The organism is Sphingomonas sp. ID1715, assembly GCF_013044515.1.
In the GTDB taxonomy this organism is placed as follows: Bacteria; Pseudomonadota; Alphaproteobacteria; order Sphingomonadales; family Sphingomonadaceae; genus Sphingomonas_B.
This window is the reverse complement of the sequence record NZ_JABEPR010000010.1, coordinates 1-42664: the sequence shown is the minus strand read 5'-3', so window position 1 is coordinate 42664 and position 42664 is coordinate 1. Positions and strand designations below refer to the sequence as shown.

The 42664-nt window shown below is 63.9% G+C and carries 45 protein-coding genes and 2 pseudogenes; 23 read left to right on the top strand and 24 right to left on the bottom strand.

All coding sequences use genetic code 11. The features are described 5' to 3' along the window. A pseudogene (locus HJG53_RS18430) lies at positions 1–182 on the bottom strand (IS21 family transposase); the annotation flags it as partial. Positions 183–301: 119 nt separating this feature from the next. Between HJG53_RS18430 and HJG53_RS16890 the strand changes: the two are divergent. Then, a pseudogene (locus HJG53_RS16890) lies at positions 302–613 on the top strand (SLOG family protein); the annotation flags it as partial. Positions 614–659: 46 nt separating this feature from the next. On the opposite strand, the gene HJG53_RS16885 reads toward HJG53_RS16890, so the two are convergent. Beyond that, positions 660–1406: an SDR family oxidoreductase gene (locus HJG53_RS16885; protein WP_217352914.1), complete on the bottom strand. Its 747-nt coding sequence runs from the start codon at positions 1404–1406 to the stop codon at positions 660–662. A gap of 315 nt (positions 1407–1721) precedes the next feature. Here HJG53_RS16885 and HJG53_RS16880 point away from each other — a divergent pair, with 315 nt between their 5' ends. Further along, positions 1722–2129, top strand: a complete 408-nt coding sequence (locus HJG53_RS16880; protein WP_171132403.1) for a single-stranded DNA-binding protein — start codon at positions 1722–1724, stop codon at positions 2127–2129. A gap of 44 nt (positions 2130–2173) precedes the next feature. Here the strand turns inward: HJG53_RS16880 and HJG53_RS16875 are convergent, their stop codons facing one another. Together HJG53_RS16875 and HJG53_RS16870 are read right to left on the bottom strand one after the other, a co-directional pair. Then, positions 2174–2380: a hypothetical protein gene (locus tag HJG53_RS16875; protein ID WP_171132401.1), complete on the bottom strand. Its 207-nt coding sequence runs from the start codon at positions 2378–2380 to the stop codon at positions 2174–2176. Then, positions 2373–2615, bottom strand: a complete 243-nt coding sequence (locus tag HJG53_RS16870; protein ID WP_171132399.1) for a DUF6437 family protein — start codon at positions 2613–2615, stop codon at positions 2373–2375. The genes HJG53_RS16875 and HJG53_RS16870 overlap by 8 nt, the downstream gene beginning before the upstream one ends. 530 nt (positions 2616–3145) lie before the next feature. On the opposite strand from HJG53_RS16870, the gene HJG53_RS16865 reads away from it, so the two are divergent. After that, on the top strand, positions 3146–3394 hold the full coding sequence (locus HJG53_RS16865; RefSeq protein ID WP_254447844.1) for a hypothetical protein: 249 nt from the start codon (positions 3146–3148) through the stop codon (positions 3392–3394). A gap of 654 nt (positions 3395–4048) precedes the next feature. Further along, positions 4049–4399: a response regulator gene (locus tag HJG53_RS16860; RefSeq protein ID WP_171132397.1), complete on the top strand. Its 351-nt coding sequence runs from the start codon at positions 4049–4051 to the stop codon at positions 4397–4399. A 3-nt stretch (positions 4400–4402) separates the two neighbouring features. On the opposite strand, the gene HJG53_RS16855 is transcribed toward HJG53_RS16860, so the two are convergent. Continuing rightward, a complete protein-coding gene (locus HJG53_RS16855) occupies positions 4403–5863 on the bottom strand; it encodes a sensor histidine kinase (protein WP_171132395.1) in 1461 nt (486 codons plus the stop codon). A gap of 220 nt (positions 5864–6083) precedes the next feature. On the opposite strand from HJG53_RS16855, the gene HJG53_RS16850 reads away from it, so the two are divergent. Genes HJG53_RS16850 through mobF form a run of 3 tightly spaced genes read left to right on the top strand, consistent with a single transcriptional unit; the run spans position 6084 to position 11598 of the window. Then, positions 6084–6371 carry a hypothetical protein gene (locus HJG53_RS16850; RefSeq protein WP_171132393.1) on the top strand — a complete coding sequence of 96 codons (288 nt, stop codon included), beginning with the start codon at positions 6084–6086 and terminating at the stop codon, positions 6369–6371. Next, complete coding sequence (locus HJG53_RS16845) at positions 6361–8670, top strand: type IV secretion system DNA-binding domain-containing protein (RefSeq protein WP_171132391.1); 2310 nt, start codon at positions 6361–6363, stop codon at positions 8668–8670. Before HJG53_RS16850 ends, HJG53_RS16845 begins: the two co-directional genes overlap by 11 nt. Positions 8671–8676: 6 nt before the next feature. Further along, positions 8677–11598: a MobF family relaxase gene (gene mobF, locus HJG53_RS16840; RefSeq protein ID WP_171132389.1), complete on the top strand. Its 2922-nt coding sequence runs from the start codon at positions 8677–8679 to the stop codon at positions 11596–11598. Here mobF and HJG53_RS16835 read toward each other — a convergent pair. Then, positions 11595–11999 (bottom strand): HIRAN domain-containing protein, encoded by a 405-nt coding sequence (locus tag HJG53_RS16835; RefSeq protein ID WP_171132387.1) that lies wholly within the window; start codon positions 11997–11999, stop codon positions 11595–11597. The two genes, mobF and HJG53_RS16835, sit on opposite strands and share 4 nt — an antisense overlap. 62 nt (positions 12000–12061) lie before the next feature. On the opposite strand from HJG53_RS16835, the gene HJG53_RS19220 reads away from it, so the two are divergent. Then, positions 12062–12286, top strand: coding sequence for a DUF5818 domain-containing protein (locus HJG53_RS19220; protein ID WP_368039598.1), 225 nt, complete (start codon positions 12062–12064; stop codon positions 12284–12286). Between the two features lie 698 nt (positions 12287–12984). On the opposite strand, the gene HJG53_RS16830 is transcribed toward HJG53_RS19220, so the two are convergent. From HJG53_RS16830 to HJG53_RS16820, 3 genes are read right to left on the bottom strand one after another with little or no spacing between them, the layout of a single operon-like run. Further along, positions 12985–13743 carry an ImmA/IrrE family metallo-endopeptidase gene (locus tag HJG53_RS16830; protein WP_171132385.1) on the bottom strand — a complete coding sequence of 253 codons (759 nt, stop codon included), beginning with the start codon at positions 13741–13743 and terminating at the stop codon, positions 12985–12987. Next, a complete protein-coding gene (locus tag HJG53_RS16825; RefSeq protein ID WP_171132332.1) occupies positions 13740–14168 on the bottom strand; it encodes a hypothetical protein in 429 nt (142 codons plus the stop codon). The genes HJG53_RS16830 and HJG53_RS16825 overlap by 4 nt, the downstream gene beginning before the upstream one ends. Continuing rightward, positions 14165–14737, bottom strand: a complete 573-nt coding sequence (locus tag HJG53_RS16820) for a hypothetical protein (RefSeq protein ID WP_171132383.1) — start codon at positions 14735–14737, stop codon at positions 14165–14167. The genes HJG53_RS16825 and HJG53_RS16820 overlap by 4 nt, the downstream gene beginning before the upstream one ends. Before the next feature lie 149 nt (positions 14738–14886). On the opposite strand from HJG53_RS16820, the gene HJG53_RS16815 reads away from it, so the two are divergent. From HJG53_RS16815 to HJG53_RS16785, 7 genes are all read left to right on the top strand, one after another. Beyond that, entirely contained in the window at positions 14887–15165 is a 279-nt protein-coding gene (locus tag HJG53_RS16815; protein ID WP_171132381.1) for a hypothetical protein, read from the top strand. Between the two features lie 11 nt (positions 15166–15176). Next, a complete protein-coding gene (locus tag HJG53_RS16810; RefSeq protein ID WP_171132379.1) occupies positions 15177–15434 on the top strand; it encodes a hypothetical protein in 258 nt (85 codons plus the stop codon). Positions 15435–15449: 15 nt separating this feature from the next. After that, the gene (locus HJG53_RS16805) at positions 15450–15695 is read left to right on the top strand and encodes a protein L (protein WP_171132377.1); all 246 of its coding nucleotides are present in this window, start codon (positions 15450–15452) and stop codon (positions 15693–15695) included. 19 nt (positions 15696–15714) lie between these two features. Further along, positions 15715–16164, top strand: a complete 450-nt coding sequence (locus tag HJG53_RS16800; protein WP_171132375.1) for a hypothetical protein — start codon at positions 15715–15717, stop codon at positions 16162–16164. Between the two features lie 183 nt (positions 16165–16347). Next, positions 16348–17514: a DUF262 domain-containing protein gene (locus tag HJG53_RS16795; RefSeq protein ID WP_171132374.1), complete on the top strand. Its 1167-nt coding sequence runs from the start codon at positions 16348–16350 to the stop codon at positions 17512–17514. Beyond that, positions 17507–18622 (top strand): DUF3696 domain-containing protein, encoded by a 1116-nt coding sequence (locus HJG53_RS16790; protein ID WP_171132372.1) that lies wholly within the window; start codon positions 17507–17509, stop codon positions 18620–18622. Before HJG53_RS16795 ends, HJG53_RS16790 begins: the two co-directional genes overlap by 8 nt. Positions 18623–18628: 6 nt before the next feature. Further along, positions 18629–19582 (top strand): hypothetical protein, encoded by a 954-nt coding sequence (locus tag HJG53_RS16785; RefSeq protein ID WP_171132370.1) that lies wholly within the window; start codon positions 18629–18631, stop codon positions 19580–19582. A 445-nt stretch (positions 19583–20027) separates the two neighbouring features. Here the strand turns inward: HJG53_RS16785 and HJG53_RS16780 are convergent, their stop codons facing one another. Then, positions 20028–20417 (bottom strand): DUF302 domain-containing protein, encoded by a 390-nt coding sequence (locus tag HJG53_RS16780; protein WP_171132368.1) that lies wholly within the window; start codon positions 20415–20417, stop codon positions 20028–20030. Between the two features lie 144 nt (positions 20418–20561). On the opposite strand from HJG53_RS16780, the gene HJG53_RS16775 reads away from it, so the two are divergent. After that, positions 20562–21179, top strand: a complete 618-nt coding sequence (locus HJG53_RS16775; protein ID WP_171132366.1) for a class I SAM-dependent methyltransferase — start codon at positions 20562–20564, stop codon at positions 21177–21179. Here the strand turns inward: HJG53_RS16775 and HJG53_RS16770 are convergent. Genes HJG53_RS16770 through HJG53_RS16760 form a run of 3 tightly spaced genes read right to left on the bottom strand, consistent with a single transcriptional unit; the run spans position 21152 to position 23393 of the window. Beyond that, positions 21152–21994 carry a TlpA disulfide reductase family protein gene (locus HJG53_RS16770; protein ID WP_171132364.1) on the bottom strand — a complete coding sequence of 281 codons (843 nt, stop codon included), beginning with the start codon at positions 21992–21994 and terminating at the stop codon, positions 21152–21154. The two genes, HJG53_RS16775 and HJG53_RS16770, sit on opposite strands and share 28 nt — an antisense overlap. A gap of 17 nt (positions 21995–22011) precedes the next feature. Then, a complete protein-coding gene (locus tag HJG53_RS16765) occupies positions 22012–22464 on the bottom strand; it encodes a DsrE family protein (RefSeq protein WP_171132362.1) in 453 nt (150 codons plus the stop codon). 44 nt (positions 22465–22508) lie between these two features. Next, positions 22509–23393, bottom strand: a complete 885-nt coding sequence (locus tag HJG53_RS16760; protein ID WP_171132360.1) for an MBL fold metallo-hydrolase — start codon at positions 23391–23393, stop codon at positions 22509–22511. 84 nt (positions 23394–23477) lie between these two features. On the opposite strand from HJG53_RS16760, the gene HJG53_RS16755 reads away from it, so the two are divergent. From HJG53_RS16755 to HJG53_RS16745, 3 genes are read left to right on the top strand one after another with little or no spacing between them, the layout of a single operon-like run. After that, positions 23478–23813 (top strand): helix-turn-helix transcriptional regulator, encoded by a 336-nt coding sequence (locus HJG53_RS16755; RefSeq protein ID WP_171132358.1) that lies wholly within the window; start codon positions 23478–23480, stop codon positions 23811–23813. A gap of 5 nt (positions 23814–23818) precedes the next feature. Then, positions 23819–24340 carry a rhodanese family protein gene (locus tag HJG53_RS16750; RefSeq protein WP_171132356.1) on the top strand — a complete coding sequence of 174 codons (522 nt, stop codon included), beginning with the start codon at positions 23819–23821 and terminating at the stop codon, positions 24338–24340. Positions 24341–24385: 45 nt separating this feature from the next. Beyond that, on the top strand, positions 24386–25153 hold the full coding sequence (locus HJG53_RS16745) for a sulfite exporter TauE/SafE family protein (RefSeq protein ID WP_171132409.1): 768 nt from the start codon (positions 24386–24388) through the stop codon (positions 25151–25153). A 341-nt stretch (positions 25154–25494) separates the two neighbouring features. Here the strand turns inward: HJG53_RS16745 and HJG53_RS16740 are convergent, their stop codons facing one another. From HJG53_RS16740 to HJG53_RS16715, 6 genes are all read right to left on the bottom strand, one after another. Next, positions 25495–26910 (bottom strand): CitMHS family transporter, encoded by a 1416-nt coding sequence (locus HJG53_RS16740; protein WP_171132354.1) that lies wholly within the window; start codon positions 26908–26910, stop codon positions 25495–25497. 81 nt (positions 26911–26991) lie between these two features. After that, a complete protein-coding gene (locus HJG53_RS16735) occupies positions 26992–28068 on the bottom strand; it encodes an ABC transporter substrate-binding protein (RefSeq protein WP_171132352.1) in 1077 nt (358 codons plus the stop codon). Continuing rightward, complete coding sequence (locus HJG53_RS16730) at positions 28068–29450, bottom strand: sensor histidine kinase (RefSeq protein WP_217352913.1); 1383 nt, start codon at positions 29448–29450, stop codon at positions 28068–28070. The genes HJG53_RS16735 and HJG53_RS16730 overlap by 1 nt, the downstream gene beginning before the upstream one ends. After that, positions 29444–30112, bottom strand: coding sequence for a response regulator transcription factor (locus HJG53_RS16725; protein WP_171132350.1), 669 nt, complete (start codon positions 30110–30112; stop codon positions 29444–29446). The genes HJG53_RS16730 and HJG53_RS16725 overlap by 7 nt, the downstream gene beginning before the upstream one ends. A gap of 60 nt (positions 30113–30172) precedes the next feature. Beyond that, a complete protein-coding gene (locus HJG53_RS16720; RefSeq protein WP_217352912.1) occupies positions 30173–30994 on the bottom strand; it encodes a trans-aconitate 2-methyltransferase in 822 nt (273 codons plus the stop codon). Positions 30995–30996: 2 nt separating this feature from the next. After that, entirely contained in the window at positions 30997–34026 is a 3030-nt protein-coding gene (locus HJG53_RS16715) for a TonB-dependent receptor (RefSeq protein WP_171132347.1), read from the bottom strand. A 699-nt stretch (positions 34027–34725) separates the two neighbouring features. On the opposite strand from HJG53_RS16715, the gene HJG53_RS16710 reads away from it, so the two are divergent. Beyond that, positions 34726–37146 (top strand): FdhF/YdeP family oxidoreductase, encoded by a 2421-nt coding sequence (locus HJG53_RS16710; protein WP_368039597.1) that lies wholly within the window; start codon positions 34726–34728, stop codon positions 37144–37146. A 502-nt stretch (positions 37147–37648) separates the two neighbouring features. Here the strand turns inward: HJG53_RS16710 and HJG53_RS16705 are convergent. Beyond that, positions 37649–38104, bottom strand: a complete 456-nt coding sequence (locus HJG53_RS16705; protein ID WP_171132344.1) for a DUF2231 domain-containing protein — start codon at positions 38102–38104, stop codon at positions 37649–37651. 98 nt (positions 38105–38202) lie between these two features. Then, entirely contained in the window at positions 38203–38640 is a 438-nt protein-coding gene (locus HJG53_RS16700; protein WP_171132342.1) for a hypothetical protein, read from the bottom strand. A gap of 91 nt (positions 38641–38731) precedes the next feature. On the opposite strand from HJG53_RS16700, the gene HJG53_RS16695 reads away from it, so the two are divergent. Continuing rightward, positions 38732–40831 (top strand): TonB-dependent siderophore receptor, encoded by a 2100-nt coding sequence (locus HJG53_RS16695; protein ID WP_171132340.1) that lies wholly within the window; start codon positions 38732–38734, stop codon positions 40829–40831. Positions 40832–40879: 48 nt separating this feature from the next. Here the strand turns inward: HJG53_RS16695 and HJG53_RS19025 are convergent, their stop codons facing one another. Further along, entirely contained in the window at positions 40880–41101 is a 222-nt protein-coding gene (locus tag HJG53_RS19025) for a GDCCVxC domain-containing (seleno)protein (RefSeq protein ID WP_302477398.1), read from the bottom strand. Further along, on the bottom strand, positions 41101–41505 hold the full coding sequence (locus HJG53_RS16690; RefSeq protein ID WP_171132338.1) for a hypothetical protein: 405 nt from the start codon (positions 41503–41505) through the stop codon (positions 41101–41103). The genes HJG53_RS19025 and HJG53_RS16690 overlap by 1 nt, the downstream gene beginning before the upstream one ends. Before the next feature lie 64 nt (positions 41506–41569). On the opposite strand from HJG53_RS16690, the gene HJG53_RS16685 reads away from it, so the two are divergent. Beyond that, positions 41570–42025: a helix-turn-helix domain-containing protein gene (locus HJG53_RS16685; RefSeq protein WP_171132336.1), complete on the top strand. Its 456-nt coding sequence runs from the start codon at positions 41570–41572 to the stop codon at positions 42023–42025. A gap of 84 nt (positions 42026–42109) precedes the next feature. Next, positions 42110–42259: a hypothetical protein gene (locus HJG53_RS16680; RefSeq protein ID WP_171132334.1), complete on the top strand. Its 150-nt coding sequence runs from the start codon at positions 42110–42112 to the stop codon at positions 42257–42259. A gap of 281 nt (positions 42260–42540) precedes the next feature. On the opposite strand, the gene HJG53_RS16675 is transcribed toward HJG53_RS16680, so the two are convergent. Beyond that, on the bottom strand, positions 42541–42664 hold a 124-nt coding region (locus tag HJG53_RS16675), incomplete at its 5' end, for an ATP-binding protein (RefSeq protein ID WP_171127209.1).

Here is a 42664-nt window from a genome sequence, read left to right as displayed (position 1 = left end):
TGGAACGGTCCCAACTTCGGTAACGGCTGAACCTCTCGCCGGTAGGCCATGTCCGCCTCCGGCGCCCGAACCGCCTTACGCACCACACCACGCGACAGATGCAGGTCGCGCGCTATCGCCTTGATGGCCTTCCCCGACGCGTGCTCGCGTCGGATCCTCAACACCGTCTCCAATACCAACATCCCGATCTCGCCGCCTGACACACCGCCAAGCGTGCAGCCTAGACCACCGGGATGAGGGGTCTTTTTTCGACGCCGATCACCCCGCTACCGGGGTCCTTTTTCCACGCCGATCCACACATGTCGCCGAAATGGTGCTCGTCCATGGCGGCGACAGCAAAGGCGCCGACCGACTGGCCGGCTCCTGGGCGGAAAGCCGCAAGATCCCGCAGATCGCCTTCGGCCTCGACACCCGTCTCGGCCAGCGCGCCGGGTTCAAGCGCAACGACCAAATGCTGTCGCTCAATCCCCGCTTCGTCGTCGCCTTTCCCGGCAATGGCGTCCTCGAACGGCTTGTCATCCAGGCAAAAGAGCGCCGCATGAGCGTCGTCGACCGCCGGGGTCCGCTCGGCACAAATCCGAAGCTCAATGCCCGTCAGGCTGCGCCCGCCTGACGGCTTGGCCGGGTCGCCTGCGACCCGGCCTTTCTCCTGCACCGGATCAATATTCCTGGGTCGTCGGGCGAAACAGGATCTCGTTGATGTCGATGTCGGCGGGCTGGCCGATCGCGAACGCGACCGCGCGGGCGAACGAGTCCGCCGGGATCGCGCCCTGGTACATTCGCCGCGCGTTCTCGGCGATGTCCGGCTCGGTGATGCTGTCGGGCAGCTCGGTCGCGACCGCGCCGGGCGAGATGATCGTCGTGCGGATGCCGAACGGCTTTGCTTCCTGCCGGAACCCTTCCGAAATCACACGCACCGCATGCTTCGTAGCCGAATAGACTTCGCTGCCCGGCCGCACTTTGTGGCCGGCCACCGAGGCGACGTTGATGATGTGCCCAGACTTCTGCCGCTGCATGACGGCATAGGCGGCCGCGATCCCGTACAGCACGCCCTTGATGTTGACGTCAATCATCCGATCCCAGTCGTCGATCTTCAGCCGATCAAGCGGCGACAACGGCATCAGGCCGGCATTGTTGATCATCACGTCGACGCGGCCGAACTCGACCACGGTGCGGTCGACCAGTTGCTGCACCTGACTCCGATCGGCGACATCAATCTCGACCGCGAGCGCTCTGCCCGATCCGCCCAGTTCAGCGGCGAGGGACTCTAGCCGATCGCGCCTTCGTGCGGCGAGCACCAGCTTCGCGCCGAGTTGCCCTAGCAGCCGCGCTGCCGCTTCACCGAGGCCGCTGCTCGCCCCGGTTATCACAACCACTTTGCCGCTGACTTCCGGCGCCAGGTCCATGTCGAGCTCCCATGTGTCGGCCGCTGAACCCCGGGCGGTGCCCCCGGGTTGCGCGCTTGCCAGCGAGCAGCATCAGCTTTCTGGACATCTCTCTAAGCGGCGGAACTCGTCCCCGTGTCGACCTGATCACCCCTATGGCTCGGGGGCCATGGAGCAACCGTCGCGCCAGGCCCGTGTTGCCCTTCGGGCGGCCCGCGCCAGCCAGGCGCTCAGGTTCCCCTCTTCGCTTCGCTCCTCGGTGCTCTCCTGCCCCTCCTCGCCATGGACGGGGTTTGTCGACCGGGACGGTCCCGCCGGCATTTGAGGAGACTATCGATGAAGAACACCGTGCTGCTGATCGGCAATCTCGGCGCCGATCCCGAAACCCGCAACACCCGCGGCGAGACCACGATCACCACGCTCAGCATGGGCACCAGCCGGCCGAAGCGCGACAGCGAAGGCAAGGTGATGAAGGACGCCGCGACGGGCTACACCGTCCAGGACACCGAGTGGCACCGGATCACCTGCTTCAACGGCCTCGGCAAGACCGTCGCCGAGCACGCGACCAAGGGCATGCTGATCGGCGTTCGCGGCCGGCTTCACTACTCGAAATGGACCGACAAGGACGGCGTCGAGCGGTACGGCTGCGAGATCATCGCCGAGGAAGTCCAGTTCCTCAGCCGCGGCAAGTCGGCCGCCAAGCCGCAGGGCGATCTCGAGCTCGACGACGACGTACCCTTCTGATCCGACACTGTCAGCCCCGGCGGCTCTGACCGCCGGGGCTCTTTTCATGTGTTCCTGGTTTCGAAGTGCCGGGCGACGATCGCGTCGAGCCGTTTGGTGAGCAGGCGCGCGAGCAGGAGCGCATCGCGCTCGGCATCGAAAACGTCGCGATCGAGGGCTGAGGTTATGGCCTCCTTGAGCCAGTAGCTCGCGGCCGGATCTGCCATGACCGCGGCGATCTCGCCGACCTCGCTGGGTTCCGGATCAGCCACGGCCGGCCCCCTTCCCTGCAGCCGCTTCAGCCGGCGCGAGCAAGCTCGAGACAGCAGCTTTTATGCACGCGCGAAGCGCTTCATCGCTCAGCCGACCGCCGCCCTCCTTCAGCACCACAAAGCCAAGCTGCAACGCGGCTGCGCGACGCAGCTCGTCCTGCCGCTTTGCCCTCTCCTCTTGCTCGCGTTCGAAGGCGTCGAGCGCCTCGATCGCGGTCTGTTTCCGTTTTGTCATTGCGGCTCCGAGGGTGTCGGGGAGCCCCTTCCGATGCTCATCATCATGCGGCGATCGAATGATGCAAGCAGACTTCGCTCAGGGCCGCAAAAGCCTTAATCGGACCTCATATTTGGCTTCGATTTGCCGGCCAACAACGGTGCGACGGCGACCACCTCGCACCATGCGCGACCCTACGCCGGTTGAGCGCGAGACTCTTCCGGTGATCGCAGACCAATGCTGGCGGAGCTGCTCGGTTGGGGGAAACAGTCATTCAGCGCGGGCATCGAGCCCGCGCTGAATGAGCCTTTCTGCTCGCTCAACTAAGCCCAGAATGACAGCGCGATCAGCCGGGCCTCAAGGACGACGGGGCCCCACCATTTTGCCGGCCAGCGAGGGTCGGTGGACGCCGGCGACGTCGGCGCCGGGCCGGCAAAATCGTGACCCCCATCGCCGCTGACGCGGTCGCGTGTGCCACGCGATCCCTGACCCCCGACTGCTCACGCTGTCCCGACGCTTCCGTCTTTCACTTGGCTTTGAAGGAGACGGAGATGACTTACCTGGCGCCGATCAGCACCTTGAACGCAGAGCACTATACGGCGGACGAGCACGCACGGTATCTGGAAGCCGTGGCAAACGCCCAAACCCGGGCCGCCCACAGCTACTTCGACCAGCACATCATCCGCATGGACGACGCGCAATACTGGGTGGCGGACGAGGGCAGCTACGAGACGCTGATGCAGGACCTGGTCGACCGGATCGTGATGACGATACCGGCGGGTCGCGTCGACGAATTTTGAGGACGGAGGGGCGCCCAGCCCCTCCCCCATTTCGTGCTCGCCGAGGCCAAAAAGAGACCTAGCCGGGACTGCTCCTGGCCCGGTCTGAAGGACAAGAACTCCCCACATTTTGGGAGCCCTTGACGTCGTGACTCCCCTTTGACGTCAAAGACCGAACGGAACGTGGCAGGGTTCCGGCGAAGCCGCGCGATGCGGACAGCCAATCACGCCCTCTCAGGCCGCGTCGGATCCCGCCGGAAGCCCGATCACGACCCCCGAGCATCGGACCCGATCCTTCACCCACGCACCTCGTCTCAGCTTGGAAAAAGGAGGCACACCTTACGCGGCGAGCCGCGGGTGTTTTCGTCGGAAATCCGCCATTTTCCGAGCTGACCACCATCTGCTGCTGCTATGGTCAATGCCCATCAGCTGACCACCGATGGGGGTCAGCCGCAAGTTGATGCTTAGGCGCGTAAACTTCAGGATTGTACGGCTCGCTGCGCCGCCAGCTTCGCCTAAGAGGATTGTGTGACCACCAACTCCCCAGCGGGCGCTCAGCGTTACTCCGACAACCACACCTCCTGCGACCTCACCTCGCAAGAAAGACTATTAGTCTGGATAAAATGGGCTCCCGTCGCGTTCTGCCGACCACAACTGTCTGACGTCGATGGCCCTATGAAAGTTCTGATCGTGGAAGACGAAATCTTCGCTGCGCTCCACCTGGAGTCCGCCGTCGAGGAACTAGGTTGCGAGGTGGTTGGAATCGCGCCCGATGGCCAGTCGGCGCTAGAGTTGGCGGAGACCCGGCCGGATCTGGCTTTTGTCGACCTGAACCTGCGCGACGGCCTGACCGGCCCCGAGATCGCGCGCGACTTGGCCAACCGCTACGGTACGAAAGTGCTGATCCTGACCGCCAATCCCGGGCAAGCCGGAGAGCCGTTCGAGGGACTAGTGGGCGTGGTCAGCAAGCCTTGGAACGAGGCGCAGATCGCCCGCACAATGGCGGCTATTCGAGGCCCAAACTGAGGCTCAGGGATCGCGGCGCAGACGGCTGGACTTGACCCTAATCTTCACCTTTAGACCTTCGCGACGCCACTCCTTTCGGAGTTCTCCTCCAAGCTGACGCGCCACGCTGAGTTCGGCGAGTTGCGTGCCGAAGCCCACATGGTCCGGCGCACCGGTGACCGGCGGTCCGCCTTGTTCGGTCCACACCAGTTCCAGCCGCTCCCCGTCCTCAGCAATGTCGACAATGACTCCTCCCTCATTCACCGACAGTGCGCCATATTTGGCTGAGTTGGTGGCAAGTTCATGGACAACCAGCGCGATCGGCGTTGCACCCTTATCGTCGACAATCGCGTTCACGCCGCGGATCGCAACGCGTTCCGAGCCAGCGTCGGCATAGGGCTTCAGCAGTTCAGCCAATAGGCCGTGCAGGGTCGTCTCGCCAAGTTCGGGTGCCGATTGCGGGCTGTGAGGACGCGCAAACTCATGCGCCCGCCCGAGCGCCGCAATACGCCCGAGCAGCTCGTTCATCACGGGCTTGAGCTCGGCGGAGCGACGGCCAGTCAGGTTTACCAGGCCCGAGATCACCGCGAATATGTTCTTGATGCGGTGACTGAGCTCGCGACTGAGCAGCTCGTTGCGCTCCGCCGCTCTCTTGGCTTCGTCGATGTCGGTGCATGTCCCGATCCAGCGCGTGATCTCGCCGTCAGGGCTGCGCACCGGCAAAGCGCGTCCAAGCACCCAGCGATAGTCGCCGGAGTAGTGGCGCAACCGATACTCGATTTCGTAGGGCTCGCCGGTTGCAAGACAGTGACGCCAAAGGGCCCATGCGCGCGCCCGATCGTCCGGATGAAACATGTCGTTCCATCCCTCTCCATCGGTCGCGCCGGCCGGCGCACCGGTGAAAGCGTACCACTGCGCATTGTAATAGTCGTGATAGCCGTCGGGCAGCGTCGACCAGACCATCTGGGGCATTGCATCCGTCAGGACGTCGAATCTCGCCTCGCTATCCTGAAGGGCCTGCTCGGCCCTGATCTGGGCGCCGACTTCGGTGTTCACGCCGAACCAGCGGACGATCCCGCCGCTCGCGTCTCGCACCGGAACGATGCGGGTTAAAAAGGGCCGGAAGATTCCGTCGGCGCCGCGCAACGGAAACACCATTTCAAAGGGCCGACCAGCGGCGATCGAGTTTGTCCAGCGCTCCATCACAGGCGGCAGAAGCTCCGGATCGTGGACGATCTGCCAACCCCAACCTTCCATTTGCTCGGGGCGGGTCCCGCAATAGTCGTGCCATCGTTTGTTATACCAGACGATGTAGCCATCACCCCGCGCGATCCAGCATAGCGTCGGAAGGAACTCCGCGAACCGCGCGAACTCACCGTCAAGCGCCGCGGCGTCCGCTTCGCCCAGCAGGTCGCTAACGCGCACGGGCTCGCGCCAGTACGAGTGGGCGTGATCGGACGCGCGGTCGTCAGGTAAGTCGGCCAATCTCGCTCCCCGCTTTGTCGAGACCTCGGCCGAGTTCGACATGTCCTGTGCTTTGTCGCCAGACACTTAGCTTAGGCGACCAAACGCGGGAAGTCTGTCCGCTGGCCGACATAGAGCATTTGCGTCCGCGCGAAGCTCCCTTGCACAGCTTCGATGTTCTATATATGTTCCACATGCCTTGCGCAGTGCCCACCACGCCCCTGATCATCAGGTGCGTGTCATGTCTCGCCGATTTCAACTTGCCTGCTACGTCACTGAAGACGTCAGTCGCGCTTTCGCCGAACGCGTCCGCGCGCGCGATCTAACCATCGCCGCGGCGGTCCGTCAGCTGGTGCTGGCCGATCTTTATGGCCGCGGCAATCCGGCCGAGCTGCGCCAGAACCTGCTCTTTCAGACGATCGCGCTGGACGGGTTGTTGCAGGCACATCCCGACCCGGAACTCCGCCAGCGCATTCTCAAAATCTGGCGCGCCCGCCTTGCCGAGGAGGGCCTGACCGATGCGGCATGAGCTGACCAACTTCACCCGCGGCAGCCAGCTGCTCGGGCATTTCGGCTTCATGTTCGCAGCCGGCCTGAAAGGCCCCGCGCTGGTCACGCTCACGATCTTTTCGGGCCTGATCTGGTGGCGAGCGTCGGCGACCCTCTCCAACCATGAAAGCTACCTCTGCTGGATGCGGATCTATGCCTGGATCTATGGCTGGTTCGAGTTCGATCCCGCCAAGCGCGTCAACCTCGAACTCGCGTCGGGCGCTCACATCCAGATGGCGATCTCTGCCCTGTCGGGCCACCCGCTGGTGCTCGCCGCCTGGGCCAAACTGATGGCGGCCGTTCGGGCTGGCGGGACTCTCGCCGCCATCATCTCGGTGCCCGCCTGTGCAGCCTTTGCGTGGTTCGCGGCATGGTTCGGGCGGCGCTCGAAGGAGAGCAGACACGAGCGCGGCGCCACGCTCGCCGAACTGCCCGACTTGGTCGCCGAAATCGATGCCCACAATCGCGTCCAGCGCGCGCAGGAATATAGGCGCGCTCTTGGTCCGTCCTGGCGCTTTGCGTCCGTCGCGGAGCGCCGCGCCGCCGGTCTGTACGAACCCTATACGCTCGCCGGCGTGCCCTTCCCATGGCGCCTCGAGCAGAGCCACGCGATGCTGATCGGCACCACCGGCACCGGCAAGACGGTGGCGCTTCGCGAGTTGCTCGCCCAGCTCCGCGCGCGCGACGCCCGGGCGGTCGTGTTCGACCTCACCGGCGCCTTCATCGAGGCGTTCTACGATCCTGAGCGGGATACCATTTTAAACCCGCTCGATGCCCGCTGTCCGATGTGGTCGGTGTTCGAGGATTGCACCGACGAAGCATCGCTGACGGCAGCCGCCGAAGCCTTGGTGCCGCACGATGGCGGTGGCGCCGAGCAATTCTGGGTGCTCGCCGCGCGCATGCTGTTCGTCGAGATGTGCCTGAAACTGATCCACGAAGGCCGCGCCACCAATGCCGCGCTTTCCGCCGAACTGATGACGGCGAGCCTCGCGCATGTTCACAAGCTGATGGAAGGGACCGTCGCCGACCCGCTGACCGCCCCAGAAGCGGCGCGTATGGCTGAATCGATCCGGGCCGTGTTCAACGCCAATGCGAAGGCGCTGGGGATGCTGCCGACCAGCGGCACGCCGTTCTCGGTGCGACGCTGGGTGGCCGGCGAGAGCGCCCCGGGCGCGATCCTGTTCGTGTCATCGCGCTACGTGGACATGCCCATCGCGTCTCGGCTGCTGACGGTCTGGATGGATACGGCGATGAACACGCTGATGGCCGGGCCGCGCAGCACCGACTGCAGGCTATGGTTCCTGTTCGACGAGTTGGGCGCGCTGCACCGCCTGCCCGCGATCGAGAAGGGCCTGCAGACGGCGCGCAACTATGGCGGCGCGATCGTCGCGGGCGTCCACGCCTATGCCAAGCTCAAGGAGACCTATGGCGACAACATGGCGATGACCCTGGCCGCCCTCGCCCGCACCAAGCTCGTTCTTGCAACCGCCGACCGTGAGTCCGCGACCTGGTGTTCGGACTTCATCGGACACCGCCAATATCAGAAGATGGAGGAGGGCTTCAGTTACGGGTACAACAACGCTCGTGATGCCGTCAGTCTGACGCCGCGCCGCCAGATCGAACCACTGCTGCTCCCCGATCAGCTGATGAATCTGCCGAGCCTGCAGGGCTATCTGAAGTTCCCGGATGGCTTTCCGGCAGCGCCCATTCGGCTCCACTACCGCAGCTATCCCACGGTCGCCGAGCCGTTCATCGCACGATCAGTCACACCCCTCCCTTCACCCGATCACAGGGCAACGGAAACCGCAGAAGGTGATGCGCTGCCAGGCACCGATGCGACCTCGAATGACCAAGGTCCCGGGCCGGCGGCAAGCAAGCCGGAGGGACCGGCGCGCGCTCGAGATCTGGACGAATTGCCTCTCTTCGATCGCCTGTCGTCGATGAGCAGAGAGCCCGGCCAAAATATCCCGCACGAGCCGCCGGTGGTTGGTCCGGCAGACATACGACGCCCGGCGGAAGGGTCGCCCCGCTCGCCAACTGATCAACCGCCGAACGCGGAGCTTAATCCCGGCATGGCTCGCGTGAACAGCACCTTGCCCCGCCCAGGCCCGCCCACTTCCGCGGACCCGGAAGGCCGAAGTCCGATATTGCCCGGCCAAAACGTGGCTAAGATCGTGCCGCTGACACCCGAGCCGGAAAACCAGAGCGTGCGGGAGCTGAAGGATGGCATCGCGCCGCCCGAGGACCGCGTCCCCGACGATCCCGATCTCGGGTTTTAGTCCGCCATGTTGTCGGTCGCGACGGTCCGGTCGGCGAAGGGCGCCGCCGGCTATTTCGCGGCCGACAATTACTATGCAGCCGCCGAAGCCGAGCAGTCGGGCGAATGGGTCGGCAAGGGCGCGGCGGCGCTCGGCCTGAAGGGGCCCGTCGACAAGGACAGCTTCGAGGCGCTGCTCCGCGGCGAGCTTCCGGATGGCTCGCGTGTCGGCACTGCGGGACGCCACCGGGCCGGCATCGACCTGACTTTCTCGCTTCCGAAAAGCTGGTCATTGCTCGCCCTGGTCGGCGGCGATCGGCGGATTATTGAGGCCTACCGTGCGGCCGTGAAGGAGACGCTGGCCTGGGCTGAAGCCAATGCCGCCGAGACGCGATTGGAGGTGAAGGGAAAGGAGCGGATCGTTGCCACCGGCAACCTCGCCGTCGCTCTCTTCGAGCACGACACCAGCCGCGAACAGGAGCCACAGGCGCATCTGCACGCGGTGGTCGCGAACGTCACCCAAGGGCCCGACGGCAAATGGCGCGCGCTCCATAACGAGAAGCTCTGGTCGTTGAACACGCTGCTGAACGCGATCGCCATGTCGAGCTTTCGCCAGAAGGTGCAGGTGCTCGGCTACGAAATCGGCGAGCGCGGCAAGCACGGCAATTTCGAAGCGGCGGGCATCCCGCGCGCTATTATTCTGGCCTTCAGTACCAGGCGTCAGCAGATCCTCGCCAAAGTCGGCGAGATGCGCGCGCGCACGCCCGAGGCTTTCGCGGCTGCGACGCTCATGACCCGGACCGACAAGGCGCCAGTCGCTGATCGCGATGCCCTTTACCAGGGCTGGCGGGAAGCCGCGGCGAGCGCCGGGATCGACCTGCCGGCGATCCTCGCTTCCGCCGAAGCGAGAGCAACGCAGCCACCCTCGCCCTGGCAGCGGCTCGGGATCGCGGCGGACGCCATGAGCCGCGGCATCAAGGGCGCAGTCGTCGCGCTTAGCGAACGACTGGGGCTCGAAGCTCGCGACCCGTATCTGCCGCGCGGCCTGCATCGGCTTGCCCCCGATAAGATCGCGGCCGCGCATGCGGTCGCTTCGGGGCTGCGACACCTCGGGCAGCGCGAGGCGGCGTTCAAGCGCACCGACATCTACAAGGCCGCGCTCGACACCGGCTTGCCCGCCAGCATCGCCGACATCGAGAGCCGCATCTCTTCGCTTATTCGCGGCAAGCAGCTCGTCATGGGCAGCGCGCGCGGCGCCGAGATGATGACCACAGCCCAGGCGATCGCGACCGAGCAGCGCATGCTCCGCGAGGTCGAGGCGGGCCGCGACCAAGGCGGCCAGTTCCTGCCCCGCACGGACGCCGCTGCGCTACTAAAGACCAAGGCCGAAGCGAGCATCGGGATCACGCTCAACCCCGGCCAGCTCTCCGCGGGCGCGATGTTGTTGGGGTCCCCCGACCGGATCATCGCGATCCAGGGCGTCGCGGGGGCCGGCAAGAGCAGCATGCTTGCCCCGGCCGCGCGGCTGATCGAAGAACGGAGTCAGCAGGTGCTCGGTCTCGCCGTCCAGAACACGCTCGTCCAGATGCTCCAGCGCGAAACCGGCGTCCCGTCGATGACCGTCGCACGTTTCCTGAAACGGTACGAAGCGCTGCTTGAGGGCGGGGATGGGCGGCTCCCGCTGGACGCGCCGTCACTGAAAGGCGCGGCCATTCTGGTCGACGAAGCGTCGATGCTGTCCAACAGCGACCAGCTAAAGCTTGTCACGCTTGCGAACAGGCTTGGGGTCGGCCGGATGGCGTTCGTTGGCGATGCCCGGCAGCTTGGCGCCGTCGACGCAGGCAAGCCATTTTCCGTCATGCAGCAGGCCGGCGCGCCGACAGCGCACATGGCGCAGAACCTGCGCGCTCGCGGCGAGGCGATCAAGGTTGCGGCTGCTGCCGCCCAGATCGGCAATGTCGAGCGCGCAATGGACGCGCTCGCGCCGTTCACGATCGAGGCGCCCGGTCGCGGTGCGCAGGAAGCGGCGGAGCGCTGGCTGGCGCTCGGTGCCGACGAGCGCGCCCGCACCGCGATCTATGCCTCCGGGCGGCGCTTACGCGGCGAGGCCAACGCCGCTGTGCAGGCGGGTCTCATCGACCACGGCGAGCTTGGGCCCGGCAGGCTCGATCTGGACGTGCTCGACCGGATCAGCATGACCGACGAGGAGTTGCGCTATACCCACAGCTATGCGCCGGGCATGATCGTTGAGATCTCGCGGGCACAGCGCGCCCAGAGACTGCCGCGCGCCCGCGCCGAGGTGACCCGCGTCGACCCGAAATCCGGTGCGGTGCACCTGCGCCTGTCGCGCGGGCGGGAAGTATCGTTCCGGCCGGACCGTCTGCGCCCGAACGGGCGGTCGCCGCTCCAGCTTTATGAGCGAAAAGCTCTCACCATCCACGAAGGCGATCGCATCCGATGGACAGCGAATGACCACAAGCGCGGGCTGTTCAACGCCGACCAAGCCCGCGTCACCGCGATCGGCGACAAAGGCATCTCGGTCGAAACGTCACTCGGCGTGAAGGTTGAGCTGTCCAAGGCCGATCCGATGCTGACGCGGCTCGACCTCGCTTACGCCCTCAACGCCCACATGGCGCAGGGGCTGACATCCGATCGCGGCATCGCTGTCATGGAAACGCGCGATCGTAAGCTCGCCAACCAGCAGACCTTTCTGGTGACCGTCACTCGTCTACGGGATGCGCTCACGCTTGTCGTGGACCGCGCCAGCGCGCTCGAGCGGCAGCTGATCCGCAATCCTGGCGGTAAGACCTCGGCCTTGGAAACGGCGGGCGGCGTTCGTCCGCCCTCCCCTGGCGCGCCCCCCTCAGCATCGCCGGCACGAAAGCCGGTGCCCGATCGCGGCCTGGAGCCGGACGGCGGACGAACCAGACCGTGGGAGATCGGCATCTAGTCGTCCGGCGGGATATAGTCGGGCCAGAAGCCGCTTTCGTCCGGCTCTCTGTTGGCCTCATCTCTCGGTTTGCGTGCACTGGGCAGGATCGGGTCCTCACCTTCAAGATTCACGCGGACCAGCGCCCCGAAATCTATTGCGCGCTGAAAAACGGCGCGAAGATCGGCGCCGGCCGACATCTTGCTCCCGATCCATGGCGCCCTTTCCGCGGTCACATAGCCGATCTGCACGCCGCGGCTGGAGAAGACCGCGATCGCGTGCGGGTCCGCGTTGTTGCTCGGTTCGGGGCGAAGCTCGACTGGATCGCCAGGCGCGCATAGCAGGATTTCGAAGCGGCGATTGCTGCCATCCGCGTTCGCGTGCGCGGCTCCGACGACAGCCAGGGAGAGTTCGGAAGGCATGACGCAACGCTAATACGATCCGACTTGCGAGAGCAAAGCCGATACAGATATCGCCGGCTGCGATGACCCGCATGAACGCTGAGATTGGAACACGCTACCGGCTGGAAGGTCTCCTCCTGCCATCCGAGCGCGGCCTTGTGCTGCAGATTGACGACGGCGGGGTTTGGGCGCTCGACACGGATCCCGGAGCACACTCTCGGGCCGGCCGCAGAGTCATTGTCGAAGGCGTTCGGTCCGGCTTCGATAGGATCGACGTCGAATGGATCGGACCTGCGGTCGCGGGGTGACGCTACGCAACCAAGTTCGCGCGCGCCGCCCAAGCGACACTATAAGCTGAGTCGGTCGGGGTTGCGCGCTGGCAATCAAGCACCTTCAGGCGTATCTTGCCGACGATGGACCCCAAGACGCTTCGAACGGTTGCACGGCTGGCCCGAAGTCGCGCAACCCTCAGCTCGTCCATGGAAGGCGGCGATGGTCTGATGCGGCTGGGTGCCTCGCGAGCGCTTGTGCAATTGGCCACGGACTTGGACATCACAGCGCAGCATTTCGAACTTCGCGCGCCAAAGCGCGGCGGATCCCGCGCCTAAGCCAAGCACCGCCACTCCATTCCGCAACAAATCGAACGGGCCAAAATGACGCGGCTGTCGGCCGCGGGTTCCAAATTGATCGAAGCTGACGTTCGCCTTCCGGACCTGGGATGGACCGATCAGCGCCCTTCGCGGCGGTTCGCCGACGTTTACGAAAGTGACTAGAGTTGCGGCCGATGGCGGACGGTCTGCTTTCGGTGAGCGCGGGCGGAAATGCGGACGCTCAGCCGCTGCCCTCTGTCGCAAGAGGCGCTGGATGGCATCGCTGCGCTGCATACCAATCATACCCGTGGGATCGAACACCGCGAGCGCAACGTGACGCTCCGCTGCTGTTCGAACTTACCGACGCTCGACGAGTTAGTGGTAAACTATCGAAGCGGATGGGTCTGACTTGCGGACTAGTCCAGCATGCGCGTGTCGGTGACCTGGATCAGCGTTAAAATCTCACTCGTGCGAGTACGTATCGATTGTTCGGTCAATTCGTATTTCTCGGCGTCCCAACGATCAAACCAAGCATCCGCGCCAATTTTATGGGGCTGGGTGTCATCCTTGGCGGTCCCGAACAGAATATCGAACGCATAGCTTTCTGCGTCTAGCGTATCGCGCGGGAACCATCGATCCGGCACGCTCGGTGAGCGTGCAAACCACCTCCTGCCGCCTTGGCCGTGGCAGATGACAAGGGATGGAGTGTGTTCGCTTTCAACCAAACGTATGGCGGTTGCCGTCAGGCTGGTGTCGAACATGTCGGCGAGAGCAGTCACGGCCGCGAAATTGAACTTAGGCTGTTGCCGCGCTCTGGGCTTAAACAAGTACCAGGGCATGAGGAGATCCGCCGCGTAGCCATCCGCGACACGCTCAGGCGATAGAGCCGTCTGCGGCCGGGTTTCTTCAACGCGACAAACCAGACATTTGCCTCTGTGATGATGCCAATGGCCGAGTTCATGCGCGACCGAATAGCGCTTGCGCCGATCCGATCCGCGCGAATTGACTGTGATAATGGCTTGATTGTCACGACCGATGATGCGGGCTTCGCAACCGTCTAATGGGCGATAGCGCAATTGTGCGCCGGCATCGAAAGCAATGGCTTCTAGGTCGATTTCCTCGGGTTCCGTGATGCCCAGATCCTGAAGGTGACGCTCCGCAATCGTCAACCTCATGCGAGATCGTCTTCGTCGGGTAGCAAGCCTAAGTCTCGGAGGTCATCCAGCATGCCCAATACGTCTGCATCCGAAAGCTCATTTTCTTTTCGTGCCGCCAAGGTCAATCGCTGTGGAATTCCGGGCTGATTTAATACCGAACGAAGGCGTTGCCTCGCATCGTGAGGGCTGCAGGCCGTACTAAGACGAGGCGCGTTTCGGCTCGCCGCCGCTCCGGCTCTAGCCGCAGCGAGGCGAGACTTATTCGCCTTCACTATACTGGCTTCAAATAGCGCTCGCAGGCGCTCGGCCTCCGCGTTTGGGTCACCGCCGCATTCCGTGAACTCGGCCAGCAAATCCTCGTCCGAGGCACTCATGATGTCCTCGGCCAAGAGTTTGGACAGATTCTCCATCGACTTGCGGCCCGGGTACTTTGATCCGGTCATGGCTTCCATCCTTCGGGGAAGGCTTTGTCGATTCTGCGGCGGATCAGCCTACGCTTGGTGGCGTAGCCTTTCATATCCAGTCCGGTAAGCTCACGCAGTTCTTCGGCTTCCATTCCCTCCATCGTTCCTTCCACGATGTCCCGCGCAACGGGATCATCCGTAAATAGTTCAAGCATTGCGCCGCGAAATGTCTCCGCAGCTTCCGCCTCAATAAGGCGGGTCTCGCAGTCTGGGTCCGTATCGGGGACGTTGAACGCCTCCGGCTCATCCCCACCGGTCTTGGCGACGGGAACAAGCACAAGGCGGTTTTCCACCTTTTCCCCGACACCGTCAGCGATGCTCCGGATCGCCTCGGCGAGAAATTTCACTACGCTCACATGCGCGGGGCATGTTCGCGTATCGAGCGCTCGGGCAAACGCCTCTTGCAGCAGATCATTGGCTTCGATCCTGCCTCGAGAATAGCGATCCGCGACCTTACGAAGTCGAATCCAATCCGCGGTCGACAGCGCGCGAATTGCGCTGGCGATCTCGTCTCGGCTCAGAACGCTGGCGGCCGATGCGGGATTCACCCAAGACTGCTCCTTCCACCTAACCTATGCGGGAAGACTTCCATGCCTCGGACATTTCCACAAGATGTCCGAGGCGACCGCATACCTCCGCATAGGGACTCAATGACGCCATCCCCCGCGTGTCAGAGAAGAGGTGACGGAGAATTCAGATGATCTACTCGATCAATTACGACTTGAAGCGCCCCGGGCAGAATTACGACGCCCTCCATGAGGCCATCAAGGGGTGCGGCTCGTGGTGGCACTATCTCGGTTCGACATGGCTCGTCGATACCAACCTGAATGCCAAAGGTGTTTGGGATCGCCTCTCCCCGCACGTCGATAAGAACGACAACATGCTCATTGTCGGCATCACGCGCGATTACAACGGCTGGTTGCCCAAGGCGGCGTGGGACTGGATCAACCAGCGTGCCCACAAGGCCGCGGCGTAAGGGAGGCAACAATGCGAGTCCAAGGAGCGGTTATCCGCGAGCAGGGTCAGACATTCGCCGTCGTCGTCGTCCGGCCGCAGGTCATCCAGAACACGGCCGAGGCACAAAGGTCGCTAAACGGCTTCGCGCCGGTATTCGGCGTCCCGGTGGTCCTCATGGCGCAGGATAGTCGCGGCAGGCCGACCTACTACGGCCGTCCCGATATCGCGCGTTTCATGTCGTCGGTGCCGCTGCGCTCCATCCCGTGGCGCGAATACACAATCAACTAAAAGAGAAACAACACAATGGCTTGGTATATCGATAGCTCGAAGCTCACAAAGAGCGACGGCAACAAGGAATGGTGGAAGACCACCTACAAGCCGGGTGACGAAGTTCCGGTCTCCGGCATCTATCGTTGCCTTGGTTGCGGCAAGGAAGTCACTTGCAACGACCCGGATCGTTTCCCGCCGCAGAATCACCACCAGCATACGGCCGCGCAAGGGACGATCAGATGGAAGCTCAACGTCCGGACGAACACCAAGGGCGATTAACCGACCTGGGGACCCTCGGGTGGACGCAGAGCAACTTACCAATATTTGGAACCAGCGGGAAATCCCAGTTATCCTCCGCAGGGCTGGCAAGGGGGAGCTGCTGCGACTACGTCTACCCTACGCGGAGAAAAACCGGTCTTGGCTGCAGAATGACCGACGCACCTCGCCCGCCTGGATCGCCAGCAAGCGCTGCTGGGAGGTACCCAAAGCTTGGTTCAACGACTTCGTGGAACGGGCGCTCGCGACCTTCGGCGCCGTCTACGTCATCCAGCCCTACCGCGAGCAGGAGAAGTGCTCTCCCGCCTGCCTCAACGCGGTCGGGCACGAGTGCCAATGCTCCTGCATGGGCCGCAACCACGGAGCCGGCAACGACGGAAGCTGGTTCGAGATATCCGAGACGTTCGCCACGCGATGGGGCGATCAGATGCTCGCCTGCCGACTTTTGAGGGCCCGGGCGAAAGGTAGATGATTGTCGATCGGCGCGCGGCGGAGACAGAGCCATGTGGCATCTAATGGAAACGGCACGATACCATGTCTGATAGAGGGCAGGATCCGAACAAAAATGCTAGCGATCTGGTTCGCTTGGCCCTTTTCATCGCGATCGCATATGGTGGCCCCTACGAGGGCTTGAGAGGCGTCTAGGGAACAAGTGATGGGGGAAGCGTCAGCGGTCGTCGAGCAACTTGATATGTTGGGTCACGCCACCGGCGTTGAAGTCGAACAATCATCTCCGGACGAAGGAGAAAAGATCGCGGAGCCTTTCGACCCGGACGATATCGACGTCGTCACGCGATCGATGACAGTCGATCTTCTTCTGTCCCGTACCGAGTCAGAGATGATCGATCTCCAGCCCGATTTTCAGCGACGGTGGGGCGTGTGGGATGCGCGGCGTCAAAGTCGTCTGATCGAGTCACTGCTGCTACGAATTCCATTGCCGGTCCTCTACGCCGCCGAGGACGAGGACGAACGCTGGGAGATCGTCGATGGGATCCAACGTCTCTCGACCATCGCCCGCTTCATCAAGCCTCAGATCATCGGCGGCCAGCCACTCACCCTGACCGGGCTCGAATATCTCCACGATTATGAGGGCAAAGACTTCGAGGGCCTCAGCTCGCGGCTCAAGATGCGGCTCCGCGAAACCGAGCTGATCATCCACTTGATCCGCAAGGGCACGCCGCCCGAGGTTAAGTTCAACATCTTCGCTCGGATCAACACTGGCGGCATGGCGCTGTCCGCGCAGGAACTGCGTCACGCCATCACCCCCGGCAAGGCGCGAGATCTTCTTCAGACCTGGGCCAGCCTGCCCTCGTTCATCCACGCCACCGACGGCAGCGTCCGACCCATTCGCATGGACGATCGCGAACTCGTGCTGCGCTTCGCGGCTTTCTACATGCTCGGGCTGGAAAGCTACAAACAACCGGACATGGACGGGTTTCTGATCACAGCGATGAAGGCGATCAACGAAACTGACGAGACTGCACTGTCAGTCATGCAGTTCAACTTCGTTAGCGCGATGGAAACCGCCTCGAAGATTTTCGGCCATGACGCCTTCCGCAAGAGGTTCGAGAAGGATGCTGCCCGGCTGCCGATAAACAAGGCGGTCTTCGAAGCCCTCTCGGTCAGCCTGGCGCGACTCACGCATGCGCAGCTCGCGACCCTAGAACAGCGCGCCGAGGCGCTTCGGCACGGCTTCATGGCGCTCTGCCATGATCGCTCCTTCGAGAGCGCGATCTCGCAGGGCACGGGTGATATCCGGAAGGTCAATCGGCGGTTTTCCGCCATCAGCGATCTGATCGCCGGGGTACTCGCGGATGCTTGACTATATCGGCCTCGAAAACTTCAAGGCGTTCGACGACATCGAACTTAGCCTCGGCAACCTGACGCTCCTGTCGGGCCTTAACGGCAGCGGCAAGAGCACCGTCCTGCAAGCGATTGGCGTGCTGCGCCAATCGTTCGACGGGAGCTTCCTGCTCAATGGGGATCTCGCGCTCAACGGCGAGCTGGTCGACATCGGCACCGGCCGTGACGTCCTGTATCAGGGCTTCGACGCCGCCGAGATTGCGATCTCGCTCGGCGAGACCAGGCAAGGTCAGTCCGTCTCCTACCGCTGGCAGGCAGCAGCTGACCCCGATGCCGACGTGCTCACCTGCTCGGCCAAGCCTGCTCAGGGCGAGCTTCCACTGCTCGACCTGTTCGATCAGGGCTTTCAGTTCCTGCGGGCTGACCGGATCACACCGTCGGTTACTTCGCCGAAATCGCAGAACGCAGTCCGCCAGCACCGGTTTCTCGGACCCAAGGGAGAATATACCGCGCACTTCCTTCTCGAGTTTGGCGAGCAGATCACCACCGCGGAGATTGTCCGGTCGCCGCACGAGCAGCGCGCAGGCAGTCTCATCGCCCAGGTCAACGCCTGGATGCAGGAGTTCAGTCCGGGTGTCCGGGTAGAACCAGTCCCGGTCCCGATGACCGACCTCGTTCGTTTGGTTTTCTCCTACAAAGGCGAGGGCGCCGCATACGGTGAGCCGCTCCGCCCGACCAATGTCGGTTTTGGTCTCACCCACGCGCTTCCCGTCGTCGTCGCATGCCTCGCCGCAGAACCCAACACGCTGCTGGTAGTCGAGAATCCCGAGGCGCAGCTGCATCCGCGTGGACAGGCGTCCATCGGGCGATTGCTTGCACTGACGGCGGCCAACAACGTGCAGGTGATCATCGAAAGCCATAGCGACCATGTGCTCAACGGCATTCGTCTCGCCGTAAAGGAAGGCTTGCTCGCGCCGCGGCAGGCCAAGCTGCATTTCTTCACGCGTGATCCCGGCGAAGCCAGCAGCTATGAAACCCCCGCTTTGAGTTCGGAAGGCCGGTTGTCCTATTGGCCCGCCGGCTTCTTCGACCAATGGGAGAAGAGCTTGGACCGGTTGCTCGACTGAGCCGCGATGCCGCTCCAGCTCTTCCTCAATGATCTGTCGGCGCCGACCGCCGGCGTGCCGCGTGCGCAATCGGTCGCCTATCTCAAAGGGCTGATTGAAACGGTCCGCGCAGCGCGTGGCATTGACGATCGCCTGATCTTGAATTGCGATCAGCCGCTCAATGAGCTGGCACTCAGTCCCGGCCTCACGATCGCAATGATCCGCAACGACGGAGACTGCGTTGAAGAGAGCCAGTATCTGAAAACGCTCAATAATCGCGCGCCGCTCAGCCGTGTGCTGGCGGAGGCCGATGGCCCGGATCCCGAGGGGTTCGAATACAGGATCCCAGCAGCTGCGCCGATCTCGGCGGGGAGCCCCGCCAAGGCACTCGGCCTTGCCCATCTGCTTAAGGGTCTCGGCGTCAGCCTTGCCTCCGACGCCCTTTGGCAATCGCACGAGGTGGCGCTCGATCTGCTCGAACTCGATGCCAATGGCGACATTGCCGAATCGTCAGTTGTCGCCCGCAACGCGAGCGCTGCCGCCGACGTCGCGGCGCACGAAGCGAGCCTGCGCGACGATCTTCGGCCGCCGATTTATAATGGCGTCGATCTCTGGGCACAGCGGGTCGAGCTTTTGCCCAATCTCGAATTTATTCCACGGACGCGCGCTCAAATCGAAGGGATCCTCGCTGGCGACCCGCTGCTCGACCAAGTCTGGATCAAGCTGTCGGGGCTTGACCATGCGATCGCGACGTGGCGCGTCGCGCAGACGGCACACCCGATGTTTCCCTTCAACGTCAGGCCGGAAAGCCGCAGCCGAATGGATCTCGTCAAGTTCAACGATGCCCATGGGGTCGAGCGCACGTTCAGCTACCATACCGACCTCGCGCCGATCGAGGGACGCGTGCACTTTATCGTCGAGAGCGAACCGCGTCGTCACGCCCTTGTCGGACATGTCGGGCGCAAGCTCGGCATTGGCTGAAGCACCACCTGTTTACTACCTGGATGCGGGACGTCGATGCCAGTTAACGCGAGAAATAGAGGGATACTGGCACACCCTGCAGGGTTCGAACCTGCGGCCGCCAGCTTAGACGCCACGACCGCTTTCGAGAGACCGTAAGATGGTCGCAAACGTCTGAATAGAGGGCGCAAAGCAGACGCTACGGGAGAATGCCGTCCATGACCGCTATGGGCGCTGCCTTGCCGCTCGACGCTGCCGAACGCGGACGCCTGCTCTAGAGCGAAATGATACCTGGCGTTGCCTTCGCGCTTGAGCGCGAACTGACCCATCCCCTCGGTATGAACCAAGTCGACCGACCCTGACAGGTACGACCGTTCGAGCAGATCTGCTGGTTCGAACCGAGTGACCGAACAAGTCATTTTACTGAAGACTCAGGATCGGTGGCGCTCTCGACCATCGGGATGGCTCACCCCAGGCTGCCTATCACGCGCTCAAGCTTGCTCCGAACGGTTGTGGCAGCCTGGTGCAGGCGCGTGTTCTCGATCGCCTGCATCGAGGCGACAGGATCGATCGCAGCCACTTCTGTGCGCCCAGCGGCAACCTCCTGCACAACGACATTGCAGGGCAGCATCGTACCGACCCTGTCCTCAAGCTGAAGGGCCTCGTAGGCCAGCTTTGGGTTGCAGGCGCCCAGGATGCGGTAGCGGCGGAAGTCGACGCCGATCTTGTTCTTCAGCGTTTCCTGTATGTCGATCTCGGTGATGACGCCGAAGCCCTCCCCCTTCAGCGCCTCGCGGGTGCGGGCGAGCGCATCGTCAAAGGGCAGATTGACGGTCGTTGCCAGATAGTAAGCCATTGGGGGTCACCTTGCTGTGGTTCGCCGGTCTCCGGCGACAACGACGCGCGGCACGAAGGGTGCCGTCGAGCGCACGATTCCCGCCAGCTTGTGTCAAAACCTTCGATGCGGGATCATGCAGGGGCTAGCGCAAAGGCGACCGAAATGGGCGTTTACGATCGATATATCCTGCCGCACCTTATTAATCTCGCCTGCGGTGCCAAGCCCGTCCGCCTCCAACGCCGGAAGGTGGTGCCGCAAGCGCAAGGGCGCGTGCTTGAGGTCGGCATTGGCTCGGGGCTCAACCTTCCCTTCTATGATCCGGCAAAGGTCGAAAAGCTGTGGGCTCTCGAGCCGTCTGATGACATCCGGCGCATGGCAGAAAGAAGGGCGGCTCGGTCGCCCTTTCCGATCGAGTTCATCGACCTGCCGGGCGAAATGATCCCGCTGGAAGCGGGCAGCGTCGACACGGTCGTCACAACCTACACGCTGTGCACCATCCCGGATGCGGTCACTGCGCTCCGCGAAATGCGCCGGGTGCTGAGACCCGGAGGGCAGCTCCTGTTCTCGGAGCATGGCCGCGCGCCCGATCCCTCCGTGGTAAGATGGCAGGATCGGCTCGATCCCCTCTGGAGCAAGATCGCCGGCGGCTGCCATCTCAATCGCGAAATCCCCGCGCTCCTGCGCCAGGGCGGGTTCGCGATCGAGACGCTGGAGACGATGTACATTCCCGGACCCCGCGCAATGAGCTTTAACTATTGGGGAGCAGCAGCACCCGACTGATCACTGGGGCTTTGGTGCCCCAAAAGCGAGTCGAGCTCGTCTGCGAGCGCGGCGCGCGAAATCTCGCCGATGTGAGTGCTGCGGACCAATCCGTCCGCGCCTATCATGAGAGTTGTCGGAAAGCCGGCGACATCCAGCCGCCGACCGGCGTCACCGGTTGAATCGATGGCGACCCGCGCGGCAGGGAGGCCGTTCTCCTGGAGATAGCGCCGCACCACCCCTTGGGCTTCGCCCTGGTTGAGGAAAACGAAGTCAATGTCGCTTCGGGCAGATGCGGCCTGCACGAGCATCGGCATCTCTCGCCGACACGGTCCGCACCAGGTCGCCCAGAGATTGATGACCAGCGGCCGGCCCGTATGGGAGGCGATAAGAACCGGCGTTCCATCGAGACGCATAGCGGCAATCTTTGGAAGAGCCGTGGGGGTCTGCCGGGACGCGAGCAGTGCGCTGGCGGCAAGCCACGTCGCAAGCGCGACGCCCCCGGCCAGCCCGGCGAGCCCCATGGCCCGCAGCGACCGAAGTGCGATCGCGAGATAGGCGCCAGCCGCCGCAAGCCCCCAGCCAAGCGCGAAGCCGCCCTGCCAGACGAAAAGCGTGCTTGCCGGCTCGAGGCGGAAAGCCTCCCAATGCGCCGCGACATAGCCGAGCCGCGCTCCGATCAGGCCGATAGCGAGCGCACGCAGGGCGGCGCTTGACAGCGGCCGCGGCGACCAGCGCTCGAGCAGACCGGCGGAGACGAGGAACAACCAGAGTGCGCCGCCTGCGGCAAGGCGCTCGCCCGAGATCAGCAAGGGGCCGATGCTGATGATGTTCATGTTTGCGAATTGCCGCGCTACTGGCCGATGCGGATATATTGCCAGCCCTGTTTCTGTCGCCGCACCACCTGCGCAACCCCGGAATCGACGGTGCCCACGAATGGAAGCAGGTCCGCCTTGGCGATGTTGCGGCTCCGCATGGTGTTCTCGCAAGCCACGAAGTTGACGCCATTCTTCGACAAGGTCTCCATACGGTCGGTGAGCGCCGTATCGGTGCGCAGCAGCAATCCGATACCCTTTCCATGGACGACGACCTCGACTGCCTTGAGATCGTCGCCCAATGCGCGGCGCAAATTCTCGATATTGCCGAGGAGTGCAGCCCATTGCTCGGGTGCGCCAGCCGTGACCTGGAAAACCACTCGGTATCCGTCTGCGCCTGGCATGGGCGTGGCGGCGCCGGCCCCGCTCCAGGCGGACAAGCTCAAGAGCACAAAAGCGGCAGCCAGCAGGCGGCGAAGTGACGAACGCATGGAATCTCCTTCTGATTTGGCCCTTGGCCGGTATGGCTCGCCGCTTACCCGATCGCGTCCGGCCGTTTCGGCTTCACCGGGATCATCAGGTAATGCACGCCATTCGCCTGGGCCGGTGGGAAGCGCCCTGCCCGGATGTTGGTCTGGATCGACGGCAGCAACAGCTTCGGGGCCGACAAGGTGGCGTCACGCGCTTCCCGCATCTCGACGAACGCCTCCTCGCCGACATCGTCCGAGACGTGCACGCTGTGCTCACGCTGCTCGCCGACGGTCGTCTCCCACCGGTACTCGTCGCGTCCCGGCGCCTTGTAGTCGTGACACATAAACAGCCTGGTCTCGCGCGGCATCGAAAGCAGCTTACGTATCGAGCGGTAAAGCTGGCGAGCGTCGCCGCCGGGAAAATCGGCGCGCGCGGTGCCATAGTCCGGCATGAACAGCGTATCGCCGACAAAGACGGCATCGCCAATCTGATAGCTCACATCGGCCGGCGTGTGACCCGGGGTGTGCCGCACCTGGACTTCGAGCTCACCAATATTGAAGCGCTCGCCGTCCTTGAAGAGCCGGTCGAAATCCGAGCCGTCGGTCTTCAGATCGTCGGCCGCGAAGACGGGGCGGAATATCTTCTGCACGGCGCGGATGTGCTCGCCGATGCCGATTAACGCTCCGGTCTTGGCCTTGAAATAGGGCGCGGCCGAGAGATGATCGGCGTGCGCATGCGTCTCGAGCACCATCACGATGCGCTGGCCCTCGGCCCCCGCCGCCGCCAAGATCGCGTCTGCGGAGCGCGTATCGACCTCGCCGCTGGCGGCATCGAAGTCGAGCACCGGGTCGATAACGGCGGCGGCGTTCGTCGCCGGATCGACGATCAGGTAGCTCACTGTATTGGTGGGTTCGTCGAAGAAAGCCTTGATGAGGGGGGAATTGGGCATCGTTCGGCTCCATCACCGGGGTGTGTCTTGACAAGATATTAGCTCGTTCTAATTTAGCAATAGCTAACGGACAAGGGTTGAACGATGCTCAAGGCACCCATGGATCTGGCGACCTTCGAGACGAACGCAATGCAGGTTGCAGAGCTTCTGAAGACGCTCGGAAACCAGCGCCGGCTGATGGTGCTGTGCAAGCTGATCGAGAACGAGGAACTGAGCGTCGGCGATCTCGCGGAAGCGGTGAACCTCTCACAATCGGCGCTGTCGCAGCATCTGGCGAAGATGCGCGAGGAAGGACTCGTCGCCTTCAGGCGCGACGGGCAGATGCTCTGGTACCGGATCGCCGACAGTCGCCTCGAGGCACTGCTCGCTACCCTTTACGATCTCTACTGCACGGCGCTCGCGCGCCCCCAGGAAGGATGACTCAAATGTCGCTTACCTCCATTTCTCCCGAAAAGGCCCGAGAACTGATTGCCGGCGGTGCAAGGCTCGTGGACATCCGTGAGCCCGATGAGCATGCCCGCGAGCGCATCGCGGTCGCCGAGAATGTGCCGGTGTCCAGGCTGGATCGGCTGAACACCGGCCCAGCGTCGGCCATTATCTATCACTGCCGCTCGGGCAACCGGACCGCGTCTAACGCGTCGAGATTGGCGCAGGCGGCTGACTGCCCCGCCTATGTTCTCGAAGGCGGGCTTGATGCCTGGCGCAAGGCCGGCCTGCCGGTCGCGATCGACAAGCGTCAGCCACTCGAGCTGATGCGACAGGTGCAGCTCGCTGCCGGCGCCCTCGTTCTGCTGGGCGTGGCGCTGGGCTTCCTGGCCGCTCCGGTGTTCTTCGGAGTTGCCGCCTTTGTAGGGGCTGGCCTGATGACCGCCGGCGCCACCGGCTGGTGTGGCATGGCGAGGCTGCTTGCACGCATGCCGTGGAACCGGCGCGCTGCCGGAGCCTGATCCAGCGGGGAGCAGAACGTGGACCTTACTTTCACCTCCGTACTGATGACGCTCGCCTCTGGCGGGCTGATCGGACTTGTGCTCGGCCTTGTCGGCGGCGGTGGATCGATCCTGGCGGTTCCGCTCCTGGTCTACGTCGTGGGCGTGCCATCCGCGCACGCCGCAATCGGCACCGGCGCGATCGCGGTGGCGCTGAACGCCGCCTCCAGCCTCGCCGGCCATGCGCGCGCGGGCACGGTCAAGTGGCGCTGTGCAGCCGTCTTTGCGGCAGCCGGCGTGATCGGCGCCGCCCTCGGAGCCGAGGCGGGCAAGGCGGTCGATGGAGAGCGTCTCCTCGCGCTGTTCGGACTCCTCATGATCGGAGTAGGCGCCTCCATGCTGCGCAAGCGCCGGGTCGAACCGAAGCCGGACGTGCGGCTGACCCGCGAGACCGCCTCCCATCTTCTGCCGCGCCTCGTGCCGATCGGCCTCGCGGTCGGTCTGCTCGCCGGCTTCTTCGGGATCGGCGGCGGCTTCCTCATCGTGCCCGGATTGATGCTGGCGACGGCGATGCCGCTGACCAGCGCCGTCGGCACTTCGCTCGTCGCCGTCGCCGCGCTGGGGCTCACGACAGCGTCGTCCTATGCCCTGTCCGGCTATGTCGACTGGACGATCGCGGGCCTCCTGGTGGCCGGCGGCGTCATCGGAGGGATTGCTGGCATCCGCTGGGGCAAAGCTCTGTCGTCCAGCAAGCGCGTCCTCGATGTAGGTTTCGCTGGGGTCGTCATCGCTGTCGGTATCTATGTCGTGCTGAAAGGTGCAGGGGCTGCATAGACGATGGGAAGACGCTGCCTCCACCAGCCAAGACGGTCGCTTATTCGATGTTGCTTTGCTGAGATTGGGTTATGACTTCGGACAAGCTGACCAGGCGAGAGGCAGGGCAACTCATTTCGCTTGGGCTGGCCGGCTGGGGTGTCAGCTAGGTGCTGCAAGCCTGGCGGCCGCTCGGCCGCGATGGCCAACGCTTGAATCCCCGAGCGGACGCAGCGCGACGCTTGGCGTAGCAGCCGCCTGCTCGTGGTCGCCAGCCATATTGGTGTGGGGTGGCGGCTGTTCCGGGACCAGCAAAGAGGCTCGCTTTGATCTCGCTACATGACTCAGGGCCAGCGGATGCGTCACGAGGCGACTGCAGGAAAAGCGCCTGTCGCCAATGCTGCCACCGTCATCAACACGCAGATCGCAACCGCCCATTTGAGCGCGAAGCGCTGGTGATCCCCGAAATCGACGCCTGCCAGTCCGACCAACAAGTACGTTGAGGGGACCAGCGGGCTCAACAGATGCACGGGCTGGCCGAGCAGCGAAGCGCGCGCCATTTCGGCGTCGCTGATGCCGTAGCTGTTGGCTGCCTCGGTCACGATCGGAAGCACGCCATAATAGAACGCGTCGTTGGATATGAAAAAGGTGAACGGCATGCTGGCGATCGCGGTAATGCCGGCGAGGTGCGGGCCCCACGCGTCGGGAATGAGCGCGAGGAAGCTCTTTGACATGGCACCGACCATGCCGGTGCCCGACAGGATTCCTGTGAAGATGCCGGCCGCGAAGATCAACGCGACAACGGCAATGACGTTCTTCGCATGCTCGGCGAGCCGTTCCCGCTGATCGTCGACCTTGGGGTAATTCACCACCAGCGCGACAGCCAGGCCAACCATGAACAGGATCGGCATCGGCAGGAACTGCAGGACGAGCGCCGCCATGAGCGCCGCGGTCAGCCCGGCGTTGAACAACAGTAGCCGTGGGCGGCGCAGCGCCGGGTCCGTCGGCAACAGTGCGGCGTCGTCGATCGCGGAATCACCGGAAAAATCCTCACCTACAGGGCGGCAAGTGCAATCGCTCCCGCCCTGCGTCGACGAACCCATGGCTGGCGCGTGTTCACTCTTGGCCAAAGCTGCGGCCGGCGTGTCAGAGAGACGAAGCACGCCAAGGCGGCGACGCTCCGCCCGACCAAGAACATAGGCCAGGCCGACAACCCCGGCCACGCCGACCGCCATTGCGGGGAGCATGTGCAGAAAAACATCGGCGGGATCGACGTGGAGCGCACTTGCGGCGCGCGCCAGCGGTCCGCCCCACGGCGTGAGGTTCATGACGCCGCTCGCCAGCATCGCCACACAGGTCAGGCTGAGCGGGTTCATGCCCAGCCGCCGGTAGAGCGGCAGCATCGAGGCGATCGTGATCATGTAGGTCGTTGAGCCATCGCCATCGAGCGATACCGTCGCCGCCAGGATCGCGGTGCCGACCAGCACTTTCAGCGGATCGCCGCCAACCAGCCTCAGAATGCGTCGGACGATCGGATCGAACAGCCCTGCGTCGATCATCACTGCGAAATAGAGGATCGCGAACATCAGCATGACGCCGGTCGGAGCAAGCGTCTTGATGCCGTCGAGCATCATCACCCCCACCGCGTGGCCGCCGAAGCCGCCTACGACAGCGAACAGGATCGGCACGGCGATCAGCGCCACCATGGGTGACAGACGTCGTGTCATGATCAGCACCATGAACGTGATGACCATGCCGAAGCCGAGAATTGTCAGCACGTCCTCGAATACCCCGCTAACGCTTGTCGATGGCTGCGTACTTGCGGCCGCCCGCGCATCTTTCGTAGCGCCGCGTAGCTGTCATTCGGCTGTCAACGCCGCCTTGTGCGATGATCCGAGCGCGCGTTCCCAGCTGCCGATCAGGCGCTGCCGCTTCTGCTGATCGAGATAGGCAAGCAGCCCCGGCCCGAGCGGGATCGGGCGCAATGGGCCGATCTGACTCTCCGCGATCCCGAGCTGGCTGTAAGGCCCGACGACTTCGGGACGCGAGGCACTCAGGCGGCTGAGCCTCGCGAGCACTCTCTGCCCTCGGAGCGACAGCAGATATTCGAGAAAGGCGTGCGCCGCAGCACGATGCGGCGCATTGCGCGGCAGCACCGCCGTGCGCGACACCGCGAGCGTGTAGTCGGCCGGATAGACGATCGTCAGCGGCGCGCCACGGTCCACGCGTGCGCGGGCGTAAGACCCAAGCAGGTTATAGCCAAGCGCGAGCCGCCCCGCCTGGATCGCGTCGAGGAGCGCGGCCGTGCTGGTCGAGGTACGCGCGCCGCTTGCGCCGAACGCTTCAAGCAACGCGCCAAAGTCGCTGCTCTGGCGTGCGTCCTGGGACACGAGGAGATAACCGACGCTGCTCCTTGCCACGTCATAGGTGCCGATCCGCCCGCGCCAGAACGTCGGATCACGGCGCAGGTCGCGGAGCAGGTCGGGGCGCGACTTGGGTATCGCGTGGCCGGCAAGCAGGCGCGTGTTGTAGACCATCACGGCCGGCTCGAAGGTGATCCCGAACGCCTCGTTGCGCCAGCGCGCCCAACCCGGCAGCTTCGCGGCGTTTTGGGACAGGTGCGGCGCACCGTAGCCGTCGTTGACCAGCTTGACTTGAAGGTCCATCGCCGAACTGAGCAGCAGATCGGCGACCGGGCGCCGCCTCGCCGTCTCGTCGAGATAGCGGTCGTTCAGCGCCGCGGCCTCCAGCTCCACGTAGCGCACATCGACGTGCGGATAGAGCCTCCGGAAATCCTCGATCACGGGCCGAAATATCTGCGTGTCCGTCGTGCTGTAGATCACGAGCCGGCTCGATTCGCTGGCCGCCAGTCCCTCGTCGACGCGCTGACACGCTCCGATGCCTAGCGCGAGCGCCACCAGGAACAGCCAGCGCATCACAGGAGCGGAATCCGAACGACCACGGTCAATCCCCCGCCGTGCCGATCGATGAGGGTAACGGTGCCGCCATGGCTTTCGACCGCGCGTCGCACGATCGCAAGGCCGATCCCGGCGCCTGGCGTGTCCGGGCCTATACGCACAAAGCGCTCGAACACGCGTTCGCGTTCGGCTGCCGGAATGCCGGGACCCCGATCGGAAATCTGTACGACATAGCCCGAGTCGTCCCCAGTCAGCTCAATTTCGATAGGAGCTTCCTGGTTGGCGCCATGACGCATTGCGTTGTGAATGAGATTTTTGAATGCTTCAACGAGCACGAGCCGGTCGCCATTAGCCGGCGCCACGGTGAGGCGCGTGCGAAGCCGGACGTCGCTGCCTTCCGACACGCCGGCTGTCTCGCGGATTGCTTCCTGGAGAATGTCCCGAATATCCATCGGATCGAAGCAGCGCACGTCGGCCCGATGCGCCACCGTCGCGTCCGAAAGGAGCTGGTTGAGAAGATGGGCGAGCTTAGACCCGTTGCGCTCGATTGCCTGCAGACTCCTCCGCAACTCGCGCGGTTTGTCGTCCTGCGCGGCCTGGGTTTGCGCGAGAAGGGCGGCGAGCGGCGTCCGCATCTGATGCGAAGCATCGGCGATGAAATTCTTGAGCGTATCGATGCTGTCGGCGAGGCGGCGCATGAACTCGTTGATCGCATCGACCAGCGGCTGCAATTCGGCGGGAACCGGGGCATCGATCGGGCGGAGGTCGGCTGGGGCGCGGGCTGAAAGCTCGTCGCCCACGCGTCGCAGCGGGCGCAGTGCGCCGCCGATGCCGAACCACACCGCGGCGAGCGCGAGCAGCGTCATCGCCGCGATTGGCGCGAGCGCGCCGATCACCGTCTCGCGCGCCACGGCTTCGCGGGCCAGCCGCGTCTGTCCAACCTGGACCCAGACCCAACCCGGGTTGCCGCTGACGGCGATCTCACGCCCTACGATTGCGAATCGCACCTGCTCGCCGCGATATCGTTCGTCGAAAAAGCGGATCGCGTCGGCGGCCGGCGGGGCAAAGGTAGGAGCGGACGGCGCGGGCAGGTCCGGATAGCCGGTTACCGTGCGATTCCCCGGTCCGATGACCCGGTAGAACACCCGATCGTCGGGCGCCGCCGAAAGCATGTCGAGCGCGGCATAGGGGACATCGACCTGGATGTGATCGTCGACGATGGAGACGGTTTCGATGATCGAGATCGCCGATCCGGCAAGCAGCCTATCGAACGACCGGTCGGCCGCCGATCGGCCATAGCCCTGCGCCACCAGATAGAGCGCGATCATGCCGAGCACGAACAGGGTCGCCATGATCGTCGCCAACCTTGCCCGCAGCGAAAGCGGGCGGCGTCTCAGCACTCGGCTTCCTCGGCGATGTAGCCTGCGCCGCGTACGGTTCGGATGGTCAGTGCGTCGCCCAGTTTCCGCCGCAGCCGGCCGACATAGAGCTCGATCGCATTATCGCCGGCTTCGTCATCGAAGTCGAACAGCTGCGCCGCGATCTGGTCCTTGCTGAGCGCTCGCCCGATATTACCGATGAAAATCTCCAGCAGCCTGAATTCCCGGTTCGGGAGCGACAGCTGCATGTCCCCGATCCGCGCCGCTTTCGCGCTGCGATCGAAGATCAGGCGGCCGACTGTCGTTGTGCCCGTCGCGATGCCTTGCGAGCGGCGCATCAGCGCACGGCATCGCGCGTATAGCTCTCGAAAGTCGAACGGCTTGGCCAAATAGTCATCGGCCCCGATGTCCAGCGCGCTGACCCGATCCTCGATATTGGATCGCGCCGTCAGCATGAGCACTGGAGTGCGGGTCCCGCGGGCGCGCATCAGCTGGAGCAAATCGGATCCACTCATTCCGGGCAATCCGATATCGAGAACGACCAGCTCATAGTCCTGGTAGCGAAGCACGTCATCGGCACTTTCGCCGTCTCGTAGCCAATCGACGGCATGGCCGTCCGACCGAAGCTGGCGCAGCAGCGCGTCGCCGAGATCGTCATCATCCTCTACGACCAATATTCGCATGGCCTAGTCTTCCGCCTAACCCCCTGCGCGTAAAAGGCGTTCTGTCTGTTCGCTACGCATTCAGGTGGGGAGCGTCGCACCTCTCAAAGCCGAATAGGCGGTAGTGATCACCACATTGGGCGCCCTGCCCCCGAACTCCCTATCGACCAGGTTCGAGATCGCGTCCAGCAACTCGCCGCGCCGCCGCTCCGGCAGCGCGCGAACGTAGGAATAGCTCGCATACAAGGCACGGGCCTCGGCTGCGGTGAGAGTCCTGTCCAGCCGATAATGCTGATGCTGGACATCGAGGAAGCCCGCCGAAGTGAGTGCCTCGGTATGCAGGGCCGCATCGAGCGAATAATGACCATCCCGGCCCTCTGAAGGGGGGAGTGCCACGTCACCCAACATTGCGGTGATCGCCTGCGCCAACGGGTCACCATATGTCGGATTGCGATAAGCATTCCACCACATCGCCCAAATGCCTCCTGGCCGCAGGAGCTGATGAATCCGGGCGAGCGCCGGCTGCGGGTCCAGCCAGTGGAATGCGGCAGCGCAGACGACGAGATCGAAGACCCCGTCCACCTGCCCATCGGGAAACGGGGCGTTCACGACGGTCAGTCGCGGATCGCTAATCTCGCGACGAAGATAGTCGACAAGCGCCGGATCGGATTCGACTGCCACCAATTCCGAGGGCTCGCGCGCCAGCAACGAACGTGTCGAAAGACCCGTGCCAGGGCCGATCTCGAGGATTCGCGGCCCGGGGCCGACGCGCGCAAAGATCGCGTCGAAAAGCTCCTCGGGGTAGCCGATGCGGCCGGCATGATAGCCGGCCGCGTCAGTGCCGAAGCTAAGCTGCCCCGCCTGGCGAGAAAGGTGTGTGACGGGATTTGCCTGCGCCACCATTCCTAGAACTTGGCCTTCACAGACGCGAAGAACGTCCTTCCGATGACGTCGTAGTTGGCGGCATCGGTCGTGAGCGGCGATGCGCTGATGAAAGGCGGCGTCTTGTCCGTGAGATTGGTCACGCCAACGCCGAAGGTGAAGCGGTCGTTCACCTCGAACTCGGCACTCGCGTCGAAGTAGCTGTAGGCCGGCACGCCCGCCGTGGTCGATGCGGGGTTGGCCAGCTTGTCCGAATGAACCATCTTGTCAACATAGCGCCACAGCAACGTCGCCTTGAAATCGGCGTTGCCGTAGGTCAGGCCGGTGTTGACCTTCCATTTCGGGTGGGAAATCCCGCCGCCGACGCCGCCGAAGCCAGCGCTTCCTGCATAATTGATCGTCGGCGAGCCGAGCAGCCCGGCGACCTTGTACTTTTGCGTATAGGACGCGGTGCTGTTCAGCTCCAGGAATCCAGCGTCCCCTGGCAAGCCGATCGCGTCGAGATCAAAATGCCAGCTGAACTGCGTGTCGACGCCCGCGACAGTATAGGTCGCGAAGTTGAACAGGCCTTGCCGCCCAAGTGAAATCTGCCCCGTCAGCGGATCGCGCGTGATGCGATCGCAATAGGCGTTGCTGAGAGAGTAAGTGGGGTTGCTGACGCCGTCCGAGTTGAAGCAGCGCGGCAGGATATCGGAAAGGAGCAGCGATCCGATCGCGTTCCTAATCTTGATATGATAATAGTCGACCGACAGGTTGACCCGGTTGAACAGCGAACTGTTGAACTTGGGGCTAAGCACCACGCCAAACGAGTAGGTCTTCGCCTTTTCCGGCGTCAGGTTCCGGTTGCTTCCATCCTGGCCCGGAACCGTCGAAATCCCATAGGTGTAGGTCGGGAAGATCGCCGACGGGATTCCCTGCGCCAGGCACAAGGCCTGCACTTTGGCGGCGTTCGCTCCGGTGCGGTAAATGCTGCCGACCGCGCACGGATCGCCCGCGTTCGGCCCAGTTCCGATCGGAAGCTGCGCGACCGAAGTCGGGCCGAAGAGATTGCCGAGGCTCGGCGCCCGGATCGCGACCGAATAGCCGCCGCGGAAGAACACCGGATCGAACGGCCGCCAGCTCAGGTCGGCCTTGTAGGTGTGCTGACCGCCGAACAGGTTGTAATCGGAATAACGATAGCCAAGGTCTGCAGTGAGCTCCTGGAAGAACCGCGTGTCCTTCAATATCGGCACGAGGAGTTCGGCAAAAACTTCGCGAACGGTCTGCTTGCCGGAGGCGGGAGTGATGAGACCATAGGCGATGGAGTCGTTGGTGCTGAGGACCGAATCCGGGCGGTAGTCGAAGCGCGTCTCCCGATAGTCCGCGCCGAGCGCGAAGCTGAGATCGCCGCCCGGAAGGGCGAATAGCGGCCCCTGCAGGGTGGCTTCCACGATCTTCTGCGATTGGTCGTTAGTGTTGTGATTGACCCGGCTCACATATTCGAAGCAGCCCGGGCTTAGCGGGTTGTTGCCGAACGGATTCCACGCAAAGCCTTTGCAGGAGCCGGCGGTCCCGCTGTAATTTGCGGTGCCGTTCAGGACGGTGTTGATGGCGGTTAGGCTGCCTTCGCCGAACATGTCGTTGACGAACCGCGACTTCCCGTAGGAGCCATAGGCGTTCCACTGCAGCCTGGTGCCAGGGATCTCGCCCCTGAGGCCGAACAGCCCCTGCCATACGTCGTACTTGAAGGGCTCGACGCGGTTGCCAAGCGTGTCCAGCAGCTTGGTCACGATGATGTTGCCGGTCGGTCTCGGGGCGATCGACGAGAGGATCTGCTGCAGCGCCGGATTCCCGGTCACGAACGGGCTGTTCTGCGGCACCAGCAACGGGATGGCCGGCTTGCTGGATGCCGGACCGGTCTGCGACCGCGCCTTGGAGCTCATATAGCTGAACTGCGCATAGGCAGTGATGTCGTCGCTCAACTCATAGTTGACGCGGGTGAATGCGTTATAGCGCTTGAGCGGGACCAGCACGGCGAAATACTGGCCCAGCGCAACCTGCACCTGGCGGCAGTTGGGGCTGATGCTTAGACCCAGCGTCCGTCCTGTCAGGCCGCGATAGTTCTGGACGCAATTGCTGCCGGCGAGATCGGTGAAGATCGTTCCATCGTCATTGACGCCGATCGCGCCGTTGTAGAGGCCGGAGCCGGAAATCGGCGTGGTTCCCGGATAGCCGGCCAGGACGGCGTTGACCGCCGCCACCGTGGGCGCTCCGCCGCCGTAATTGCCGGCGGCGATGATGCCTTCCGGCGGCCGCGCAAGCTGGCGGATATTTGCGAAGAACGGCCTGTCCTTGCCGGCGACGGTGCCGCGGTCGGCATATTCCAGCGCGAATATGAAGCTGCCGCGATCGTCGGCGAACTTGGAGCCGAACGCGGCGCTGAGGCTGGTCGTCGGGCCATCGCCCCTGTCGGTGATGCCCTTTTTGGCGGCCAGCTCCAATCCGCTCAGGTCGGTGCGCAGCTTGAAGTTGACCACGCCCGCGACCGCGTCGGAGCCGTAGGTCGCCGAGGCGCCGCCGGTGATAATCTCGACCGAGCCGATCAGCGACGAGGGAATCGTGTTGAGGTCGATCGCTCCGTCAGGGCTGGACGGCATCAGTCGGCGGCCATCGAGGAGCACGAGAGACCGGTTGGGCCCAAGGCCGCGCAGATCGCTGTACGACTGCCCGCCCGAGAACCCGATGGTTCCCTGGGTGTCGCCGACTTCGGCCGCGCCCTGCGCGCCCGAGAATTGGGGCAGCTGACCCAGCGCCCGGTCCAGCGAGGGTTGCCCCGTCGCTGCCAACGCCGCACTGTCGACCGTCGAAATCGGGCTCGACGAACGGAAGTCCCGGCGCGCGATCAGGGAGCCCGTGACCACAATGTCCGGTGCGTCGTTGTCGGCCGCTGCAGGCTCGCTCGATGCGGCGCTTGCCGGATCTGCGCCGGGGACCGGGGTCGATTGCGCCAGGCCGGCAGAGGGTAGCGCGGCAAGCCCCGCCACGATTGTCGTTGAAAGCAGCAACGCCCGCATATGTCCTCCCCTATTGGCCCAGCTTCGCGCGAAAGCGCGGCTCGATCCGTTGCCCAACCAGCGTCGACAATCCTGCCTCGCCGCTTGTGTGCAGGAGAGGTTTACGGGGCATTCCTGTCACGATCCTGTCACAGCGGCGGCAGAGCCGCTTTCTGCTGTTTCGCGGTTCCCATTTCCGTGCTGATCTACCCGCAGACGGCGCGGTCCGCTTTCGAGTTCCGGTCCATTCACCATCAGGGGCGAAGATGAGGCGCTTACAGCTGGGATGGGAAGCAACAGGCACCGAGCCTTCAATGCCACAGCCATAACGCCCTCCCCTTTCGCTTACCCGCCTTCTATTCGGTGGCGATCTGTCTTCGGGGTTACTCATGGTCACAGTGGCAGGCCCAGGATCAGCAAGCGCTCCAAGCTGATCTCATGCCGCGTCCCACGCTCGCTTGAGAAGACGATCAGGCTCTCTCGCCCTCGCCACAATGTCAGCTGCTATACAAGTGACCTATTTCGTCACAATCCGCTTATGGTCGACACTCCACGTCGCGCGTGCGGTTGTTTCAGCCTGGCGCGGTCGGCAGCGCCGTTGCGAACCTCCGAGGAGAAGCACCGTGAACTCTTTAGCGACGTTGGGATTGTCAGGAACCTCTCGTCCTCGCTCGCGTCATGATCCTTCAGGATCTCCTTCTGGAGCGTGGAGAAGGCAGCGTGCGAAAAGGACCTCGGAAAGATCCGAAGATCAAGCCGTATCCCGGGCCCGCGGGCGGCTATGGATCGCTGCGTTCCGTCGGTGAAATCCTGGTGCGCGAAGGCGCGCCCGTACGCCGGGCCGAGACGCTGATGCACCAGAACAAGCCCGACGGCTATATGTGCGTCAGCTGCGCCTGGGCGAAGCCGGCCAAGCCGCACCCGTTCGAATATTGCGAGAACGGCGCCAAGGCCACGGCCTGGGAGACGACCGAGAAGCGCGTCGACGAGCATTTCTTTGAGCGGCACACGCTGACGGAGCTGGAAGACTGGCTCGATTACGATCTGGAAGAAGCGGGCCGGCTCACGCGCCCGATGCGTTGGGACGCGGCATCGGACAAATATGTCCCGGTCTCCTGGGACAGCGCCTTCGAGGAGATCGGGTGCGAGCTTCGCGCGCTCCAGGCCGATCCCGACGAGGTGGTCTTCTACACCAGCGGCCGCGCCTCGCTGGAGACGAGCTACATGTTCCAGCTTTTCGCGCGCATGTTCGGGACCAACAATCTGCCCGACAGTTCGAACATGTGTCACGAATCGACGTCGGTCGCTCTGCCCGAGAGCATCGGCGTTTCCGTCGGCACCGTTACGCTGCAGGATTTCGAGCAGACCGACCTGATGCTCTACGTGGCGCACAATCCGGGCACGTCGGCGCCGCGCATCCTCCATCAGCTGCAGGACGCAGTGAAGCGCGGCGCAAAGATCATCGGCTTCAATCCCTTGCGCGAACGCGGGCTCGAGCGCTTCATCAATCCGCAAAACCCGGTTGAGATGGCGACGCTCAGCGAAACCCGGATCGCCGAGACCATTCACCAGGTGCGCAACGGCGGCGACATTGCGGCATTGACCGGCATCTGCAAGGCGCTGATTGCAGAGGACGACGCGGCGGAAGCGGCGGGCCAGGCCGGGCCGACGGATCGCGAAGCGCTATTGGCATCCACCAGGGATGATGCCGGATTTTCGATCAAGGCCGCGGCTGGGGCGAAAAAGAGCCGCCGCGTGCTCGACCATGACTTCATTGCCGAGCATACGCACGGCTTCGCGGCGTTCGCCGACTATTGCCGCGCCGCCGACTGGAGCGATCTGGAGCGCGTCTCGGGCCTGACGCGGAGAGCGATGGAAAGCGTCGCCCACACCTATGCCCAGGCCGACCGGGTGATGGCCATCTATGGCATGGGGCTGACGCAACATGTCGCCGGCGTCGAGAATGTGCAGATGGTGGTCAACCTGCTGCTGTTGCGCGGCAATATCGGCAAGGCGGGCGCCGGCATTTGCGCGGTCCGCGGCCACTCGAACGTGCAGGGGCAGCGAACGGTCGGCATCACCGAGAAGCCCGAGCTCGCGCCTCTCGACAAGCTGAAAGAGATCTACGGCTTCGAACCGCCGCGCCGGGAGGGCCTGACCACCGTCAAGGCGTGCGAGGCGATGATCGCCGGCAAGGTGAAGGCGTTTGTGGCGCTCGGCGGCAATTTCATCCGGGCAGCACCCGAAAGGCCGCAGGTCGAGGCGGCATGGCGCAAGCTCCGGCTGACCGTGTCGATCGCCACCAAGCTCAACCGCAGCCACCTGGTCCACGGCGAAGTCGCTTATCTGCTGCCCAGCCTCGGGCGGATCGAGATCGACGAGCAGGCGACGGGACCGCAGGCGGTGTCGATGGAAACCAGCCTGGCCCAATTTCACGGCTCGCGCGGACGCGTGAAACCGGCGAGCCCGCATCTGCGCTCCGAACCGGCGATCGTTGCCGGAATCGCCAAGGCCACCCTGCCGCCGAACCCGAAGGTGCCGTGGGACGCCTGGGTCGGCGATTATGCGCTGATCCGCGATGCCATCGAAACGACCTATCCCGCCACGTTCGAGCGCTTCAACCAACGGCTGTTCCAGCCGGGCGGCATTCCCCGGCCTCTCGCCGCGCGCGAGCGGAAGTGGAACACCCGCACGGGCAAGGCCAATTTCATCGTGCCGAGCCAGTTGTTCGCGGGATCGCAAACGGGGTTCGGCGAGGCCGGGGTGCTGCAGCTGACCACGCTCCGCAGCAATGACCAGTTCAACACGACCATCTACGGCTACAATGATCGGTTCCGGGATGTGCGCGGCACGCGCATGGTGCTGTTCATGAACGGATACGACATCGAGGAACTCGGCTTTGCGAGTGGCGAGCCGGTCGACGTCTCCACCGTCGCAGACGACAGCGTGGAGCGCGTCGTCCGCGGCCTGCGGATCGTCCCTTACGACATACCGCGCGGCTGCTGCGCTGCCTATTACCCGGAAGCCAATCCGCTGGTGCCGCTGGCGCACCACGACCGCAAGGCGCACACGCCGGCCTACAAGGCGATCCCGGTTCGCCTTTCGCGCGCCGAGCTGCAGGAGCCCGTGCAACCAAAGTAGCTTGATCTCCAGAGGATTTCTGCCGTTCGACAGACCTTTCGGAAGCGTCCCTCGACCCGTCAAATGGCTCTGCGTGCCCAGAATCTCAAGTTCGGATCGGCTCCCTGCGGGGACTGCTACCTAGCGAGACTGGTCGACCGCAGCTTTCCAGCCGGCTTCGCGTCGGCCGAACTGGCCTGCAGCGGCTTGTGGACGATCGGAAAGAGCAGCCCGCCAGCAATCCCCACAAGAGATATGCCCCGAAAACGTCTTGGGCCGCGCCGCCAATGATCGAGGTCTCGCCTTGAAGCCATTCGAGCAACGTCACCGGTCCGGCTATCCAGCGAAGAAACCGCAGCCAATACCGAACAGCCAGCCGCCCGCGCCAGAGGCTTGAGTGACCTGGCGGGCCTCGCCGGCCAAAGGTGATCGCCGTCCCCCTCCCGATGCCGGCCGATGCGCCAGTCACGACGACGACTGGCGGCGTCTCCCGCCGACATGGCATCAACGGTCGGGGCGCTAATTATGGCTCGTCCGCGACGCCGACACGCCCGCGATAGACCATCTCCCAGCCGCGCCAGCCATTGTAGAGCAACAGCAATGTGACGATGGCGGAGAGAATGAGGCCGGTGGGCAGGATGAAGCCGTCGCCTTGCTCCAGCCGCCGCCACAGGTTGAACAGCTCAAGCAGCACGGCGACGACATTGCCGATCATGTGATGCCAGGCCGCACTGAGCGCGCGAATGCGCCGATCGCTGAGGAAATCGGTCAGGCTGGCAAACGCCGCCAGCGCGGCCATGACCAAGCCTCCGATCAGCAGCCAGCGCCCCGCAGTCGCCCAGAAGGGATCGGCGGTCTGGCTGTAGACGATGTCCGTGACCAGCGTCCCGACGAAGAAAGCGATCGGGAACGGGATCAGCATCGGATGAATCGGGTGCCCGGCGACCTTGACCGTCGATTGTGGATTCGAGCCCTGCATCTCGCATTTCCTTTCGGCTGCGACATTGGAGACAACACCATTGTTCCGCATCAGTTCCGACCGGCGATGAGTGCCGCTGTTCGGGTATGCGTCTCCGCTTACGCTGGGGTGAAGGGGCAGTGCACCGGGGCGATCGGACCCCGAGCATGGCCCGGATCTCCGAGCAGACGGCGCACCGTCCACGCGGCCCAGGCGAGGGCGCCCGAAAGCCCGTGCGGGATAGTCTCCGAAGCGAGCGGTCGCCCTGGTTCCGGCGCAGAGGCGATCAAGAGAAGCACGGCGCGCTCGTCGGACCCGATTGAGCCACTAAGGCAGGATTCGACGTGAAGTGCCCGGCTGAGGCAGCCTTCCGTCAGCTGAAACAAGCTGGCCAGCGCCACCGCCGCTTCCGGCGACACGCCGAGCGCCTTTGCGAGTTCGACCATGCGGGGCAGCGGGTTATTGGCGTTACCGCGACAAATCGCCCAGCGACGCAGCAGGCGGACTGCGACGAGATCGCTCCACTCCAGCGTCGCTTCCACCCCGCCGATCAGCATCGACATTCTCCTTTCGCCAGCGACCCTAATCGCTATTGCAAATCATTCGCAACTATGTTTGAGACCGCCTCACAAGAATAAGGGGTAACGCATGAACGTTCGGATCTGTGCAGGCGCGGCTATTCTGGTCGCCTGCAATGGCGTCGCGCTAGCGGAAGGCGTCGCGGAGGACGCAGCATCAGCCGATCCGACGATTGTCGTGAGCGGCCTCCATATGGATGCGTATAGCGTTCGGGACAGTTCGGCTGCGAAGATCGACGCGCCGCTGCGCGACATTCCTCAGACCATCGATGTAGTGCCTTCGGCGGTGCTCCGGGACCAGCGGGCGCTCTCGGTCCAGGACGCGTTGAAGAATGTCCCAGGCGTCGGCTTTTCGACCGGCGATGGCCAGCGCGACCAGGTCACGATCCGCGGCTTCTCCGCGATCGCCGACCAGTTCGTCGATGGCTTCCGGGACGATGCGCTCTACTTTCGCGATCTCTCCAACATCGATCGAATCGAGGTGATCAAGGGCCCGGCGGCTGTCCTTTACGGGCGCGGCTCTTCGGGCGGGCTGATCAACCGCGTCACACGAAAACCCGGAATCGATATTCTCTCGGCCACCCTGACCGCCGGCAGCCAGGCGGTGAAACGGGGCGAGTTCGACCTGGGCCAGGCGTCCCAGGGGGGCGATTTCGCGTGGCGCATGACCGGAGCCATTGAGCGGAGCGGCAGCTACCGGGACCAGCAATTCCTGCACCGTCTGGCGATCGCACCCGCATTCCGCTTCGCACCCGACGCGGACACTTTGCTCCTCGTTCAAGCGGATTATCTGAAGGACAGGCGGCTGACGGACTTCGGCATCCCGGCCTTTCAGGGCCGACCGGTCGATGTGGACCGGTCCACCTATTACGGTGCGGCGAATGCGCGCGAGGCCGACTACAACCAGTCCGAGGTGTTCTCGCAGACGGTGACGCTCACGCACCGCTTCAGCGACAGTCTGTCGTTCCGGAACGGCTTCCGGCACTATCGCTACACGCTCGATCGGCGGAACACGCTTCCCGGCAGCGTCAACGAAGCGCGCCGGACAGTGACGTTGAACCGCTCGACCGTCGCGCGGGACGAGGACGGCTGGTCCAACCAGTCCGAACTCACGCAGACGCTGGAGCTGTTCGGGACGCACCACACGATCCTCTACGGCTTCGAGGTCGCGCGGCAGGTCAAGGACGTGCTCGTCCAGTCCCGGAACGCAATCGCGACAGTCGACCTGTTCCAGCCGGTGCTGCCGGTCGTGCCGGTCAGCCTCGCGGTGAACCCGTCCTCCAACAACACCGGCGTCTTCGACAACAAGGCACTCTATTTGCAGGATCTCGTCGCCTTTGGCGGAGGATTCAAGGCGCTGCTGAGCGTGCGGCATGACTGGTTCGACCAGCGCACCGTCCAGCGTATCGCCGGCCAGCCGAGCTTGTCGCGCAAGGACCGGGAATGGAGCCCCCGCGCCGGGCTCGTGTTCCAGCCAGATGGAACCCAATCCTATTACGCATCCTGGAGCCGCTCCTTCCAGCCTTCGGGCGAAGCCTTTTCGATCGCCGTCAACAATGCCGACATCAAGCCGGAGACGACGACCAACAAGGAAGTCGGGGCCAAATACACGCTGCTGGACGGACACCTTAATCTGACGCTCTCCGCCTTCGAGCTGCGGCGCACGGGCATCAAGGCGGCAAGCCCGGCCACGCCAACCGTGCTGATCCCGATCGGAACCCAGCGCACGCGTGGGGTCGAACTCACCGGCGCGCTCGACTTCGCGACGGGATGGCGCGCGATTGCGGGCTATTCGTATCTGGACGGCCGCATCACGCGCTCGATCGCGTTCGACGCCGGCCAGCCGATCGCGGGCAAGCGCCCGACGCTGACGCCGAAGCACAGCGCGAACCTGTTCGTCACGAAATCGTTTGGGGACCGCTTCGGGCTCGGTATGGGCACAAATTATGTCGGCGACCGCTTTGCCAATCCGGGCAACACCGTCGTGCTGCCCGGCTATGTGACCGCGGACGCGCTCGCCTGGTATCAGGCGGGACCGGTGCGGCTTCAGGTGAACGCGTACAACCTGTTCAACCGCAACTATATCGTCTCGGCCCACGGAACATCGCCCAATCTCAACCTGCCCGGCGCGCCGCGCCAGATCCTGTTCACGGCCCGGTTCGCGATGTGATCGGCATGGAGCTGGGCTGCTGCTGGAAGCCTGTCGTCGGACAATGCTTCAACCGCAGCAGCTCGATTGCGCGCCGCTTGCTCGCGCGTCCTGGACAGGCGGACAGGGAACGTCTCCAAACGAACAGAAGACGCAGCAATCGCCGCTGTTGGGTCGCAACACGGCCCCGCAGCCCTTGCAGTCGTAGAAATACTGGCAGGCATCGGTCGGCATCGTCTCGGTCGCCCGATGGCCGCACTTCGGACAGGCCAAAGTCGAGATCAGTTCCATCACTTTCCTCCGAGCACCCGCATCAGCGGAGCCTCGATATAGCCCCATGCCGAGGAAAGGACGACGAAGGCGGTCGCCACAGAAAGCAAAACGACAGTGAGACGGGACGGCGCAGCGATCCGGCAGCTGGCGTCGCGTGAGCAGGCGCTGCTCTTCCGAAGATGGATGAGCCAGCCTGCCGACACGACGACAATCGAAACGACCGTCAGCGGCCAGTGGAGCGGAACGAAAGCGGCGAGACCGCCCACCCCTAGGCCCAACGCTCCGAGGGCGAGCGGCAGCACGCAACAGGCTGCCGCTGAAAAGACTGCGGCGAACCCCGCAACGGCGCCCGCGGCAGCGACGCTCCGCTCCGGCACTTCGCTGGTCACTGGGGCCGCAGCTTTGTCGACCGTTCCTTCCATCCGCCTCGCCTCCAATGCGATTCGCTGCTATCTGCCACCTGTAGTGGCTACAGGATCAAGCGAAATGCGCAGTCTTGCGATCGGGGATCTGTCCCGCCGGACTGGCGTGAACATCGAGACGATCCGCTATTTCGAAAAAGTTGGGCTGATCGCCGCCCCGCCGCGGACCGATGGTGGGCACCGGAGCTATGACGAGAGTCATGTCCGTGTTCTGCGGTTCATCCGCAGCGCGCGCGAACTCGGCTTTGCGCCCGATGAAGTTCGGGCGATCCTCCGCCTTGGCGGCCCCGGCGCCGCTCATTGCGACGAGGTTCGGGAAATCGCGACGCACCATCTCGAGCGCGTGCGGGCGAAAATCGCTGATCTCGAGGAACTGCAAAACCTGATCGCAAATGCCGTCGAGCATTGCTCGGGCAAGGCGACGCCCGATTGCGCAGTCATCGACATGCTGCAGAGGCCGGAGCGCAATCAGACCGACGATACAGCGATCGCGCTGGATGGCGAAGCGCCAATCACGTAGAAGAGAGATTCCGCGACGAACGCTCATGCCGCTCTCTTGGCGCAGCAAGCCATAGGCTGAGCCCCAGGCCACCTCGAGGCCATAATGGATCGCGGCACCCACGCGATCGACGTGCCGTTCGTCAACCGGGCAGCCCTTGCCTTCGGCCAGCTTGCGCGCGGGGATCTCCTGCGGCGGACCTGGTCGGACGCGCTTCTCGGTCTTTCCGAACCTCCCATAGGCATGGCGCGATAGAGGAGCTTTTGCGCTTGTTCCGTGATCTTGCTGGCGACGATCCCCGCGATCACTCCGATGCCAATGCCGATCATCAATCTTTGCGAGCGGTTTATGGTCGATCTCCGTGTCAATCGGCGTCCAAAAAGGACCCCCTATCGGCGTCCAAAAGAGACCCCCTTCGTCGAGCAGCGTGACAGGTATGACGGGCGCGCCGTTCGCGCTGGTTGCGGCGTAGGGCGGGCGTAGCCCGACCGGAGGCGCAACCAGCGCGAAGCGTTCTCTGCCGGGTGCCTCGGGCGTCAGCTGCGGTGTTTGAAGCGCCAGCTGTCGTTGCCGGTCTCGACGATGTCGCAGTGGTGGGTAATGCGGTCGAGCAGCGCGGTGGTCATCTTGGGGTCGCCGAAGACAGTCGGCCACTCGCCA

Coding starts and splice junctions, on each gene's coding strand:
- HJG53_RS16775 (WP_171132366.1), top strand. CDS start 20,562: ATGGGCGTTTACGATCGATATATCCTGCCGCACCTTATTAATCTCGCC.
- HJG53_RS16765 (WP_171132362.1), bottom strand. CDS start 22,464: ATGCGTTCGTCACTTCGCCGCCTGCTGGCTGCCGCTTTTGTGCTCTTG.
- HJG53_RS16720 (WP_217352912.1), bottom strand. CDS start 30,994: ATGGTGGCGCAGGCAAATCCCGTCACACACCTTTCTCGCCAGGCGGGG.
- HJG53_RS16770 (WP_171132364.1), bottom strand. CDS start 21,994: ATGAACATCATCAGCATCGGCCCCTTGCTGATCTCGGGCGAGCGCCTT.
- mobF (WP_171132389.1), top strand. CDS start 8,677: ATGTTGTCGGTCGCGACGGTCCGGTCGGCGAAGGGCGCCGCCGGCTAT.
- HJG53_RS16750 (WP_171132356.1), top strand. CDS start 23,819: ATGTCGCTTACCTCCATTTCTCCCGAAAAGGCCCGAGAACTGATTGCC.
- HJG53_RS19220 (WP_368039598.1), top strand. CDS start 12,062: ATGACCCGCATGAACGCTGAGATTGGAACACGCTACCGGCTGGAAGGT.
- HJG53_RS16810 (WP_171132379.1), top strand. CDS start 15,177: ATGCGAGTCCAAGGAGCGGTTATCCGCGAGCAGGGTCAGACATTCGCC.
- HJG53_RS19025 (WP_302477398.1), bottom strand. CDS start 41,101: ATGGAACTGATCTCGACTTTGGCCTGTCCGAAGTGCGGCCATCGGGCG.
- HJG53_RS16780 (WP_171132368.1), bottom strand. CDS start 20,417: ATGGCTTACTATCTGGCAACGACCGTCAATCTGCCCTTTGACGATGCG.
- HJG53_RS16825 (WP_171132332.1), bottom strand. CDS start 14,168: ATGACCGGATCAAAGTACCCGGGCCGCAAGTCGATGGAGAATCTGTCC.
- HJG53_RS16885 (WP_217352914.1), bottom strand. CDS start 1,406: ATGGACCTGGCGCCGGAAGTCAGCGGCAAAGTGGTTGTGATAACCGGG.
- HJG53_RS16795 (WP_171132374.1), top strand. CDS start 16,348: ATGGGGGAAGCGTCAGCGGTCGTCGAGCAACTTGATATGTTGGGTCAC.
- HJG53_RS16785 (WP_171132370.1), top strand. CDS start 18,629: ATGCCGCTCCAGCTCTTCCTCAATGATCTGTCGGCGCCGACCGCCGGC.
- HJG53_RS16705 (WP_171132344.1), bottom strand. CDS start 38,104: ATGCAGGGCTCGAATCCACAATCGACGGTCAAGGTCGCCGGGCACCCG.
- HJG53_RS16695 (WP_171132340.1), top strand. CDS start 38,732: ATGAACGTTCGGATCTGTGCAGGCGCGGCTATTCTGGTCGCCTGCAAT.
- HJG53_RS16830 (WP_171132385.1), bottom strand. CDS start 13,743: ATGAGGTTGACGATTGCGGAGCGTCACCTTCAGGATCTGGGCATCACG.
- HJG53_RS16815 (WP_171132381.1), top strand. CDS start 14,887: ATGATCTACTCGATCAATTACGACTTGAAGCGCCCCGGGCAGAATTAC.
- HJG53_RS16680 (WP_171132334.1), top strand. CDS start 42,110: ATGGATCGCGGCACCCACGCGATCGACGTGCCGTTCGTCAACCGGGCA.
- HJG53_RS16880 (WP_171132403.1), top strand. CDS start 1,722: ATGAAGAACACCGTGCTGCTGATCGGCAATCTCGGCGCCGATCCCGAA.
- HJG53_RS16700 (WP_171132342.1), bottom strand. CDS start 38,640: ATGCTGATCGGCGGGGTGGAAGCGACGCTGGAGTGGAGCGATCTCGTC.
- HJG53_RS16805 (WP_171132377.1), top strand. CDS start 15,450: ATGGCTTGGTATATCGATAGCTCGAAGCTCACAAAGAGCGACGGCAAC.
- HJG53_RS16690 (WP_171132338.1), bottom strand. CDS start 41,505: ATGGAAGGAACGGTCGACAAAGCTGCGGCCCCAGTGACCAGCGAAGTG.
- HJG53_RS16845 (WP_171132391.1), top strand. CDS start 6,361: ATGCGGCATGAGCTGACCAACTTCACCCGCGGCAGCCAGCTGCTCGGG.
- HJG53_RS16755 (WP_171132358.1), top strand. CDS start 23,478: ATGCTCAAGGCACCCATGGATCTGGCGACCTTCGAGACGAACGCAATG.
- HJG53_RS16860 (WP_171132397.1), top strand. CDS start 4,049: ATGAAAGTTCTGATCGTGGAAGACGAAATCTTCGCTGCGCTCCACCTG.
- HJG53_RS16865 (WP_254447844.1), top strand. CDS start 3,146: ATGACTTACCTGGCGCCGATCAGCACCTTGAACGCAGAGCACTATACG.
- HJG53_RS16850 (WP_171132393.1), top strand. CDS start 6,084: ATGTCTCGCCGATTTCAACTTGCCTGCTACGTCACTGAAGACGTCAGT.
- HJG53_RS16870 (WP_171132399.1), bottom strand. CDS start 2,615: ATGACAAAACGGAAACAGACCGCGATCGAGGCGCTCGACGCCTTCGAA.
- HJG53_RS16745 (WP_171132409.1), top strand. CDS start 24,386: ATGACGCTCGCCTCTGGCGGGCTGATCGGACTTGTGCTCGGCCTTGTC.
- HJG53_RS16790 (WP_171132372.1), top strand. CDS start 17,507: ATGCTTGACTATATCGGCCTCGAAAACTTCAAGGCGTTCGACGACATC.
- HJG53_RS16725 (WP_171132350.1), bottom strand. CDS start 30,112: ATGCGAATATTGGTCGTAGAGGATGATGACGATCTCGGCGACGCGCTG.
- HJG53_RS16715 (WP_171132347.1), bottom strand. CDS start 34,026: ATGCGGGCGTTGCTGCTTTCAACGACAATCGTGGCGGGGCTTGCCGCG.
- HJG53_RS16835 (WP_171132387.1), bottom strand. CDS start 11,999: ATGCCTTCCGAACTCTCCCTGGCTGTCGTCGGAGCCGCGCACGCGAAC.
- HJG53_RS16735 (WP_171132352.1), bottom strand. CDS start 28,068: ATGCGCTGGCTGTTCCTGGTGGCGCTCGCGCTAGGCATCGGAGCGTGT.
- HJG53_RS16760 (WP_171132360.1), bottom strand. CDS start 23,393: ATGCCCAATTCCCCCCTCATCAAGGCTTTCTTCGACGAACCCACCAAT.
- HJG53_RS16685 (WP_171132336.1), top strand. CDS start 41,570: ATGCGCAGTCTTGCGATCGGGGATCTGTCCCGCCGGACTGGCGTGAAC.